Here is a 56,421-nt window from a genome sequence, read left to right as displayed (position 1 = left end):
GTTCAAGCGCTGATTCGCGCTTGAGTCTGCGATGGGTGAGTTTGAGCTGATCCGCAATTTTTTCGCCGCCGCGCCTTGTGCGCAAGGCGGCGAAGGCGTTGCCCTCGGGATTGGCGATGACTGCGCCTTGCTGGCTGTTCCCTCCGGGGAGCAGTTGGCCATTTCCACCGACACGCTGGTTGCCGGTGTGCATTTCGCAGACCCCTGCGACCCGTTTCTGCTCGGTCAGCGCTCGCTGGCTGTGGCGGTCAGCGATCTGGCTGCCATGGGCGCCACCCCCGTTGCCTTTACCCTTGCCCTGACCTTGCCGACGGTAACCGCCGATTGGCTGCAGGCCTATTCCCGTGGTTTGAACCTCATGGCGCAACGCTGCGGCGTGGCGCTGGTGGGCGGCGATACCACCCGTGGGCCGCTGAGCCTGACCATGACCGTGTTCGGTCGAGTACCGACTGGTCAGGCGCTGACCCGCAGCGGCGCGCAGTCCGGTGACTTGCTTTGCGTGGGCGGAGAATTGGGCAATGCGGCAGGGGCTTTGCCGCTGGTATTGGGTCAGCGAACCGCCGACGCGGCCATCGCCGATCCGCTGCTGGCGCATTACTGGTCACCGCAACCGCAATTGGCGTTGGGCCAGGCATTGCGCGGCAAGGCGACCTCGGCGCTGGATATCTCCGACGGCCTGCTCGCCGACTGCGGGCACCTGGCGTTGGCGTCGAAGGTCGGCGTTCAGGTTGAGCGGAGTAAGCTACCCGTGTCGGCGGCGTTAGTGGGCTTGCTCGGTCAAACGGGTGCCGAAACGGCAGCCTTGAGCGGCGGCGATGATTACGTGCTGGCCTTCACCCTACCGTCCGTCGAGTTGTCTTCGTTGCTGGCGGACGGCTGGCCGATCCATGTGGTCGGGCGTGTCGTGACAGGGCAGGGCGTGACGCTGCTGGATGCCGATGGCCAAGACATCACCCCGCAAACCCGGGGCTATCAACATTTTCGGGAGACACCGTGACAGATCATCCCAAACAGGTCCCGGCGGAGTTCGTACCGCCATCGGTCTGGCGCAATCCCTGGCATTTTCTGGCGTTCGGCTTCGGCTCGGGCACCCTGCCAAAAGCACCGGGCACCTGGGGTTCATTAGTTGCGCTACCCTTTATCCCGTTGTGGCAGATGCTGCCCGACTGGGGTTACTGGCTGATGCTCGGCATCACCATGCTGTTCGGCTTCTGGCTGTGCGGCAAAGTGGCCGACGATTTGCGCGTGCACGACCACGAGGGCATCGTCTGGGACGAAATGGTCGGGATGTGGATTACCCTGTGGCTGGTGCCGGAAGGTTGGTACTGGTTGCTGGCGGGTTTTCTGATGTTCCGCTTCTTCGACATTCTCAAGCCCTGGCCGATCCACTGGATCGACCGGCATGTCCATGGCGGCGTCGGGATCATGCTCGACGACGTGTTGGCAGGCGTATTTGCGTGGCTGGCGATGCAAGGGCTGGTATGGATTTTCGCCTGACGGGCGAAGCAGGGGACTAGGATGGCTCGGCGTTGGTTGGCTGTGATGGTTTTCGCCATGTGTGGTTCGTTCGCTCAAGCGGCGGATGTGGTGCCGCCGTCGGTGATCCATCTGGCCAGTGAAGAATGGGGAGACTACACCGCCGCTGACGGGCAGGGTCTGGGCTGGGACGTGTTGCGGGCTATCTTCGAGCCGGCCGGGGTCAAGCTGGACTTGCGCACCGAGCCTTACACCCGCGCCGTGGGCCTGGCCCAGCGTGGTGAAGTGGATGCCTGTGTCGGTTCTTACCGTGACGAGGCCAGCGATGTGCTTTATCCACGCTGGAATTACGATACCGATCACATCTACGCCCTGGGCCTGGCCAGTAATCCGGCGCCGACCCCGGAAACCCTTGGCAACTATCGACTGGCGTGGGTCCGCGGTTATGAGTACCAGAAGTACCTGCCCAATGTGCAGCGCTATAACGAAGTCGTGCGGCGCACCGGCATTTTGTCGATGCTGACCCATAACCGCGCCGACTTTTACATCGACGCGCTGGCCGAGATCGATTTCGTCGTCAAACGTGCCAAGGATCCTTCTCAGTTCCGTCGCACGCACATCGCTGAGTTACCGCTGTACTTGTGCTTCGCCAATACGCCCGATGCCCGGGCGTTGATGGCGTTGTACGACCAACGCTTGGATCTGCTGGTGAAAAGCGGTGCGCTGAAACCGATCTTCGAGCGCTGGAAACAGCCTTACCCGTTCGACGCGAACTGATCACTAACCGTGTAGCAGCTGGCGAAGCCTGCGTTCGGCGGCGAAGCCGTCGTAAATTGAGGCCGCGCGGTGCATCAGACTGACCGAGTGGGCAGGTTTCACGGCGGCTCCGCCGCCGAACGCAGGCTGCGCCAGCTGCTACAGAGCCAGCGCACACCGGGCGTCAGGCGCTTGAGATCTAACTTTTTGATCGTTATGCACCATAATTCAGCCTAAGCGTCCGTAGGAACCTGCTGTTACAATGCCGCGTCTGCGTATCTCCAGCACATATTGATCAGGAGCACACCGGTGCCTGTCGTTTTTGTCGCCGCTTCCAAGCTGCCAACGCCTTTTGCACAATTCACCATGCATGGCTTTCTCGATGAAGCCACCGGCCGCGAGCACGTAGTGCTGAGCCTGGGTGAATTCGCTGACGGTGCCCCGGTACTCGGCCGGTTACACTCCGAATGCCTGACGGGCGATGCCTTGTTCAGCCAGCGCTGTGACTGCGGCTCGCAACTTGAAGCCGCCTTGCAGGCCATCGCCCGTGAAGGCCGTGGCGTGTTGCTGTACCTGCGTCAGGAAGGCCGTGGCATTGGCTTGCTGAACAAGATCCGCGCCTATGAATTGCAGGACGGCGGTGCTGACACCGTTGAGGCCAACGAGCGCCTGGGTTTTGCTGCCGACCAGCGTGATTACGGTATATGCCTGCCGATGCTTGAGCACCTGGGCGTCAAATCCCTGCGTCTGATGACCAATAACCCGCGCAAGGTCAAAGCCTTGACCGACATGGGCATCGTGGTTGCCGAGCGCGTGCCGCTGCACACCGGCCACAACCCGCACAACAAACTTTACCTGGCCACCAAAGCCAGCAAGCTCGACCACATGATGGGCAACGAGCATCAGGGCGAGGTGGATCGAGCGTGACGCGCGGTCAGGTTCGACGGCGTTTGTCGTTCAATTGGTGGCAGTACCTGGCGCTGGCCTTATTGCCTCTGGTGGTGATCAACGGTGTATTTGGCCAGAGCGATGCGATTCTGCCGGTGCTGGCGATGCCGTTTTTCATCGCCGGTGTGGCCTCGATGTTTGTCAGTCTGAAGTTTTTTGGCGGCTACAAACACGCCCTGATCGCAACCCAAAAAGCCCTCGACACGCCTGAGGAACCCGCCGCCTGGATCGCCCTGGCCGCCAAGAGGCGTACCGCGTTCCTGGCGGCTGCATTGCCTGCCTGGATTGGTGCGTTGGCGGTATTCGTTGGCCTCGAAGCGGTGCCGTTGATGCTGCTGGCGCTGTCGACCGCGGTGCTGTTCTACCTCTACCGTATCCCGCGTCAACTCGGCTGATGCTTCGAGCCTGGCTGGCGGTTCTGCTGCTGGCCGTCAGCGGCTCGGCGGTTGCCACCGGGCGGGTCGTCAGCCTGGCGCCGTCCCTCTCTGAAATCGTAGTCGAACTGGGTTCAGCCGACCTTCTGGTGGGTGTGCTGGATGCCGGTGAGCGTCCTGCCGAGCTTGAGCACCTGCCTTCGGTTGGCCGCTACGGTCAGTTAGACATGGAGCGCTTGCTCAGTCTCCAACCCGATTTGCTGCTGCTCTGGCCAGGCAGCGTTGGCCCGGCCCAGCGTGAACAGCTCAAGCGGTTGAACATCCCCACCTACGTCGCCGAACCCCACTCGCTGGACCAACTCGCTGCGCAAATGGAAGCGATCGCTACGCAACTCGGCCGCCCGGAGCGTGGTGTTTCATTGGCGACGGAACTGCGCCAGCGACTGGCTTCGTTGCGTCAGCGTTATCGACGGGATGAGCCGTTGCGGGTGTTTTATCAAGTCTGGGATCGGCCGCTGTACACCGTGGGTGGTGGGCAGATTATCAGCGATGCGCTAGAGGTGTGCGGGGCACGCAACGTGTTTGCCGACCTCACGCTGCCCGCACCGCAGGTCAGTGTCGAGGCGGTGTTACAACGCAATCCCCAGGTGATTCTGGCCAGTGATCAGGCGCAACTCGATGCGTGGAAGGCGTGGCCGCAGGTAGCGGCGGTGGCGCACGGGCAATTGCTGCTGGTGATGGATAAGGGGCTGGAGCGTCCGAGTGGGCAGATGGTCGAGGCGACGGCCAAGTTGTGCCGGGTCATTGCGCCGGACCGGTGAGACCGCGGTGCGGCCATCGCGAGCAGGCTCGCTCCCACATTGGATTTGTGAACGCCACAACACCCCTGTGGGAGCGAGCCTGCTCGCGAAGAGGCCAGCCCAAACAGCACAAATTCAGGGTTAGATCTCCGGCGTCCAGGTCACCCCGAACAACCACGCCCGACCTTCCTCTCGATACCCATACTGACTGGCTTCATGGCTGTACAGCGCCCGGCTATAGCTTTTATCCAGCAGGTTATCGAGCTTCATCTCAAGCTTGATTTCACGGTTGAGCTCCCAGCTGCTGCGTAATCCCAACAAGCCGTAGCCACTCAGTGGCTGTTGATTGTTCAAGTCGTCGTAGCTACTGCTGACCGCTTGCCAAGTGGCGCCGAGGCCCAGGCGATCAAATTGTCGATCCAGGTCCAGGCTCAGGGTTCGCCGTGCACGACGGGCGAGGGTGTGGCCGGTGTCGCGGTCGCGCGGGTCGATGAACGCTATGCCAAGGTTGCTCTGCCAGCCGAACAGTTCCTGTTTCAATGCCGCTTCGAAGCCATTGATCCGCGCCGAGGCCACGTTCTCTGGCTGAGAATTACTGCCGAAAATAATCGCGTCTTCAAGGTCGATGCGATACAGCGAAGTTTCCAGGCGACTGGTTTCTGTTAACTGGCTACGCCATTGCAACTCATAATTTTTCGACGTTTCAGGTTTCAGGTCCGGGTTGCTGAAGTCCGGGTAGTACAAGTCGTTGAACGTCGGTGCGCGAAAGCCTTCGCTGTACGTCAGCAGCACAACGTTGTCCGGGTTCAGCGGCAGGGTGAAGGTGCCGCTCCAGCTGTTCTGTCCGCCAAACTGTTGGTTTTGATCACGGCGCAGGCCCAGCTCGGTGGAGAAACTGTCTGCCTGGTAGTGATGCTGAAAAAAGGCGGCGCGGTTCCAGCGGCTGTCTTCGTCGAAGGGCGTGCTGCTGTTGATCCGGTCTTCGTACCAGTCGCCGCCGAGGATCAGGCTGTTGCGTTCAGTGAGCGTCAGGTCGTTTTGCCAGTTCACCGAGTCCCGGTAAGTGTTGAAAACGCTGCGCTCATCGCTGAGCTTGTCGAGGGTCTTCTCGCGGTTTTCGCTGTGGCCGAATTCGACGCGGGTCTTCCAGGCATTGTTAACGCGTGCGTCGACGTAGCTACTGACGCTGCTCACTTCGAAATCGCTGTAAGGTTGCTGCTGGACTGACTCGAAAGTGTCCGGTTCAAAGCGGCCAAACGGGTTGTCGAACTCGCTTTTGCCTCGGTTATCCAACACATTGGCGCCGATTTCCAGGTCATCGGTGAGCGCGTGGCTCAGGCTGAGACTGATCGATTGATTGCGGTATTCATCGTGATCGCTGTCGCTGGGATACGACTCGTGTGTGCGATTGATCCCGGCGGTTTCATTGAGGCTGGCGCCGAGATTGAAGCGGGTTTTTTCATCACCGCCGGACAGTCCGAGGCTGCGTTCCCAGGTCTGATTGCTGCCAAATCCCACGTGCATCCGCGGTTGCAGGCCTTGTTCGCCGCCGCGTCGGGTGAAGATTTGAATCACCCCGCCGATGGCGTCACTGCCATAAAGCACCGAGCGGGAGCCGCGCAGCACCTCCACGCGCTCGACCTGCTCGATGTTGATGTGTTGCAGGTTGCTGTCGCCCGAAGTCGAGTTGCCGATGCGCTGACCATCCACCAGCACCAGGCTTTGCGCCGACTGGGTGCCGCGAATGTAAACCCCCGGCAGACTGCCGAGCCCGCCGGTTTGCGCCACTTGCACACCCGGTACCCGTTTGAGCAGTTCAGTGATGCTGGACGGTTGCAGGCGGTCGATGTCTTCGCGGGTGAACACTGTATTGGCGGCGCTGCTGTCGTTGCGCGCTTCGACCTGACGGTTGGCGGTGATCAACACATCGGGCAGTTTCAGCGCTTGATCGCGTTCGAAAGTGTCGGCCAGCAGCTGACCGACCGGCAACAGGGTCAGCGTAAGGGCGAGGGGGGAGAGTTTCATCGGACAGTCCGTGGTATTTCGGGGTAAGCACAAATCAAATGTGGGAGCGAGCCTGCTGGCGATGACGGTGTGTCAGTCAAAGAATTGTTGACTGGCAGTCCGCTATCGCGAGCAGGCTCGCTCCCACAGGGGATGCGTTTAGAGGTTCAGCAGTTGCAGGCGCTCGCGGATCGAAGCTTCTATCCCTGCCTCATCCAGCCCGCACTCGGCCAGCATCTGCGCAGGCTTGGCGTGTTCGACGTAGTGATCCGGCAAGCCCAGGTGCAGCACCGACTTGAGGATATTTTCGCGGGCGAGGAATTCGCTCACCGCGCCGCCGGCACCACCCATGATTGCGTTTTCTTCGACGGTCACCAACAGCTCGTGGCTGCCGGCGATTTCGCGAACCAGCGCTTCATCCAGCGGTTTGACGAAACGCATGTCGACCACTGTTGCATCCAGTGTTTCGGCGACTTTCAGTGCTTCAGCCAGTTGCACGCCGAACACCAGCAGGGCGACTTTGCTGCCCTGACGACGAACAATGCCTTTGCCGATTTCGATCGGTTGCAGGTCTTTCTCGATGGTCGCATTCGGACCCGATCCGCGCGGGTAGCGCACTGCCGCCGGGCCGTTGTAGAGGTGGCCGGTGGTGAGCATTTTGCGCAGTTCGTTTTCATCGCTCGGAGTCATCACCAGCATGCCGGGGATGCAGCGCAGGAACGAAAGGTCGAAGCTACCCGCGTGAGTCGGGCCGTCTTCACCCACCAGACCGGCGCGGTCGATGGCGAACAGCACGTCGAGGTTCTGCACCGCGACGTCATGAATCAGTTGATCGTAACCGCGTTGCAGGAACGTCGAATAGATTGCCACCACCGGTTTGGCGCCTTCGCAGGCCATGCCGGCGGCGAGGGTTACGGCGTGTTGCTCGGCAATCGCCACGTCGAAGTAGCGCAGCGGGAAACGCTCGCTGAACGCCACCAGGTCGGAGCCTTCTTTCATCGCCGGCGTGATGCCCACCAAGCGAGGATCAGACGCGGCCATGTCGCACAGCCATTCGCCGAACACACCGGAATACTTCGGTCCGCCAGCCTTTTTCGGGGCTGCGGCCGGTGCGTCCAGCGGTTCGAGCTTGGTGATGGCGTGGTAGCCGATCGGGTCGACTTCCGCCGGGGCGAAGCCTTTGCCTTTCTTGGTGACGACGTGCAGGAACTGCGGGCCTTTGAGATCGCGCATATTGCGCAAGGTCGCGATCAGGGTCGGCAAGTCGTGGCCGTCGATAGGGCCGATGTAGTTCCAGCCCAGCTCTTCGAACAGCGTGCCGGGCACCAGCATGCCTTTTGCGTATTCTTCGGTGCGACGGGCGATTTCCCAGGCGCCGGGCAGGCGCGACAGGACCTTTTTGCTGCCCTCGCGCATGCTTGCGTAAGTGCGGCTGGAAAGGATTTTCGCCAGATAGTTCGACAATCCGCCGACGTTGCGCGAGATCGACATGTCGTTGTCGTTGAGGATCACCAGCATGTTGGCGTTCACTTCCGGCGCGTGGTTCAACGCCTCGAACGCCATGCCGGCGGTCAGCGCTCCATCGCCGATCACGGCAATGGCCTTGCGATCGCTGTTTTGCAGACGGGCGGCAATCGCCATGCCCAGCGCTGCGCTGATCGAGGTGCTGGAGTGGCCGACGCCAAAGGTGTCGTACTCGCTCTCGGAACGACGCGGGAAGGCGGCGACACCGTCCTTCTGGCGCAATGTACCCATGCGCTCGCGACGGCCGGTGAGGATTTTGTGCGGATAAGCCTGATGACCCACGTCCCACACCAGCCGGTCGTCCGGGGTGTCGAAGACGTAATGCAACGCGATGGTCAGTTCGATGACGCCCAGGCCTGCACCGAAATGCCCGCCAGTCTGACCGACCGTGTAGAGCAATTCCAGGCGCAACTCATCGGCCAGGGTTTCCAGCTCGGCTTCGCCTAACCGGCGCAGGCCGTCCGGCGTGTTGGCACGGTCGAGCAGGGGCGTGGTCGGGCGCTTGCGGGGAATCTCATGAAACGTCGTGGGCATCAGAGCGAATCGTTATAGTTTTAAAAGATGCGGCAGTTTACCTGATGCTTCGCCCCCTGCCCACGCGTTGGTCTTAACTTGGCCGATACGCTGTCAGCTACGCCGGTCGACGATGTAGCGGGCCAGATCGCGCAAGGGCTCGGCGGTCGCGTCAAACGGTCGCAGCGCCCGCAGGGCCTGATCGCGCAGTTCCAGGGCGTAAGCCTTGGCCGCGTCGAGGCCGAGCAGCGCCGGGTAGGTGGGTTTGTCGCGCGCGATGTCGGCGCCCTGGCGTTTGCCCAGGGTTTCGGTATCGCTTTCAACGTCGAGAATGTCGTCCTGCACCTGAAACGCCAGGCCGACGGCCTGTGCATAACTCTGCAACGCATTCAGTTCGTCCTTCTCTGCGCGGCCGCTGGCCAGGGCGCCGAGTTTGACGCTGACCTCGATCAGCGCGCCGGTCTTGTGCCGGTGCATGTACTCAAGGGCGGTTTGATCGAGCTTCAGGCCAACCGAGCCGAGGTCGATGGCTTGACCGCCGACCATGCCCGCCGGGCCTGCCGCGACGGCCAGGGCGCTGACCATCTGCAGGCGGATCTCGGCGTCCGCCGGGTTCAGGCGCGGATCGAGCAGGGCGCTGAACGCCAGGCTCTGCAAACCGTCACCGGCAAGGATGGCGCAGGCTTCATCGAATTTTTTGTGAGTCGTTGGCTGGCCGCGACGCAGATCGTCATCGTCCATGGCCGGTAAATCGTCGTGTACCAGGGAATACGCGTGAATCAGCTCCACCGCGCAGGCCGCGCCGTTGGCTTGCTTGGCCTTGCCACCCAACGCTTCGCAGGCCGCATAAGCCAGCAACGGACGTACGCGCTTGCCGCCATTCATCACGCTGTAGCGCATGGCTTCATAGAGACGGGCAAGTTCAGGGCCCGGTGCGTTGAACAGGGTTTCCAGAGCCGCGTTGACGCGGGCCTGGCTGGTCGCCGAATACGCTGCAATCATTCTGGCTGATCCGCGTCGAAGGGTTCCTCGGCCAACTCGCCATCACGCTCGAGCAGCACTTGAACCTTCTGCTCGGCCTGGGCCAGCGCCGCCTGGCAATCGCGAGTCAGCCCGATGCCTTGCTCGAAAGCCGTCAGCGAGTCTTCCAGCGACAGTTCGCCGTTCTCCAGACGCTCTACCAGCGTTTGCAGGTCAGCGAGCGATTGTTCGAAATCCAGTGCAGCTTTTTTGCGGGCGCGGGCCATGGCGGCTATTTCCGGTTGACGTTAAACCGGCGCGACACTAGCAGACATGGGGGTTATGGGCAAATAGGCCGGGCATTTCGACCAGTGCACCGGCTGCAACCGTTTCCGCTGCGCCGCGTCCTTTGTAGCAGCTGGCGAAGCCTGCGTCCGGCTGCGAAGCAGTCGTCAATCCTGCTCGCACGGAATGCCTGATACACCGCGAGTGCTGGTTTTACGACTGCTTCGCAGCCGAACGCAGGCTTCGCCAGCTGCTACAGGTCACCTTATGGCTTAATTATGTTGAGTCATCTGGATAGCGGACTTGATAGCGGGTACTACGCCCACCACCGGGCAGGCGTTTCAGGTAACCCTTATCCAGCAACTCAGCCAAATGACGGGTCGCAGTGGCTTTCGATACTTTCGCCACGGCTTGATACTGAGCCGCGCTGATTCCGTCTTCGAAACTTCGTTCTCCGCCATCCAGCATGCGATTCAGCACCTTGATCTGCTCGGTAGTCAGGCCGGTTTCACGGTGTGTCTGCCAGAAACGAGCTTTGCCCAGTACCGCTTCGATCCGCGTCATGGCTTGCTGCAAGCTGCGCAGTAAGGTTTGCAGAAACCATTCCAGCCACTCGGTAATGTCCGTGGAGCTTTTCTGGCTGGTTTCCAGTACCCGGTAATAGCCGGAGCAATCTTCAAGGATGCTCGCCGACATGGCGTAAAAACGGATCGCTTGCGCTTCACTCTGAGCCAGCGCCAGATCGGTGATGGTTCGCGTGAGGCGACCGTTGCCGTCGTCAAAGGGGTGCAGGGTGACGAACCAGAAGTGCGCGATCCCGGCCCGAAGTAATGGGTCAAGCTCTTTCTGTTGATGGCTGGCTTCAAACCACGCAAGAAAAGTATCGAGCTGCTGTTCAAGGCCAAGGCGGGGTGGTGCCTCGAAGTGGATGGTCGGTTTGTCGAGTCGTCCGGACACCACCTGCATCGGCTGATCGCCGCGTAATTCGCCGACATGAATCGACCGGGCGGCGAAGCTCATATCCTGATCCGGAAACAGCCATTCATGCCATTCCAGTAACCGCTCCAATGTCAGCGGTTGCGCAAAGTGTTGAGTCGCGTCGAGCATTAACTGCGCGAGTCCTTCGCTGCGTTGGCTGACTTTATCGCCATCGACCAATTCCAAACCCAGGCGTCGCGCAAGCGAAGAGCGGACCGAACCAACATTCAGCTGTTCCCCCTCGATAGCTGAAGACGTCACGATGTTCTGCAATAGCGCATCCAGTTCATTCTGCGCGCTGAGTGAGTTACCCACAGAGCTGGCCATGCCCATCAACCGACCTTGCGCCTGCACGCATTCACGCAATAGCAGTGTCAGGCGTTCGGATTGCCAGGTGAAATTCGGCCAGTCAGGCTGTTGCCAAATCCAGTGAGGTGCCATGGCCACGGTAACTCCAGAGAGAATGAGCCGAATAATAGTCTTATTCGGCTCATTTTGTGAGCCGAATAACCTCGCTATTCGGCTCACAGGCTCAGATGTTCTTGACTCGCACGGCATATCAAGTGGGATCCGATTGTTAAAAAACCGCCAAATCGCTACCCTCGCGGCTTCCAGGACCCATCAGTCACCGGGTCTTTCTGACGAAACGCAGTATTTGGATCTGTAACGCGCCGAGGATCGGGCGCAAGGTTTCGTTATGCATGGCAGGAGGCATCACATGCGTTCATTTCTGTTGCTGGCAGTGGGGCTGGTCTGCGCAATCGCGGCCTGGGCCGAACCGACGGCTGACCTGTCGGAACCGGTCGGCGGCTGGCGCTTCAGCGGTCTGCTCGACCGTAGCGAAAACCCGCAAGTTGCCTATCCCACGCCGCCCATAGACCGGGGCGTGCAGCGTAATCGCACGATGATCCAAGGCCAGCTCAAGGCCATCGGCACTCAACGCGGGCCGCACACGCTGGCGGTCAATGGCAATCCACTGAATCTGTACACCGACGACCAGGGGCGTTTCGCCCGGCCGTATGCCTTTGGCGCCGGCTCCAACAGCGTCGAGGTGCGCAGCGCCGAAGGCCGGTCGCTCAAGCGCGTTCAATTCTATGAAGCCAATAACCTGCGCACGCCGGCACGGATTCGCGTGGTGCTGGGTTGGGACGACCCGAAAGCCGAACTCGACCTGCACATCATTACCCCGGACGGCCAGCATGCATTTTGGGCTCACTCGGCGCTGACCAACGGTGGTGGCCTGGACCCGGACGGCGTCGATGGCCCCGGCCCGGAAATGTTCACCATGACCGCGCCGCTGCATGGTACTTACCTGGTTTACGTGAACTATTGGGGCAACTTCGGCAGCGGCGGCTATAACTTCGAGGAGGCCAGCAACCAGAACGAGGTCATCACCTCGCAAATCAATCTGGTACTCAACGAAAACACCGTCGATGAAAAACGCGAGACCTTCGTCGTGCCCCTGCGCGCGATTGGTGACCTGCTGCTGGTCAAGACTTTCAACTATTAAGCATCCCGCACCACGGATGAATTGGGCGTTGTGAACATGAGCGAAAAGACAGTTTTCCCGGCCGCTGACGCACCTGCTGCCAAAGCTCCCCGCAGGTGGCCGGCGCTGCTGGCAGGGCTGTGCCTGGTGGCCGGCGTGGCGGGCGGGTTGGGGTGGTTCATGCACAAGCCCAAGGCGCCACCGGCAGAACTGGCCAGTGACAAACTAGGGATGAGCCGGCCTGACGGTCTGCTTGAAACCCATTCCTTGAGCCTATTGCCCAAGGACTTGCTGGCGGTGCCTTTCCTCAAGGAAACCCTGACCGAAGATTTCGTCTTCTATTACGAAGCGCATGTCGATCGTCTCGGCTTGATCGGCAGTCTGCGGCGCATCATTTACGAGCATGACCTGAAATTGCAGGACAGCCTGATCGAGCAGCTGTTCAATCAACCGGCCGACGTGGCGCTGTGGCGCGGGGCCGATGGCCGGCTCAAGGATTTCCTGCTGGTGATGGATCGCGGTGGCCTGGCCAAGGTGCTGGAGCCGCTGGCGAAAGTGGCGCTGGACGATTCGCAGCTGACCAAACTCAGTGATGTGAAAGTCGGCGCCGACGATGTGGCGCTTTACCAACTGACTTACAACAACAGCAAGGCGCTGGTGTTCGCCTCCCATGGTGACAAGCTGGTGGTGCTGTCCAATCCTGCCAAACTCTACGACCCCGGCAACGGGCCGACCGATGAACAAGGCAGTGTCTCGACCACGGCCATCGCCGCGTTGCTCAATGGCGACAAACTGTTCCCCGAAGCATTCGGCCTGCTACCTCGCGCGCCGGAAGTGAAACAACGCCTGTCGGTCAACTCCAGCGTTTTGGCCATGGGTTACCAGCGCTTCATCCCGAATTTCGCCGGGCTGCGCTTCGACATGGACGACAAGGGCTGGCACAGCTTCCTCGCCATGGACGAACTGGACAACCAACCGGACTTCGATTTCAAACCGATCTGGCAAGCCATGCCGATGGGCGCCAGTGCCTGCGTCGCCTTGCCGCTCGCCGCCGAACAACAGAAACCGCTGCTGGTGAAACTAGGCGCCGAAGAAACCGTGGCCCAAGCCCTGACCGAACACATGGCCGGCGCGGCGGGCCTGTGCTGGTACGCGGATTCGCGCTTGTACACGCCTTTGCTGGTGGCCAGCCTGAACGACGATGACAGCGCCAAGCTCGACGGCGACCTGGGCAGTCTGTTCGGTTCGATGGTCGGTGCCTTTGAGCCCAATGTCGAAGAGCACGCGTTCCCGGTGGTTGAGAAGCAGGAAGGCCCAACCCACCAGTGGCAGCGTCAGGTCAGCTCCCACTTCGGCCCCTACAAAGCCAAGGAAGCTGTAGATCCGGACGCGATTTCCGGCAAGGCCTTCATGAAAGTCAGTCTGGCACGTCACGGCTCGACGCTGTTGTTCTCCCTCGACGACAAACTCATGGACAAGGCTCTCGACACCCTCGACAAACGCTTCCCGCCGATGGCCGACGTGGTGCCCAAAGACCTGCTGATGCCGGTCTATTTCGGCCCGGAGTCCATGGCGCAGCTGATGCAACAGGAAACCCTCGACAGCCTGCCGCAGGACATGGAGCCGGTGTTTTACAACGCCGCGCAAACCTACCTGATCCCGAAACTGCGCAAGCTCGGCGGCTATGGCAAGTACGCCCTGACCTTGCCTGAAGGCAGCGAGCCCGACGGCCACTGGCAATGGCTGCCGCTGGAGTGGAAAGCCCTGTGACCGCACTCATCCGAGGCCTCGGCCTGCTGGCAATGTTGCTGGGCAGTCGCGCATTTGCCACTGAGGCGCTACCCCTCGATGTGCAGCAATCCCAGGTATTCCGCGCCTGGTTCGTGCGCATCGCCCAGGAGCAACTGAGCCAAGGCCCGAGCCCGCGCTGGTATCAGCAGGACTGCGCCGGACTGGTGCGGTTCGCCGCCAACGAAGCGCTGAAAGTCCATGACGATAAATGGCTGCGCAGCAACGGCCTGTCCAATCGCTACCTGCCGCCGGAACTGCGATTGAGCGAGTCGCAACGCGGCCTCGCGCAGCAATGGCAGCAGGGCGGTGGCAAGGTCGGGCCCTACGTCAATGCGATCAAACTGATTCAGTTCAACAGCCATCTGGTGGGCCGTGATGTGGCGCAAGCCCGGCCTGGCGACATGATGTTTTTCGATCAGGGCGATGACCAGCACCTGATGATCTGGATGGGCCGCTACATCGCCTATCACACCGGCACCACTACCCCCATTGACAACGGCATGCGTTCGGCAAGCCTGCAGCAACTCATGACATGGAAGGACACCCGATGGATACCCGACGCAGCCAACCCCAACTTCATCGGCGTCTATCGACTGAACTTTCTCTCCCAATGATCGGTGCCCGCATGTTGCGTTTTCTGCCTCTGTTGTTGGTCTTGGCGCTGCCTGTTTCGGCGGTCAACGCCGAAGACTCCGTCGAGCCGAGCGGCTATACGCCAGTGGCCGGTGAAAGTTTTTTCCTGCTGGCTGACAGCAGTTTCGCCAGCGATGAACAGGCGATGGTGCGCCTTGAAGCGCCGGGCCGTGACTATCGCCGGTTCCGCATGGAGCCTTACGGCGGTGCCGACATTCGCGTGTACCGCATCGACAAGCCCCTGGATTTTCTCAAGCGCCAGAAGAACCTGCACCGCGTGGTCAGTGATGGCCAGTTCAAGGGCGAAGGCCTGTCGAATACCCTCGCGTACCTGTGGGACAACTGGTACCGAAAATCCCGGCGCGTGATGCAGCGGGCGTTTTCCTACGAGTCACGTCAACAGGTTACTGAGGAGGTGCCGGAACTGAAAATGGGCACCGCGATGGCCGCGCCAACCCCTTACGACGCTCAGCCGCAATTCGCATTGATTCCAGGCTTGCCGGTGATCAGTCAATTTCGCTACCCACTGTGGCAGGCCAAGCCGATCCAGCCGCCTGAGGGCGTGAACCTCGCCGGTTCTTCCAGCGAGTTCGTCAGCGTTGCGCCGGGCAATGTGTATATCCCGCTGGGCAATCTGAAACCGGGTCTGTATCTGGTGGAAGCGCTGATCGGCAAGTACCGCGCGACGACCATGGTGTTTGTCTCGAACACCGTGGCCGTGAGCAAGATTGCCGGCGATGAACTGGTGGTCTGGGCAGCGCGCAAACATGAAGGCAGTTCGGTGCCGAAGGTCAATGTGCTGTGGACCGACGGTCTCGGCGTGATGAGCAGCGGCGCCACCGATGTCGATGGTTTGCTGCGCCTGAAACACGTCAGCCCCGAGCGTTCGTTTGTGATTGGCGAGGACGAAGAGGGCGGGGTGTTTGTCTCCGAGAACTTCTACTACGACAGCGAAATCTACGACACCAAACTCTATGCTTTCACCGATCGACCGCTGTACCGGCCCGGGGATTGGGTGTCGCTGAAAATCGTCGGGCGCGAGTTCAAGAATGCCCGGGATTCGGTGGCACCGACTGCGGCCGACGTCAACGTGACTGTGCTCGATGCCACCGGCACGGCGTTGCAATCGCTGGCGCTGAAGCTTGATTCCAAGGCGGGCACTCAGGGCCGTTTCCAGTTGCCGGACAATGCAGTGGCGGGCGGCTATGAATTGCGTTTCAGCTACAAGGATCAGGCCTACAGCAGTGCGTTCCGTGTGGCTGAATACATCAAGCCGCACTTCGAAATTTCGCTGAACCTGGCCAAGCAGGACTACCGCACCGGCGAGCCGGTGAAAGGCAGTCTGGTGTTGCTGTACCCGGACGGCAAACCGGTGGCCAACGCCAAGTTGAGCCTGAGCCTGCGCGCTCAGCAGCTGTCGATGGTCGACAACGAACTGCAATACCTCGGGCAATTCCCGGTGGAGTTGACCAGCACCGAACTGAACACTGACGCCAAGGGCAACGCGACCCTCGACCTGCCGGCCGCCGAGAAACCGAGCCGCTACATGCTCACCGTGTTTGCCAGTGATGGCGCGGCGTATCGGGTCAAGACCACCAAGGAAATCCTCATCGACCGTGGCGCGGCGAGTTTCAGCTTGAGTGCGCCGCAACGCTTCAGTGCGGTAGGCGACAAAGTTGTCTTCAGCTATCAGAACGAAGGGGCCAACGAGCAGAGAAAAACCGTTACGCCGAGCAGTTATAGCTGGGTGCGACTGGAAGATCAGAGCACCGGCGACGGCAAGCTTGTCGCAACGGATAAAGGCTTCACCGTGGCCTTCGAACGTCCGGGCACTTACAACCTGACGTTGAAGGATGAGCATGGGCGCGTGGTTGGGGCGACCGGTCATTCGGTCACTGGCGACGGGGTCAAAGCCGTGCCGGGCACTGTGGAAATCGTCCTCGATAAACCCGAGTACAAGGCCGGTGATGAAGCCTTGGCACTGATCACTTTCCCGGAACCGGTCAGCGATGCGCTGCTGTCGCTGGAGCGCGACAAGGTCGAGGCCACGGCGCTGCTGTCCAAGGGCGCTGACTGGCTGAAGATGGAAAAACTCAGCGACACCCAATACCGCGCACGCATTCCGGTGAAGGACAGTTTCGCGCCGAACCTGACCTTCTCCGTGCTCTACACCAAGGGCGGTCAGTACAGCTTCCAGAACGCCGGCATCAAGGTGAAAGCGCCGCAAATTGACGTGGCCATTGCCACCGATAAAGAGGCGTATCAGCCGGGCGATACCGTGTCGGTCGACCTGACCACACAGTTGGCCGGCAAGCCGATGCCAGCACACCTGACCGTCAGTGTGGTCGACGAAATGGTGTACGCGTTGCAGCCGGAAGTCGCGCCGACCATCGACCAGTTTTTCTACCACCCGCGTCGCAACAACGTGCGTACCAGCGCCAGTTTGTCATTCATCAGCTACGACGTGGCGTTGCCGGGCAGCCCGGGCTCGCCGGGCAAGGCCAACCGCAGCGAGCGCGGCGTGAAAGTGCTGGAGCGGCCGCGTCGTGAAGACGTCGACACCGCCGCATGGCAGCCGGAACTGATCACCGACGCCAATGGCAAAACCCGCTTCACCTTCAAGATGCCGGACTCGCTGACCCGCTGGCGCATCACCGCCCGGGCCATCGCCGATGACGGGCAGGTCGGGCAGAAAAAACAGTTCGTGCGTTCGGAAAAACCGCTGTACCTGAAGTGGAGCGGGCCAACGAAATTCCGCAGTGGCGATAAACCCGCGCTTGGCGTATTTGCTTTCAGTCAGGCTGAACATCCGGTCAAGGCTGAACTGGTGATCCATTATGGTGGCGCCGATCAGCGAGTGCCGGTGCCCCTGAACAACGGCATCAATTACATCGCGCTGCCTGAGTTCTCGTTGACTAGTGGCGAATGGACGGCCGAGCTGGTGCAAGACGGCAAAACCGCTGACGCGCTGGCGGTGCGCCTGACCGCGACCGGAGAAGGTTGGCAGGTCACGCAAAGCCAAAGTCTGGACGTGGTCAGCGGTGATACGCCGCTGAGCTTGCCGGCTGACGCGACGGATATTCGCCTGCGTCTGGATGACAGTCCTCAAGCATTGTTCCGTTCGGCGCTGGATGATCTGCTCAGTTATCCATACGGAGGCGTTGAGCAAACGGCCAGTCGTTTACTGCCGCTGAGCATCGCTTATCCGACCTTGGCCTCGAACCCGCAAATCCGCGATCGCTTGCGCCTGATCATGCAAAACAGCCGCTTGCGACTGGTACAAATGGCCGGGCCGTCCGCGAGTTTCACCTGGTGGGGCATGGACGGCGAGCCGGATGCCTTTCTCACCGCTTACGCCTATTACGCCGATTGGCACGCGAGCAAAGCGCTGGAGCTGAGCCTGCCGCCGGAACATTGGCAGCGAGTGTTGGAGGTGTATTCGAAGCAGGCCAAAAACACCCCGCTGTTGCAGCGCGCGCTGATTCTGTCGTTTGCCAGACAGATGCAATTACCGGTGAACACCTTGCTCAGTGGGTTGATGGACGACCTGGCGAAAGCAGGCGAGGGTAACGCCGCGAACCTGATGGAGGACGGCGAAGACAGCCTCGTCATGAGCGCTCCGGATTCGGCGCTCGGCCTGGCGGCTGCCCGTGTGTTGACCGCTTCATTGGCCAGGCAATCGAAGGTCAAATTACCGGACGCCTTCAATCGTCAACTACCGGACGCGCAACAGCGTCTGGCGGTCAGTTCGCAGCCATTCGCCGAAGCCCTGAACCTGTCGCTGCAAGCCTTCGATCAGGCCCACGCGCAAGCCTTGCTGCAGCGGTTGTTGCCACAGCAATCGACCCTGGAGCGCGCCCTGGCGCTGACCTGGTTGCAACGCAGCATCGAGCAGGCTTCGCCCACCATCGCACTGGCTCCGGGTGAAGGCTGGAAGAAAGAACACGGTGATACCGGTGAGATGTATTGGACGTGGCAGGGGGCTTCGCCAGTGCCGGCGATGTTGTCGGTAACCGGGACGCAGGAACGGCCGTTGCGTGGCGCGTTGAGCTTCCAGACCCGGCAACCACCGGTTGATCCGATGGCCGTGACCATCACCCGTCGCTTGTCGCGATTGGTGCCAGGTGACGAAGCCTTCACCTTCAAGCTCGAAGCGGTCGGCGCCCAGCCGTTGTCCAGCGACAGCCTGTATCTGGATGAAGTGATCATCACCAGCAAAGCCGCGAAACCGCTGCGTTACGGCATGCTCGAAGTACCGTTGCCGCCGGGTGCCGATGTCGAGCGCACGACGTGGGGCATCAAGTTGATGGGCAAGGCCGGCACCGAACCGACCGCGCTGGAGAAGGCGCGTTTCGAACCGGGGCAAATGGCTTACGCGATTCCGGTCGATGCCTTGAGCGGTGAGTTGCGCTTGCGTCATTTGGTGCGCTTCTCGCAGAAGGGCCGGTTCAATCTGCCGCCGGTACGTTTCACTCAGGTTTACGCGCCACAACATCAGGCGCAGGAACAGAAACCGGCCCTCGGCCAGGTCACGGTCAACTGATATGACCCGACCTCTGGTCTGGTTGCTGCTGTGTTTGGTTTCTGCGCTGGCGACAGCGCAGGACGAACCGCTGCGGCTGGGGTTCAAGGGTGAACTACTGTCGTTGAACCGGACTCAGGTGATTTCACGCGAGCCGTTACCTGCTGATTTGCAGGCGCCATTGGGCAGTGTGTGGAAGTTGTTTGTGTACGGTTGGCTGGTGGACACCGGCGCCCGTGAACCTGCGTATGAGTGTCACGGGCAGTCGAAAGAGGAAGTTTATTGCTGTACCGCCGGCGGCAAGATTGAGCGAGGTCAGGCATTGGTCAAATCGTGCGGCTTGTACTTTGAACCGACTCGTTTGGGCATTACCGCCGCCGATTGGCGCACGTATTGGCAAGCTCGACAGGCACCGGAGTGGTTGCTGGATTTATCATCGTTAAAGCCCTCTACGCGGGTTTCCGTCGCTGAACTTCTCACCGTGCTGGCGGTGATGCCGGCGCAGGATCAGGCGCGGCGGGTGTTGCTGGATGTGGTGCTCAATGCCGCTGATGGCAATGTCGTGGGTGAACTCGGTGGCCGGTTGCGGGTAAAAACCTGGAGCTGGCTGGGGTATCAGGACCCGTCATCACGTCAGGGCGGGTTTGCCGGTTGGACGGCGGATGGCTCGCCGATCTGGGCCGGAGGGCGGGGGACCAGTCAAATGGTGCTTCGTCATTATGGTGCAGCGTTGGCTTCAGTGTTGCCGAGTGACTGGCCTGCTGATTCTGGACGTTGTGTCGAAGTCGGTCTGTTTTCTCGCTATCCGATCGAGCGCGTTCTGTCGGGGGATCGTGTTGTTTCTTCCGGGCCATTGCAGGGCGACTATCGCGTCGAATTCACCAACGGCAATCAATTGGATATCCACAGCGACGGCGAACTCTTTTTGCTCAACGACAAGCTCGTCGCCCGCCTGGATCGCGAAGAATACGTCGCCCGCGTCCTGCAGCGCGAAGCCAGACCCGAGCCCGCCGAAGCCGCCAAAGCCCTGGCTATCGCCATCCGCACTTACCTGCTGCAAAACGCCACCCGCAATGGCGACTGCCTGAGCATCGACGACAGCAGCAGCCGCCAACGCGTGGCCCCACGCCCGGCCACCACCGAATCGCGCACTATCGCCGCCTGGACCAGCGACCTCGTGCTGGCCGGCAGCACCGTCACCTATCACTCCGACCAACCCGGCCCGGACAAACTCTCCTGGCAGCAAGCCGTCGAACAAGCCAACGCCGGCCAGCGCTACGACGCCATCCTGCTGCACGCCTACCCACGCGCCAGCCTCAGCCGTTGGGACAACCCCGTCGCCTCCTGCGAAGCGTTACCCTCCGCGCAAGACTGGCTACAAACCCAGCGCCGCGGCTGGCGTGCGCAGTTGGAAAGCGAGGTCGGCTACAACGATGTCAGCACCTTCGCCGTCTGCCGCCTGGCCTTCGGCCGTCCCTACGTCGACCGCGAACGCCAACGCATTTATGTGCGCGGCGTGCTGTCGCTACAAGATCGCCTCGACCTGACCCACGAATACCTGCACCTGGCCTTCGAAGCACACCCCAACGGCCAGGATGAAACCTACATCGAAGGGCTCGCCCGCCACCTCTTGCTGGAATAGGCCATGAAACTCCGTTATCCACAGGTCATCCTGTTCCTTTGTTCTTTTTGCGTATTGCCGACGATTTTTGCGACCGACGCCGCCGTCAAACTCGACACCCCCGTCGGCGGCTGGCGCACCGGCGCGCCTGAAGGCGGAGGTGAAAACTTCCGCCAGACTGTCAACTACCCGGCTTCCTCGGTGAACACCCCGCTGGGCCAGGCCAACACGGCGCGCATCAGCGGCCAGATCAAATCCACGCCCAAATCTGCGGAGCCCGGTCGATTGATCGTCAACGGCGTGAGCATGCCACTGAAAATCGACTCGACGGGTCGCTTTGATCGCCCGTTCTCGTTTCCCAATGGCAGCAACAGCGTTGAGGTGCGCAGCCCTGATGGCCAGCATCGGCATCGCACGCAATTTCTCAATGCCGGTGGTGGTGCCACGCCGGCCAAGTTGCGGGTGTTGTTGTCGTGGGACAGCGACAACACGGACCTGGACTTGCACCTGATTACGCCGGATGGGGCGCACATCTGGTACGGGGATCGTGTTGTGCCTAATGGTGCGGCGCTGGATGTTGACGTGACGACCGGGTATGGCCCCGAGATCTTCGCCATGCCGGCGCCGATCAAGGGGCAGTATCTGGTTTACGTGAACTACTTTGGCGGTGGCTATCGCAGCGATGACGAGGGGCAAGAGGAGGCGGTCCAACCGTTGACAACAGCGCAGGTGACGGTGATTACCGAGGAAGGAACGCCGAGCGAGAAGATGGAGACGTTTCTGGTGCCGATGCGGGCTGTGGGAGAACTGACGCTGGTGAAATCGTTCAGCTATCCATGAGGAAGTGATTGTCCAACGGGCTGCTGGACAATCACCCATTCAACTACAGCGGCATTTCACTCGAATGCAAAAATCGTCTTCCAGTCCTTTTTCATGCTGATCACAGTCCAGCCTTCATTGGTCGCCTGGTTATACAACGACTCGGTAAAGGTGCCCACTTTGGTATCCGGTAATCCTTGTGCCGGGCCATAGGCGTACTCGCGATCGGCGTCGTCATGGAGCACCAACATCGCCAGTCGCGCACCCTTGCCGGCTTTGGTGTACTCCAGCATTTGCTTGTCACCGGTGGAATTGCCGAAGGCTGCTTGAGGCTGACGGCCGACCATCAGGTAAATGTTCTCTGCCTTGCCCGCATCATTGTCGTTGAGCAGAATCTTGGGCAACTTGATCAGCTCGGGTTTGCCGTTTTTGTCGTAGGTGTATTCGGTGGATGCCGCGCTGCCGACGACCTGTTCTGGAGGTACACCATAGGTCTCTTCGGAATAGGCGCGAACGAAGTCCTGTCCGCCGCCGGTGACGATGTAGGTTTTGTAGCCATTGTCACGCAGGTACTGCATCACTTCTTTCATCGGCTTGTAGGTCAACTCGGTGAAAGGGCGCTTCCAGCGAGGGTCGCGGGCTTTGGCCAGAAAGTCATGGACTTGCTGCTTGAATTCATCCGTGGGCATGCCGCTCTGGGTCACCATGGCAATTTTGAGATAATCATCAAGGGTCAGTTTCGCCATGGCGGCACGGTCCCCCGACATCACTGTCTTGAAGGGTTCCAATTTAGCCAGCTCTGGCCTTGCCTCGACGACGGCAGGCACGCGACTCAGGATATAGAACAATTGGCTATAGGCTGGGTGTTCAACCCACAAGGTGCCGTCCTGGTCGAAGGTCGCGATGCGCTCGGCCGGCGCTACGAACTGAGCACCGCCTTCCTGGGTGGTTGCCTTGACGAACTCTACGATGGCTTGCTTGGCCGGCCCTTCATTCCACGAAGGCAACGGGTCGGCAGCAAACACTGCCGTCGAAGCAAGCAAACTCAGCCCAAGTACCGCAAGGGGTGAACCAAAACGTCGCCTGACATGGCCGTTTGGACGGTTCGCAGAGATGACGGAGCTCCAGGTACGCTGCACCAAAATCATGAATTTCATGATGATTACCCATGGTTGGATTGGTAAATCATTGGTGGTTACATGGCTGCTCACTTTGCCAATGACTACAGCAGTCAGTTGGGGATCAAGTGTAGGTGGTTTGGTAATAGTTGCTATTCAAACCGGTTCCGCCCTCCAGTTACCCGTTTTTAAGCTAGTTTTACCGGGTGTCTGGACGCCACGCACCTCAGATATCTCAGTGACGATGGAGTTCAACCCTGCCAGTCCTGGCGGCAGAGCAAGTCCCTGACGAGCTCATCGCTTCCCATCCGCTATGGTGATGTAAAACGGTCTGCAATCGAGGGTGCGCCATGAACTCATATTTCACGTTGTTTATCGGTATGTTCACCACGTTACTGGCCATCATCAATCCCTTGGAGGCGATACCCGTATTCCTTGGTTTGTTGCAAGGCAAGGACAATGCCGAGCTCCGCCGGGTGGCACGTAAAGCTTGCATCTATGCATTACTGCTGATGTTCTTTTTCCTGATTTTCGGCAACCTGCTACTGCGTCTGTTCGAGGTGCCACTGAGTATGATTCGAGTGGTTGGCGGGATAATTCTGATGCGTATCGGTTTTGAACTGTTCGCGCCGTCGCCCAACAGCACCCTGATTCCAACTAACCACGACACTGATCAGGATGTGTCCTTCATCCCCATGGCCATGCCAATCATGTTTGGCCCCGGTGCGATTGCCACCGTGATCGGACTGACCAGCACCATCAAGGAGGCCGATCGGGTCGTGATATCGTTCGCCGTGGTGGCGCTGGCCCTTTGCGCCGTCATGTTCACCACCTATTTGTCACTGGCCTACGCTCAAGTCATCCTCAAGAAAATCGGCCCGCAAGGTATCGATGCCGCCACACGAATAGTCGGGTTCTTCGTCTCTGCCATGGGGGTTGGCTTGATATTCCACGGCACGGTGGAGTTTCTGCAATCGTATGGGGTGCTGCTTCATCGCGTGGCGGGGTAAGTGCAGCACGATGTTAATGAGCTATACCCACATTTCCCCGCGCACTTCTTCCACCGATAGAGGTTGCCAATGAATTACAGCACTCCACTGACAGCACTATTGCTCACCGCAAGTCTCTTTGGCTGCACCAGTTCTTCTGACCATACGATCACCGTTCCTTTGAAAGCCACTCAAAAGAATGCCGGCCAGATCGCCAATGCGACGTTGAACGCAGTGGATGGTGAAACCAATTTCGACTTCTATCTCACCGGCGTTCCAGAGGGCGCCACCCTGCCATTGCGCATCTTCACCTTTGTCATTAAAGGCAGTTGCCAACAGCCTGGGTCGGTGGCCTACGACATGAACGACAGGATTACTACTCAACGCGCTGCTGAATCCGGTTGGACGTTTTACCGAAGTGCGCCAATTCCCCTGCCGGACCTGTTGTCCGGAAAATACTCCATCCTTGTGCGTACGACCCCCGAGGATGGCAGCGTCGATATTTTTTGCGGGGATATTGTGCAAGCGGTTCGGTGAAATGGTGATGGGGGTTGGGTGATGTGTGGGGTCGTGGCAGGGTGCGAGGTAACTGCCATCCCTGCCGCGACCGTTTTTGCAATCGTATAAGGTGCTGCTTCATAGCGTGGCGGGGTAGGATTGCGGCGTGATCGTGAACAGCCGGGAAGGAGGGCTTTGTGACGGCTACAGCAGTTTAGAGAAGGTCCTTGTGCAGACTGTTTCCAGCCTGCACAAAAAGCTGACCTCTCCTAGCAGGTAGACATCTCAGGTTTGAAACTACTGGAAGTCAGGCGTTTGAGTGCAATATCAAGCGCCGAATTGTCAAAGAGCCTGCTTTTGCGAGTGGCAGCGCCGGCTCCACCATCCCATTGCTTCAATGCTTCGCGCACAGCAGGAACAGTTGGTGAAACCCTCTCCTGACTTAGCAGCCAATCGACCGTTGCCAACAATTCCATGCCGAAGGGCGATTCGAAGCCGTCGATCAACTCGGCCGTGCGTTCCAAGGCTTGGGAATACTCCTTGGCCTCTGTTTTTAGATAGGTCTGCAAGAAGGCTTTGCGCTCTTGATCAAACCAGATCACATCAGTGATACCGGCATCACTGATGCGTTTGTCGCAATGCAGATAGCTACCATCAAGATTATTGAGCAGATGCTCCAATCGATTGGCATACGGACCGTATTTATGAGCTACAAACTTAAGATTCAGAGGGTTCTCGGTGTCCGGTAGCTTTTCTATGGCGCGTTCCAGGAACCAGGCCAGCTTTTGAATCTCAAGCAGGCTGCATTCCATACCCAAAACCCAATAGCGTCGAACCAATTCGGCAATGAGCGCGCGAGCAGGGGTGAGCTTTTCCACTCCGCTGCGTTTGGCGACATTCAGATACTGGCTGGAAGGCTCGAATACCAGCACATCGACATCAAGATCACTCAAGACATCAACAATCTGTTCGCGAACTTCTGGCCATTTCAAACCGCCGTTGCCGGCGCCTAGTGGCGGTACGGCGACAGACTTAACGTCATTTTCAATCAGAAAACGTCGTAGATCATGCAAGCCTTCTGTCACCCACGCCATTTGTGACGGAGAGCGCCAGTGACGCTTGGTAGGGAAGTTTACGATCCAGCGAGGCCCTTCAAGTTCGTTAACGGCCGTCACGTGCATTTTGCCTGTTTCCACTACGCCAGCTTTACATGCAGCCGAATACAGACGGTAATTCTCAGCAAAACGCTCTTTGAACATCAACGCGATGCCTTTACCCATCACACCTACGGTATTCACCGTGTTGACGAGGGCTTCGGTTTTGGCCTCCAGAAGGTTGCCTTGGGTAAATCTGATCATTGGAAATACCATCCCGGACGCGCATGAACAGGCAACGTCAGGCCTCTAGCGGCCACTTCCTGCTCTATGCGCTCTTTCATTGCATCGGTGTAGCACATGATGCCAAGGAGTCCTGTAATCGGTAGGTGATGGTGAATCAGCGCTTCTGCCTGATAACGCTCCATCTTTCGAGGGTCATCAGGATCACGTTTGAAATCGCGCTGTTGAAGGATAGACCAATCGATTTCGCCGAGGTTAGCCAGATCGCTGTAGTAGTCTGTCCAATCCGGGTAGGCATGTGCATTTGTGAAGACAAACGGTAAGCCAAGCTGTTCTACGCGGTACAGACTGGAGACCAGAATCACGATCTCGTCATTGCTACGCTGTTGAACGCTCCATCCGGAGTGAATGTTTTTCATCATCACAGAGAAGGGCGTGAAATAGAAGGGTACGTAGTCGGCCAAAGACCCCTCTGGCGGGATGGGCACACGGCGGGATCGGCGCTTGTCGATCAAATCGACGTTGCCGATATTCACGTACTGCGGTGCCAGAACCTTCGAGTTTGCGCAGTGCAGCCCATTGTCCAGAATCCACGGCAGGTTATCGCGATGGACGATACGCCAAATCAGAGCCTTCTCTGGATTCAGACTGGTGTAGTTCATTGATAAAACATTCTCTGATTCACGCCGGTGGTTACATTAACACCGGCCTCGCGCATTTTAGCCACGCAGAGTGCTTCTACCTCCGCATCAGGAGTGAAGACTTTGAAGAAGGCATCCGGTTTAACAACGCCTGGCGCAAGGCATTCCGCCATACAGATACTTTTGCAGTGAGGATCGTGGTACTCGCGGGTACTCATGACTTCCCACTCGATGGCTTCGAAACCCTCGTCATAATCCAATAACTGGATCGAATCACTGGCCAGTGGGTGGCGTGGAACGATTTTCCAGCCGTTTTGTTTTGCAACGGTTCGGTAAACCGAGATCAGAACGAATTTGGAGCCAGGTCTGCTGCGTTGCACGCTTCCATCAAATGGATTTGCAGCAAACCAGTGAAAGGGCACATAGCGTTCAAGCTTGAGGGCTTGTCGCTTTTTCAGGATTTCACCGTCTGCCACGTCTTTGAAGGCAGCGAGATCCGCTCGAGGCTTCAAGCCTTCTTTGAAAATACCACTCAGGTTTTCAACCGAGGTGAGGTGGTACAGAAGCTTTTGATCCTTGATGTTTTTGACGTCCGGCATATTCAGTCTCCTTGACCTCTGCGTTTGTCTGGCTCAGCCCTGAACCCTCTTCGTTCCAACACTGATCACTCTGGCTGAATGATTTCGGTATGCCACTATTTTCCCTTTGCGAGTTGAGCTCAAAGTACAGAAATCAACTCACTCCTCATCAAAATAATCGCGATCCAGCGCGGGCAGCCGCAACAGTCTCGATGTAACGCCCACCTCATGATCCATCATCAGATGCACCAGTCGCGTACCGTCCACCAACACGATGCCTTCCACCGATTTGGCGAAATCGATCGCGTGTGCGGTGAAACCGGAGGTTGTGATGAACACCCCGCGCTTTGCCTTTTGCCCGGCGAGTGCGCCATAGAAAGCCTGAAGTTCCGGGCGACCTACCGTGCTCTGCCAGCGCTTGGCTTGAACGTAAACCTTCTCCAATCCCAGTTTGTCGAGCGAAATGATGCCATCAATGCCGGCATCCCCCGAGCCGCCGACTCGCTGCAGGTCATTGCGACTGGCGCCGTAGCCCAGGCGATGAAGCACATCCAGCACGATCACTTCGAAGCGATTGGGGCTCACCTGCAACAAATTATCCAACAGGTCTGCAGCCGTGGCTTCGCGCAATTCCTGAAGGGCTTGTTCAAGCCGATCATCCGGGCTTGCGGTGGCGGAGGTGACGTCAGGTTCAACGGGTGTTTCCTCATCCAGAGGTGCCGCGTCAGGGGCAATCTTCAGCTTCACATTCATATAGCCAATGGCTAAATGTTCCACTGCGCCGGCCAGCAGGGGGGCTGGATGTTCCTTGGCGTAGGCCACACCTGCGTCAGTCAGTTTCCAATACCCGCGTTTGGCACTGCTGGAAAGGCCGGCACGCTTGAGCCGATCGTGTGCCCAGCCCGCTCTGTTCTTATAGGTTGTCTGCCCACTGGCGATCAGTTCTTCACGCTGCTCTAAAGTCAGTTGCAACATTTTTGCTGCAGCTTCATAGGCATCCCGAGCGGGAGCTCCATCGGGTTTAGTGGCGAGAAACCGCAGGATGGGCTCGATGAACTGATCGTAAGTTGGAACGGGCATGGACGCTTCCCTGTGATGACTGCGGTTTTGTGCTGATCGGTGGGGAGTATAAATTAATGATCAATCCGGAATCGCCTGCGCCAGCTTGCTAGTTAGTCGTTCTAGCTGAAAAAGCGTAAGCGGCGATGTATTGGTTGGGTTGCTCGCTTGAGAGCAATCTAACTCTGTCCAATTTGCCGTTGGCGGATAACTTAAACCAGTGTTGGGGCTTACCTATCGAGCTAGACATTGATTCGCACTTTTTCACAGGCATTAAAAAGCCGGCTTGTGGCCGGCTTTTTTGTGGTCCGAGGTTTTTTGTGGACGTCCTCTAAGCCTAGATTTTACAAGGGTTTAAGCCTACTATCAGTCCAGATATGTCCGACATCGAACGCTGTAAACCGCGATTAAGGTGTGGGTCAAGGTGTGGGTCGGAATGATGGGGGCTTTATGGGCAAGCTGACAATTAGGGCAATCGAATCACTTGTTAAATCTGGAGATGCAGGAAAAACCAACGACGGCGATGGTTTGTATTTCCAGATAAGCAAAGCCGGAGTACCCAGTTGGATTTTCCGTTACAAACTGGCGAGCAAAGGCCGGGAGATGGGCCTAGGCCCTTATCCAACCGTTACCCTTGCGAAGGCTCGCGAACTGGCCGCAGATCAACGAAAAGTTTTGGTTGCTGGAGATGATCCTCTTGCCACCCGTGATGCCGAGCGAGAAGTCAAGCGTGAAGCTGAACGACAGGCACAGGCTCGAGGTGTGACTTTCGAGACGTTGGCGACCGAATACCGGAACGCCCACGGCACTGACTGGTCGGAGAAATGGCGTAAAGGCTGGCTGCGAAAGTTGGAGCTATACGCCTTCCCCGTTATCGGCAAGCTGTCGACCACCGACATTCAAGTCGAGCACGTCTTGAAGGTGTTGCAGCCGATCTGGGCAACCAAGACCCGTACCGCCGATGAAGTGCGCGGTCAGATTGAACAGGTATTGGACGCGGCCAAGGCCCGCCGCCTGCGCGATGGTGACAATCCAGCGCGCTGGCGCGGACACCTGGATAATCTGCTAAGTAAGGCAGAGAAGAAGAAGGCTCGCAAGCGTCAGCACTTTACTGCTATGCACTGGGGCGACGTACCGGGGCTTATGGTCAAGCTGGTACAGAGCGAGACGCGCGCCGGCATGGCAGCTCGCCTGCTTATCCTGACCGGCGCACGTGCGCAGATGGTCCGGCTTGCCACTTGGGCGGAATTTGATTTGCAGGGTGGTGTCTGGTCTCTGCCCGCCGAGCGCATGAAGATGCGTCAAGCCTTCGATATTCCCCTAGCTCCCCAGGTTGTCGAGCTTCTCCAGCTGCTGCAGTCGATGCCATGCATCGCTGAGGACAGTCCATATCTATTCCCTGGCCAAGGAAAAACCGGCGTCATGCACGCTAACGCCATTCGCAACCTGCTACATAGTCTCGACCATGCCGATATTACTCGACATGGCTTCCGGGCGAGCTTTCGCGACTGGGCAAACGAGTGCACCAACTATCCTCGAGAAATCTGCGAGCTGGCTTTGGCTCACGATGAGCGCAATCAGACCGAGGCTGCTTACTCCCGATCCGACTTCATCAAGAAGCGTCGCGCTCTTATGGCCGATTGGGCAAACTACGCGACCAAACAACCAGCACATAACGTCCTCCCGATTCGGAAAATAATCCATGACTAAGCGTACCGAACTCGATTTGAATCAAGTGCAACAAGGACCTAAGTGGGCAGACGCAACACCTGATGACCTTGAAGTGGGGCTCTTGTGCGCGCTGGATGGCGAGACATACGCAGAGCGATGCCTGATCGAGTGCTTCCTCGAACAAATGACCGCTGGTCTGCCATATGACACGAGTGTGTTTACGCGCTATATCACGGAGGTTTTCAAGCAAACCTTGGAGCGAACAGCTGACAAGGAGGATGCAACTTTGCTACTGCGGCGAGGACGTGGACGCCCAGAGGACGCCAGCAAAATTGAGCGGGACTTCGGTCTATCAGCGGCTGCCGTACTTCGCAGACGAGGCGGGCTTGGCTGGGAAGCAGCCTGCAACGATGTGGCTGACCGCTATGGGGTTTCGGAGCGTCAAGTACATCGCGCACTGGTGAAGCATCGAGACGACGCTGAAAAACTTATCGATACCGAGCTTCATGGCCTGCTGGATGGCTTCGAAGTTTAAACCATTAAATGCTCCGATTTAGTGGTTTAGCACCCTCTGTTCCGCTCACATAGTTTAGGCATCGTCCGCCTCACTTCGAGGCGCCCCCAGAGATAACGACGATGACCGTAACAGTGCAATCTCCCCGCTGTATCTGGCGCATGACAACGCTGAAGGCTAAAACCGGCCTGGGTCGCACCACGATTTACGATTTGATGAAGGATGGCCGTTTCCCGAAATCCCGCCGCATCGCTGGCGCTCATGCGGTCGGCTGGGATTCTCTGGAAGTCGAGGCGTGGATTGCCGAGCAATTGGGGGTTCGCCAATAATGAAAAACGACCACTCCCTTTGCCGGCTACTCAGCCGCAGCGCCAAGAAAACCCGGCTTGATGGCACCAGTTGGAACACTCTGCACGCATCTCCGCAGTTCGAGGTTCTGGATGCATCTGCAGCACTGTGGAGCCCGATCGTCATTCACCCCAACGAAAAAGTATCCAAACCGCTGTTTGCAGGTCATTCGATCCTGACTCAGCGCATCTCCCTCGCCCATGAACTTGGTCGTTCCTACCTGGAAAACACTAGCGACTACTTGTCCAGCGTTCACTCGCCCCTAGAGGACTAAGCCATGAATTACTTTCAACGCGGCCATTTGGCCGCGCGGGGTTCGGCTTGCCTGGAGAAAGTCTTTGCCATGCTGGTCATGCTGCCACCCAACGCCGAACTGCTGCTGATGCTGCTGGTTTTGGAGGTGCTGCCGTGGGCGTAACTCCTATCGAAAAACTGCTGTCAACGCTGGATAAAGTGAAGCTGGTGAAGGCCGGACGCTGGGTTGCCTGCTGTCCCGCGCACCACGACCGGACTCCCTCGCTGAGCATCCGCGAAACTCAGAAAGGCATCGTCCTCATCAAGTGCTGGGTGGGTTGCACTTTCGACCAGATCGTAGCCGCTGCCGGCTTGGAGCCGCGCGACCTGTTTCCGGCGCGCATCGGTAAACCCCGCAAGCCTGGCCCAAGTCGCGACGCCATCATCCGCGAGCGCGCCATCGTTGCTACTGGTAATGCTCAGCTCGCCAAAAGAGCGGCTCTGAATTCGTTAGATCAGGCCCGCTTCAACCTGGCCCTCGCCCGCCTCGAACGCTTGCAGGTGAAGCCATGACTGGGAAGGACCCTTTCGCTAAGCAATGGGATGAAATCGACTCGCAGCCGACCTCGTTGAATGACGGCCGCGGCGAAGGTGCGACTGAAAACGAACGGCAGAGCCAGGCGTCGCAGCTGGTCGACTATGTCCAAGCCCGCGTCGAACTGTTCCACGACGAAAACAAGGAGGTGTATGCGCAGGATCGCGGTACTGGGGAAGTGCGTCGGGTAGATGGTCGTCAGTTCCGCGACTGGCTTGTGGCGAGCTTCTACAAGGATACGGGTAAGTCGGCACGCGACCAATCCGTGCGAGAGGCTCTGTCCACCCTTTCCGGCTTGGGTCGCTTCGATGGCCAGTGCCTGCCAGTTCATGTCCGGGTCGCCGGGTCGTCTGGTCAGTACTTCCTCGATCTGGCTATTCCAGGAGACAGCCGGGTCATCTGCATCGAGCCTGGTCGCTGGTCCATCTGCGATTTGCTGGAAGTGAAATTCATTCGCCCCGAGCCGATGCAACCGTTGCCGATGCCGATCAAAGGTGGCTCGATCAACGAGTTGTGGAAGATCGCCAACATTCCCGCAAATCAGCGTTTGCTGGTGCTGGCCTGGTTGGTCGAGTGCTTGCGCCCGGACACTCCGTTCCCGGTGATCGAACTGATGGGTGAGCAGGGCACCGCAAAGAGCACCACGCACAAAGCGTTGCGTCGCCTGATCGACCCCAATGCCTGCGACTTGCGCACTGCGCCGAAGAGTGCCGAGGATGTGTTTGTCGGTGCCGGGGTCTCGTGGATCGTCTGCTACGAAAATGTTAGTCACCTGTCTGCGCAGATTCAGGACGCCCTCTGTACGGTGGCGACCGGCGGCGGTTATGCCAAGCGCAAGCTGTTCACTGACGCAGACGAAAGCATCATCAATGTGAAACGCCCGGTTGGCATCAACGGCATCTCGGCTGCCGTTACCGCACAAGACTTGATTGATCGCACGCTCAGTATCGAGATGCCCATCGTTCGTAAGCGAGTCGAGGTGACCGGTCTGTGGCAGGCGTATGAAGCCGAAGGCGGCCAGCTACTGGGCGCGCTGCTCGACATTGCGGCAAAGGCACTCGCGCTGCTGCCGTCCATGCACTTGCCCGCTGGCGATAAGCCTCGCCTTGTGGAGTTCGCGCGGCTCGGCATGGCCGTTGCCGAAGCAGTCGGCCAATCCGGAGCCGAATTTATGAAACAGTTCACCGCCAGCCGGGAGGAAAGCATCGCCCGCACCATCGATGCCAGTCCGGTTGCTGGCGCTGTGCTGGAGTGGGTCGACCGTCACCGCCATGGCCGCCGCGCCTCGGCAATGGCCCTGATGGGCGTGCTCGAACAGTTCCGTCCGACTTACTGCGATGCGTGGCCGAAGTCGCCAAAGGCGTTTGCCGATGCCCTGCGTCGTGCTGCACCGGCTCTGCGCCAGCTGGGGGTCGAATGCCGGAGCCTCGGAAAGATTGGCGGATCGGTGCAGTGGGAGATTGTTCCGACGGAACAAGGGCCTTTCTCAAGTCCTGCAAGTCCTGATGTCCTGCCAATCGATGATCGCAAGCAGGACATCAGGACGTTCAGGACTTCGGAACAGGCCTTGTTCTGCGCTGAGGCGGAACAAGCAGGTGTTCAGGTCGTCGCTATCAACTATGTGGAGTTCTGATATGGCCGCATTGGACTACCTCAATGGCTGCGGCCTGACTGTCGAAGCTATCAACGGGAAGCTGCGCCTCAGCCCTATCGAACTCGTCACCGACGACGTGCGGCGCTATATGCAGCAGCACCGCACGGACGTGTTGACCGAGATTACATACGCACCACTGGCCTGGCTCCACTTGCTGGTTCTGGAGTCTGGAGCGGTCGTGCAGCATTTCCTCGAGCAGACTACGGCAGAGGTCGAGCAGGATGCTTGGCGTCGCCATGGCGCTCTCCTGCTATCCGTAGTGCCCGTGCCAGGTATCCAGCGAGCGCTGACTGATGAGGAAATCGACAAGGCCCTTGCCGGCACGTTGGCGAAGCAGCCGACGCCCATCATGGATGGTGGGGACTGGTTGCGTCGCGTGGCGGCCCATCTGGACACTTCGCCGGAGTACTTGATGAAGCAAGGTTTTCTCGACTGGCATGACTTGGTGGAACAGCAACACCAATTGCCCAAGACAGTGGCATGTCTGATCCGCAGCAATCCGGCTTGGCGTGCGCCTCCTGTGAATCATTAATCGCCAAAACACTGCTGAACCAACCCCATGAAACCGCGACACTCGTTAGGTCAACAACCATGAGCAAAAACAGGATATTCAAGGAAACCCCCAAGACCCGGCTGATTGTGTCAGTTGAAACTGAAACCGTGGCCGCGATTGATCGGCTGATCCGTTATCCCAGCGCCAACCGTTCAGAGTTCGTGCGTCTGGCTATCGAAGAGAAGCTGGAGCGTGACGTGGTTCTGTTCCAGAACCGTGTTTCATCAGTTCCCTAAGCGTACTGAAACAGGTGGATTTTCGTCGTCCCTAAAGCGAGCGAATTTTGATGATTTTCAGAGCAGTACGCGCACGCGCGCGTGCGCGCGTATATAAAGCAGAAAACTCATAAAATTCGTCGCTTTATGGACGTTGGATGGTGGTTTCTTGTCGATTTCCGCCGATTGAGATAGTCAGCAATCGGCCAAAAGTGGACGCTCGATTTTCAAAAAATGCAATATCAGCGATATGGCGTCGCTAATGGGTTGGGCTCCAGTTGACTGGGGAAAACATCAAATTTGGGTCGATACTTCCTGTTACCTCTCTCCGCTTCTCGCTTGCCGCCGGTCACGTGAGCTCGAATTGGTTGTGTCAGCCTGTCCTTCGACTCGTCATCTGAAAATATCTGTCTCTTGGCTCAGACCTTCCTTAGCTCTGCCGTTAATCCGTTTAGTGGAATTTGTGATGTGGGCCGTCTAGGCTGAATTCAAAGTTTGGCAGGAGCGATAACCATGCCATCAGCGGATGACTCTACCCAGCAAGCGCGCAAAGAAACCCGCCTGTTCTTTTTTCTGATTGTCATTTTTTTTCCATTGCTGTCCGTGGCGATAGTGGGTGGTTACGGCTTCTTTGTCTGGTTTCTGCAAATGCTGCTCGGCCCTCCTGGTCCACCTAATTGATCGTTTTCCATCTTTAGCAAAAGACGGGGAGTACGGGTCATGGAAAAGACGCTGCATATAGCCAGTCTGGTGGTGCTTGCCCACCCTGAATTGTTCGAGGCGGTGAAAGCCAACTTGCGCTTGCTCGAAGGCGTTGAACTGCACCAGGAAAGTCCCGCCGGCAAGCTGGTTGTGGTGCTGGAGATGGAAGACGAAAGTGAAATTTCCCGGCGCATCAGTGAGATCAACGGCTTGCCGGGTGTGCTCAATGCCGCCCTCGTTTATCACGAGATTCTCGATGTTACGGGAGAAAGCACATGCCTATGACTCGACGCGAGTTTGTCAAAGCCCAGGCCGCCGGGATCGCCGCAGCGGCGGCGGGGCTCCCGGTGTTTACCTCTGCCAGCAACCTGATCACTGAAGAAGACCGGGTGGCCCTGGACTGGAATAAAGCGCCTTGCCGCTTTTGCGGTACCGGGTGCAGCGTCATGGTGGCAACCAAGGACAATCGGGTGGTCGCCACTCATGGTGATGTGAAAGCCGAGGTCAATCGCGGGCTGAACTGCGTCAAAGGCTACTTCTTATCGAAGATCATGTACGGCGTTGATCGCCTGACTCAGCCGCTGTTGCGCATGACCAACGGGCAGTACGACAAACAAGGCGAGTTTCAACCGGTGTCCTGGGATCAAGCATTTGATGTGATGGAGTTGAAATTCAAGGAGGCGATAAAAAATAAAGGGTCCGAGTCAATCGCCATGTTCGGATCGGGTCAGTGGACCGTCTGGGAAGGGTACGCGGCCAACAAGTTGATGAAGGCGGGTTTTCGCTCCAACAACATTGACCCCAACGCGCGTCATTGCATGGCCTCGGCGGTCATGGGCTTTATGCGCACGTTCGGTATGGATGAGCCGATGGGGTGTTATGACGATATTGAAGTCACCGATGCGTTCGTGCTGTGGGGCTCAAACATGGCGGAGATGCACCCGATTCTTTGGAGCCGGGTGGCGGATCGCCGATTGAGTCAGCCCAACGTCAAGGTGGCCGTACTGTCGACCTTTGAGCATCGCAGTTTTGAGTTGGCTGACATCCCCATGGTGTTCAAGCCACAGACTGATCTTTTCATCCTCAATTACATTGCCAACCACATCATTGAAAGCGGCTCGGTCAACAAGGATTTTGTCAGCAAACACACCAAATTTGCCAAAGGTACGGATGACATCGGCTACGGCCTGCGTCCCGATAACCCACTGGAGATGAAGGCCCAGAATGCGGCCAAGGCGAACACCTGGAGTGACATCGACTTTGAGCAGTTCGCGGCGTTCGTAAAACCTTACACCCTTGAGCGTACCGCCAAGGAAACCGGCGTGCCGGCCGAGCAACTCAAGGCCCTGGCCGAACTGTATGCGGACCCGAAGCGCAAGGTGGTCTCCTTCTGGACCATGGGCTTTAACCAACACACGCGGGGCGTCTGGGCGAATAACCTGATTTACAACATCCACCTGCTGACCGGAAAAATCAGCGAGCCGGGCAACAGTCCTTTTTCCCTGACGGGGCAGCCTTCGGCTTGTGGCACGGCGCGGGAAGTGGGGACGTTCTCCCATCGCCTGCCCGCTGATCTGGTGGTCACCAATCCAAAGCATCGCGCCACGGCGGAGAAAATCTGGAAACTGCCCCCGGGCACCATCAATGAAAAAGTCGGGTTCCATGCCGTGCAGCAGAGCCGGATGCTCAAGGACGGCGTGCTCAATGTGTATTGGACCATGGCCAGCAACAACATGCAGGCCGGCCCCAACATCATGCAGGAAGTGTTGCCGGGTTGGCGCAATCCCGAGAACTTTGTGATTGTCTCGGATGTGTATCCCACCGTCTCGGCCCAGGCGGCCGATCTGATTCTGCCCACCGCGATGTGGGTCGAAAAAGAGGGCGCTTACGGCAACGCGGAACGACGTACGCAGTTCTGGCATCAATTGGTTTCGGCGCCGGGTGACGCCAAGTCCGACCTCTGGCAACTGGTGGAGTTTTCCAAGCGCTTTAAAACGGACGAAGTCTGGTCCGAGGAAATATTGTCGGCCTCACCGCAGTACAAGGGCAAAACCCTGTACGAGGTGTTGTTCAAGAACGGTCAGGTCGATCAATTCCCGCTTGATCAGATGGCGGCGGGCTATAAAAACGACGAGGCCGGGGATTTTGGTTTTTACCTGCAAAAAGGGCTGTTCGAAGAATATGCCCAATTCGGCCGTGGCCACGGTCATGACCTTGCCCCGTTCGATCTCTATCACACCGAACGTGGGTTGCGATGGCCCGTGGTCGAGGGCAAGGAAACACGCTGGCGTTTCCGGGAAGGCTATGACCCCTACGTGGAGAAGGGCAGCGGTGTGCAGTTCTACGGCTATCCCGACAAGAAGGCGATTATTTTCGCGCTCCCTTACGAGCCCCCTGCGGAATCGCCCGACGCGGAGTTCCCATTCTGGTTGAGCACCGGACGAGTGCTTGAGCACTGGCACACCGGTTCCATGACCCAGCGTGTCGAGGAACTTCATAAGGCAGTCCCTGATGCGTTGGTCTACATGCACCCGACCGATGCCAAAGCCTTGAATGCCCGTCGAGGCAGCGAAGTGAAGCTGATCAGCCGACGCGGTGAGATGCGTGCGCGCATCGAAACCCGAGGTCGTAACAAACCACCGCAAGGCCTGGTGTTCGTACCGTTCTTCGATGCCAACAAGCTGATCAACAAGGTCACGCTCGATGCGACGGACCCCATCTCCAAGCAGACTGATTACAAAAAATGTGCGATCAGGATTGAGTTGATCAAGACGGCATAAGGAGCGCTCAGATGAAGAGTCATTTGCTGTCTTTGCTGGCGGCTCTGTTGCTGTGGATACCGGTGGCATTCGCGGCTCAACCTGGTTACCCGCTGGATGCGCCTGCGCCGGACGGCCGGCGACCCGGAGGGACCTTGACCGAGGATTTGCCGGCACCGCCGCTCGCAGAGGACGAGAACAAGGACCTCAAGCGCGAGCGCAATTATCCCGACCAGCCGCCTACCATCCCGCACAGCATTCGCGGGTATCCGATCGACAAGAACAGCAACAAGTGCCTGTCCTGTCACAGCCGCGCCAATAGCGCACGTACTCAGGCGCCGATGATCAGCATCACCCATTACATGGACCGTGATGGTCAGGCACTGGCCGCAGTGTCGCCACGTCGGTATTTCTGCACTCAGTGTCACGTGCCACAGAAAGACGTTAAGCCACTGGTGGGCAACAGTTTCAAGAATATTGACCAGGTGCTGCAAGACGAAATCAACGGCCAGCAAAAACCTTAAGGAGAGGCCATGAAATCCTTGCGTGCGCTGCTCAAAGACTATTGGGGCATTCTGCGTCGCCCCAGCGTGCATTACAGCCTGGGCTTTCTGACGCTCGGCGGGTTCATCGCCGGGGTGATTTTCTGGGGTGGTTTCAACACTGCGCTGGAAGCAACCAATACCGAGAAGTTCTGCATTTCCTGCCATGAAATGCGCGACAACGTGTTTGTCGAGTTGCAGGACACCATTCACTACACCAATCGTTCTGGCGTACGCGCTACCTGTCCGGACTGTCACGTCCCGCATGAGTGGACGCACAAGATTGCCCGCAAGATGCAGGCGTCCAAAGAGGTGTGGGGCAAGGTGTTCGGAACGATCGATACCCGGGAAAAATTTCTCGGTATGCGGCGTGAACTCGCCGAACACGAGTGGGGACGGCTCAAGGCAAACGACTCTCGCGAGTGCCGCAATTGTCATAACTTTGAATTCATGGACTTTACCCGCCAGGGCAAACGCGCCGCCAATATGCACTCCACATCACTGGCCAGCGGGCAGGCGACCTGTATTGACTGTCATAAGGGCATCGCCCACAAGTTGCCCGACATGAGTGGGGTCAAAGGCTGGTAGTCGAATCGTCCAGGGCTCTCACTTCGTTGCCGCCGAGCAGTATATCCGCGCCGGTTTTTCGACTTTGACACAATTCTCTCTCTCTCTCTGATAACCCCCCAAACCCAATGTTTCAAGGGGGTATAGCCTCTGTGCCCAAGTTGGTCTGCGGATTCCACGCGCACTTTGACGCCCATTCTACAAACACTTGGACAGCGATCTCTCATTGATCCGGCCCACGCTCAGGCAGGCAGCAACGCAGGATTACCCACTACCATCGGCCTCTTTTATCGAAGCGAAGAGGTCGTCGTGGAGCGTTTAGCCTCATGCGACACGTCGAATGTGGTGAATTCTCAAGTGTTTCTAAACGCTTAATTGCATCGCACATGGCCACCCAATGCATTGCCACTCACAAGACATTTGCATTCGCGGTGACCGCCGTTTGCATACGGTTGACCAATGCACACACACAAGAGTCGACAGGCAGAGAGCGGCTGATCTCCGCCCTTCGCGAAGGGCAGCTATGGGTCGTTCACTGCCGGTCATGTTTGCTAAGGGGCGGATCAAATCCGGCGCAGATGGCTGGTTAGGTCGAATGCAAATGGGTGGTCAAGTCAGTGTAATTGCCCAGGCGTCAGCGGTTCTGGAGAAGTGGTTCGAGCCAGCGGCGAGTTCAGCTAGTCTTCCCGCACCAGTTACTCAAGGACGATACCCATGTCAGATAACTCTGAAGCCAACATAGCCACAGCAGACGCACTCACACTGCTCCTGCACAACCAGCACGCCATATGTGCGGCCATTGAGGAGGTGACCAAGTGGCTTTCTGAGAATGGAGTTGGGGACGTTGCCGCCAACGCAATTGCGGCCATGGAAACGCTGGACCGGAATGCTCAAGACATCTCAGACGCCATCATGCGACTACGGCAGTTATAGGTATGCCTGAGCTGATACGCGCAGATTCGCATTTATTTGCGCTTTCCGCTTGATAAGTGACACTCATAGTGCAACAGTATTAGTAGAGCACCCTAACTGATACGGAAGGCACGTCATGTTCATCCGCGCATATCTCCGAGCATCCACCGAAGAACAAGACGCCAGCCGCGCCCAAGCCTCGCTTGACCAGTTCGCCAGCGAACATAACAAGGTCATCGCGAGCGTGTATTTGGAGAATGCCAGCGGCGCCTCCGCAGACCGGCCAGAGTTGCTGCGTTTGCTCAAAGATGCGCGCAAGGGTGACGTGCTGTTGGTGGAGTCGATAGACCGGCTCTCCCGCTTGCCGGTGGAGGACTGGCAGAAGCTCAAGGCCACGATTGATTCCAAGGGCTTGCGCATCGTCGCGCTCGATCTGCCGACCAGTCACCAGGGAATGCAGGACACGAAGGGCGACGAGTTCACCGGGCGGATGCTTAGCGCTATCAATTCGATGCTGGTGGAAATGATGGCCGCCATTGCGCGCAAGGATTACGAGCAACGTCGCGAGCGTCAGGCCCAAGGTATCGAGAAGGCCAAAGCTGCCGGCAAGTATCAGGGCCGGCCGATTGATGAAGATCTACACAAGCGCGTTACGGAACTGCTCGGTGCAGGCCTTGGCATCCGCGCAACAGCCAGGCACGCCAACTGCTCAACCACCACGGTCCTCAGAATCAGGGACTTGGCCAGCGCCTGAAAGCACCAATAAAAAGTCTTTGCGGCCACTTGTCGCGACCTAAAAGCCAGCACTGCGTTGGCAGCTCCGATCTGCGTTGGCGATATGACAACCTGATCATCCACCAAGCCGCCATCAAACAAGGTACATTTACGCCAATCAAGCACGATCAGCCGTGCCGGAATGGAGCGACCATGCCGGCTTGAAAAGGAATTGGGGTTATGGACAAAAAGTCGCTTTCCGAGCGGGACATCTGCAGCAAATACATCGCCCCAGCCATCCAGCAAGCTGGTTGGGATTTGCACAAGCAGGTGCGCGAGGAAGTCAGCTTTACCAAAGGTCGCATAATCGTCCGGGGCAAGCTGCACACCCGAGGAGAGTCCCGCCGAGCTGACTTCATTCTCTATCACCAAGCCAACCTGCCGATCGCTGTTATAGAAGCGAAAGACAACAAGCACTCTATTGGCTCTGGCATGCAGCAAGCCCTCGGCTATGCCGATGCATTGGACGTCCCGTTCGTGTTCTCCAGTAATGGCGATGGCTTTCTATTCCACGACCGCACCGGCACCGGGGAACAGGTCGAAACCGAGCTGAGCCTTGATCAGTTCCCCTCTCCTGACGAGCTGTGGCAGCGCTACTGCCAATCGAAAGGCTTGAGCGTTGACGCCCGCCAGAAAATCGAGTCGCCCTACTATAATGACGGCTCCGGGCGCATGCCGCGTTATTACCAAACCAACGCGATCAACCGTACCGTCGAGGCCGTGGCCAAGGGACAGTCGCGCATCCTGTTGGTCATGGCCACCGGTACCGGCAAAACCTACACCGCCTTCCAGATCATCTGGCGCCTGTGGAAGTCCAAACAGAAGAAACGCATCCTGTTTCTTGCCGACCGCAACATCTTGGTTGACCAGACCAAGAACAATGACTTCAAGCCGTTCGGCCAGGCGATGACCAAAATCAGCAAACGGCAGATCGACAAGTCTTTCGAGATCTATCTGTCGCTGTACCAAGCCGTGACCGGCACTGAGGAAGAGCAGAACGTCTACAAACAGTTCAGCCCGGATTTCTTCGATCTGGTGGTGATTGACGAATGCCACCGTGGCAGCGCCGCCGAAGATTCCGCTTGGCGCGAGATCCTCGAGTACTTCTCCAGCGCCACCCATGTAGGCCTCACCGCCACACCGAAGGAAACTAAAGAGGTTTCCAGCATCACCTACTTCGGCGAGCCGGTTTACAGCTACACCCTCAAACAGGGCATTGAAGACGGCTTTCTCGCCCCTTATAAAGTAGTACGCATCGACTTCGACAAAGACCTCCAGGGTTGGCGGCCGCCCAAGGGCATGCTCGACAAAAATGGCGAGCTGATTGAAGACCGTATCTACAACCTCAAGGACATGGATCGCACCCTAGTCATCGAGGCGCGCACCCAACTAGTGGCGCAGAAGGTCACCGACTTTCTCAAGGCCAGCGACCCATTCCAGAAGACCATCGTTTTCTGTGACGACATCAACCATGCCGAGCGTATGCGCCAGGCCCTGGTTAACCTCAACCCTGAGCGCGTCAAAGAAAACCGTAAATACGTCATGCGCATCACCGGCGATGAGCAAGAGGGCAAGGCCGAGCTGGATAACTTCATCAACCCGGAAGCGCGATATCCGGTCATCGCCACCACAAGCAAGCTGATGACCACTGGCGTCGATGCCCAGACCTGCAAGCTGATCGTACTCGACCAGCACATCAAGTCGATGACCGAGTTCAAGCAGATCATCGGTCGGGGCACCCGCATCAACGAAGACCATGGCAAGTACTGGTTCACCATCATGGACTTCAAAAAGGCCACCGAACTGTTTGCCGACCCCGCCTTCGATGGTGACCCGGTGGTGATCTACGCCCCAGAAGGTGACGACTCACCCGTACCGCCAGACGATATGCTCGAAGGTGACGGCGTCGCCGCCGGCGGTGACGGCGAGGTAGACGACCCTTTTGGCGAGGGCGAGGAGGGCAGTCCAAAACGCATCAAGTATGTCATCGACAGCATCCCGATCTACGTCATCGCCGAGCGTGTGCAGTATTACGGCCCCGACGGCAAGTTGATCACCGAGTCGCTCCATGACTACACTCGCGCCTGCGTGAAGAGACAGTTTGCCTCGCTGGACGACTTCCTGCGCCGCTGGGGTGATGCCGAGCAGAAGAAGGCCATCATCGAGGAAATGGCGACCCAGGGGGTGATGTGGGAAGCCTTGGCCGAAGAGGTGGAAGCCAAGCAAGGCAAGCCCCTCGATCCGTTCGATCTGATCTGCCATGTCGCCTTTGACCAGCCGGCCCTCACGCGCCAGGAGCGCGCCGATCAAGTGAAAAAGCGCAACTACTTCAGCAAGTATTCCGGCGCAGCGCGTCAGGTAATTGAGGCGCTGCTCGATAAGTATGCCGACACCGGCATCGAACATATCGAAGACATCAAAATCCTCCAGCTCGACCCCTTCAGTCAGATCGGTGCGCCCATCGAGTTGGTAAAGGCATTTGGTGGCAAGCCGGGTTACCAGAAAGCTATTCAGGCGCTGGAGCAGGAGTTGTACGCCTAACCTATGAATAAGCTGAATTCAGTTGAAATCGCCGATGAGCTTAAACGCCTTGGTTTTGTTCTCATCGTCAAAAACAAACACGCCAACGGCTACGAACATTCGGACCTGAGTGGTTTGGTATTCGTGAAGATGAGTAAAACGGGTGCTCCTGTCTGTGAGCAGCCATTCCTTATCCATCCTGACCATGTTGCCTCACCTAACTGGGATGCGATCAAAACCCTGTCGCCCACACAACCTAATGTCAGATACAAAAACACCAATATTAGGGGATTCCCCAAGGTGAAGGGTTCAGTTAGCAAACTGGCTGTCGCTTTGGATATCTCTACCCGCGCAGATCTTCCACAGCTGCTAGCGCTGCTTGGGCATCGTTGTTTTAGTGCTACAGCGAAACTACAGGCGGAGATGGTGGAGGCTGAGCAGTTTGACGCAATGCTCAGTAGCAACGACATCACAGACACCGAACGTGAGGCGCTGATCAAGGCGCGTATCGGTCAGGGTGAATATCGCCAGGCGTTGCTTGCCTATTGGGGTGGTTGTGCGATCACCGATTGCACCGTGCCGGCCCTGCTGCGCGCCTCGCATATCAAGCCCTGGCGTGCGGCCAGCGCCAATGAACGTCTCGATCCGTATAATGGCGTGCTGCTCTCCCCCAATCTCGATCTGGCCTTCGATCAGGGCCTTATCACCTTTGACGACCAGGGGCTGATTCGCCTCAGCTCCGAGCTGGACCCCGACAGCGCCACGGCGCTACATCTGCACACCCATTTGCGCTTGCGTCAGATCGAGCCGCGTCACTGCAGCTATCTGGCCTGGCACCGCGAAAATTTGTTTAGGAAGTAAACATGTCCATCAGCAGCACGATCAAATCCATCCAAGACATCATGCGTAAAGACGTTGGCGTCGACGGCGACGCTCAGCGCATCGGCCAGTTAGTCTGGCTGCTGTTCCTAAAGATCTTCGATGACCGTGAACAAGAATGGGAGTTGATGGACGACAACTACCAGTCGCCCATCCCTGAGAGCTGCCGTTGGCGCACTTGGGCTGCGGACCCGGAAGGCATGACCGGTGATGCTCTGAAGGAGTTTATCGATAGCAACCTGTTTCCCCAGTTGCAGAATCTGCACGAATACAGCAGTACGCCCTCGGCCTTCGTAGTGCGCAGCGTGTTTGAAGACGCCTACAACTACATGAAGTCCGGCCAGCTGCTGCGCCAGGTGATCAACAAAATTCAGGAAGGAGTGGACTTCAACAAGGCCCAGGAACGGCACGAGTTCGGCAACCTCTATGAGCAACTGCTGCGTGACCTGCAGAACGCCGGTAACGCCGGGGAGTTCTATACCCCGCGCCCCGTCACCGAATTTATGGTGCGCATGGTCGACCCCAAGCTGGACGAGAAAGTCATGGACCCGGCCTGCGGCACGGGTGGCTTCCTCACCTGCACCATCGAGCACAAGCGCAGCCGCTATGTAAAAACTGCCGAAGATGAACGCACCCTACAAGCTAGCATCTTCGGCGTGGAGAAAAAGCCGCTGCCTCACCTTCTGGCCACCACCAACATGATCCTCCATGGCATCGAGGTGCCCAGCCAGATTCGCCATGACAACACCCTGAGCAAACCGCTGATCAGCTGGGGCCCTAGTGAGCGCGTTCACTGTATCGTCGCCAACCCTCCGTTCGGCGGTATGGAAGAAGACGGCATCGAAACCAACTTTCCCGCCGCCTTCCGCACCCGCGAAACCGCCGACCTGTTTCTGGTGCTGATCATGCAGCTACTCAAAGACGGTGGCCGCGCCGCCGTGGTGCTGCCCGATGGCTTTCTATTTGGCGAAGGCATCAAAAATCGCATCAAGGAAAAGCTGCTCACCGAGTGCAACCTCCACACCATCGTTCGCCTGCCAAACGGCGTGTTCAACCCTTACACCGGCATCAAAACCAACCTGCTGTTCTTCACCAAGGGCACGCCGACCAAGCAGGTTTGGTTCTACGAACACCAGTACCCGGCCGGCGTAAAGAACTACTCCAAAACCCGCCCCATGCGTATCGAAGAGTTCACCGTCGAGGAAGCCTGGTGGGGCAGCGAGGCCGATGGCTTTGCTGCACGGGTGGAGAACGAGTTTGCCTGGAGGGTCAGCGTCGAAGAGCTACAAGCGCGCAACTTGAATCTCGACTGCAAAAACCCACATATCGGCGAGCAGATCAGCCACGACCCGGACGAGCTGCTGCGTGATTACGCCTTGCTGCGAGGCGAGATCAGCGAGCTGCGCGACCAGCTCAAGGTGGTGCTGGCCGAAGCCCTGGAGCGCCAGGTATGACAGCGTTACTGACCGATAATCTGCCGCTGCTGGCCGGTGCGTCCAATGGCATCAAAAAACTGCGTGAGTTGATTCTAGAACTGGCGGTGCGAGGGAAACTGGTGCCGCAGGACCCGAATGACGAGCCGGCAAGTGAGTTGCTTAAGCGCATCGCCGAGGAAAAGGCACGGTTGGTATCTTTGGGGCGGCTCAAGAAGCAGAAATCTTTGCTGGAAATGACCGGCGAAGAACCCTTTCAAGTCCCTTCGGACTGGGAGTGGTGCAAGCTCTCAGAGCTTCTTCCTGATTTTCAAAACGGAGCTTCTAGTCGCGGTGATTCCAGTGGCATCACCGTTACGGTGCTAAGGCTTGCAGACATTAAGTCGGGGGAAATCTCACTCGAAGACACTAGAAGCCTGACCCTAGAAGAAGCGACGATCAGCAAGTACTGCCTGGAGTCTGGCGATATTCTCCTCATACGTGTCAACGGAAGCGCAGATCTCGTAGGCCGCTTCATAGTATGTCGGACTGAGCTTCAAGCCATTCCGTGCGACCACTTTATCCGCATGAGATTTCCTCAAGACATCATTTGCTCGGCGTATCTAAAGATTGTTGGCGATGGCGCGATCATACGAAGCACTATCGCTAGTTTGTTCCTGAGCACAACAGGGCAAAAGACAGTGAACCAAGGGCACGTAGGGTCACTGCCAATTCCTCTGCCACCTCTCGCTCAACAACACCGCATCGTAGCCAAAGTCGATGAACTGATGACCCTGTGCGACCGGTTGGAAGCTCAGCACGCCGACGCCGAAAGCGCCCACGCCCAACTGGTGCAAGCGCTGCTCGACAGCCTGACCCAAGCCAGCGACGCCACCGACTTCGCCGCCAGCTGGGAGCGCCTGGCCGAACACTTCCACACCCTATTCACCACCGAACCCAGCATCGACGCCCTCAAAAAAAGCCTACTGCAACTGGCCGTAATGGGCAAACTAGTCCCCCAAGACCCCACCGACGAACCCGCCAGCGAACTGCTCAAGCGAATTTCAGTGGAAAAGACGCGATTGGTGGCGGAAGGGAGGATCAAAAAGCCAAAGCCGATGACAGAAATTACTGAAGAGGAAAAGCCGTTTGAGCTACCGGCAGGATGGGAGTGGTCCCAGCTTGGGCAGGTTTCTAGCGATGTTCAATATGGATTCACTGCATCCGCCAATCACCAAAAAGGGGAGCCCTTATTCCTCAGGATCACTGACATCCAAAATGATGGAGTCAACTGGGATAGCGTTCCTGGATGTGACATTTCCCCAGCCGAAATTGCCGGTTATGAGCTGAAAGATGGCGATATCGTTATCGCTCGAACAGGCGGGACTATTGGCAAGTCGTATCTTGTTTCAGGGCTTACCCATTCAGCCGTGTTTGCCTCATACCTGATCCGAATTGGCTGCCTTGACTCGATCTACCCTGACTTCACCAAAGTTTTTTTGAGTTCTCAGTTTTATTGGGACCAGCTTTACGCCAACTCAATGGGGACAGGGCAGCCAAATGTGAACGGAACTGCGCTAAAAGGGCTGCTATTCCCGCTCGCACCAATGGCAGAACAACACCGCATAGTCGCCAAAGTCGATCAACTTATGGCCCTCTGCGACCAACTAAAACTCCGCCTAACCCAGGCCCGCCAGCTCAACGAACAGCTGGCTAGCACATTGGTCGAGCAGGCGGTGGCGTGATGAACGAAACCTTCAATATCTACTGCGACGAGTCTTGCCACCTGGAGAACGACGGCCAGAAGGCCATGGTATTGGGCGCGGTCTGGTGCCCTGAAGGCAAGCGCCTGGAGATCGCCAAGCGCCTGCGTGAAATCAAGACCAAGCACAAACTGCCACCGGATTTCGAGATCAAGTGGACCAAGGTGGGTTCGACCAAGCTGCAGTTGTACTTGGACTGCATCGACTATTTCTTCGATGACGATGATCTGCATTTCCGCGCCCTAATCGTGGCCGACAAGGCGCGCCTCAATCATCAGCAGTACAGGCAGAGCCATGATGACTGGTACTACAAGATGTACTTCTCGATGCTCAAAACCATCTTTGAGCCAGATGCCGGTTATCACGTATACATCGACATCAAGGACACCCTTGGGCATGAGAAGGTCGCCAAGCTCCATGAAGTGCTGGCCAACAACGCCTATGACTTCTCGCGCAGGGTGATTCGCCGGGTACAACGCATCCACTCGCATGAAGCTGAGCAGCTTCAACTGGCGGATCTGCTAATCGGCGCGCTGTCCTACATGCATCGCGGACTAGACGGCAGCGAAGCCAAGCAGAGGCTGATCGAGCGTATCCGCGAGCGCAGCCGCTATAGCCTGAAGCAGAACACGCTGCTACGTGAGTTCAAGTTCAACCTGTTCTTCTGGAATGGGAGCAACGGAGAATGAGTCTGCCGGGATGGCTACCGCCACTGGAGGAACTGAAGGCTTACGGCGGCGATTTTTCTTGTTATCTGGAGGCTATCTACCAGGTTTTTTGTGCTGACTTCGTTGTGTCAAAACCCGTGTTCGCTGGTAAGCGTTTGGGCTTGAAGCGCCACCCGGTTATTCAGGACAAGGAGGCAACCTTCTGGCACATGATTTCCGAAGGCAACGACGAAGCTGAGCGACTGCCCGACTTGCGGCGTTGCGAGCGTATTCGCTGGCCCAAGCCGATTATCGAAAATGCTACTAACGCTGGACTCAAGGTCTGGCGTGAGCGGAAAGGGTCTGGCCATCGCGTGATGATATGGTTTGCCGAAGCCGAATACCTAGTGGTATTGGACGAGCGCAAGGACTACATCCTGCCGTGGACGGCCTACCCGGTTGAACGAGAGCATCAGAAGAGAAAACTGGAAGGACGCTGGGAGCGATATAGCGAGGAAAATTAAGAATTAGGCTGGCCACGCCCTCCGCAGGAGGACGGGGCCGGTACTCCTTCTACGCTGACACCCGAAGGCTGGTAGATGAGCTGGTGCGAACAGTAGGCGCTGCGGAGCACAATTTCAAGTTAAGTAACGATATTTTAGACGATTGCCGCCTAAGTATTGCCTTCTTCTAGTGCTAAAGCGGATGTCCTAGGGGCCGTTGCCGTTTTGCGCAGTTCGTTCATATGCGCTAGAGCATAGGGCGACACAGATCGTCGTTTGACAGGAGCCCAGTTTCTAGAGCAGAGGCTAACCCAGTGTTTTGGTGTGGGTCAAAGTGTGGGTCAAAGATGGAGTTTTGTATTAAGCCCTTATTCTGCTTGGTTTTCAGGCATTAAAAAGCCGGCTTGTGGCCGGCTTCTCGGGGACTGGCTTGGATCATTTTTGGTAAACCGCGCCAGCCTTCAAAACGTACACCCGGATCTTGCGTCCGGCTGTGGGACTCGGCGAGAAAATCATCTGCCTTGTCGGTGCGATCTGAGCCGCAGGGCGGGTCGATGCGCAAATGTGGGGCGCAGCATACTGATTTTTTGGAGAAATTCCCAGCGTGGTGTGTGGCTAAAGCGATTGCCCCAGCCGCTACAGGGCTGTGCGTTTACAAAAACGGCACCGCCGGCCGACGCTTGTTAAGCGTCGACCACCAGAACACCCACCCCAACACCCTGATGTTCTGCTTCTCAATCTGCTCGGCACTGAAGATCTCATCCGGGTGCTCGGTTTTGTTATAGCTGCGCAATCGCAGCGCATTGCCGGGCATTCGGTGCAGGTATTTGATTCGGAGCATCCCGTCATGATCGATGGCGTAAATCTCCCCATCAATCACCTTGGTAAGCCCTCGGTCGATGGCCAGTGTGGAGCCATCTTCAATCCTCGCGCCCATGCCGTTCCCGAGCATGTGAACGCAGAACACATCCGCATGATTGATTTCCAGGGAGTCGAGGTGGCTTTTGGGCAGGCGGATGAATTGGCCGTTGTCTTCCACGATGTGGGTTTTAGGGGACCCCGGGGCGACGGGCATTTCTTTGTAGAGGGGCAGTTCGACATCCATCGGCTCGATGACCGTGTAGATGCCACGAATGGCCTGGGCGTCGAAGGTGTGGCCCGACTCGTCGAGCAGGTGCAGGTGTTTGGCGTCTTCCGGACCTTCGCCTGTTTTGAGCCAATGGCTGTTTACCGAGAGTAATCTGGCCACCTCTTCCATGCGGTAGGCGGGCACACCGCGGGTGTACCAGTTGTGGATGTTTTGTGCTTCCGTGTCGAAAAAAGCGGCAAATCCTGTCGTTGTGATGTTCGCTTTTTCGAGGAGTGCTTTGAACCGTGGGCCGCTAGTGTTCTTTTTCATAAACACGAGTCTACGGGCGCAGGGCGGGGCTTTGAATAAACGAACCGTTCAAATTTCGAGGGAAATTTACGACCGGATGTAAGACGTATTTGGAACAAATTAAACAGAAAAAAACCGCAGCGACCTAAAGATAAACACGTTGTTTAAATCACTTTATCAGCGCCCACAAAAAACCCCGGATCAACCGGGGTTTTTTCAAGGCGTCATTGGCGCGAGGCCACTGGCGTCTTAGCCTTTATAGGCTGCAACCGACTTGGTGATCGCTTCGCGGGCGGCATCTGCGCCGGCCCAGCCTTCGATCTTCACCCATTTGCCTTTTTCGAGATCTTTGTAGTTCGCGAAGAAGTGCTCGATCTGCTGGATCAGCAGCGGTGGCAGGTCGGTGTATTCCTTCACGTCGACGTACAGCTGGGACAACTTGTCGTGTGGAACAGCGATGACTTTTGCATCGCCGCCGCCGTCGTCGGTCATGTTCAGGATGCCGACCGGACGTGCACGGATGACCGAGCCTGGAGCCACCGGGTAAGGGGTTACTACCAGCACGTCGAGGGGATCACCGTCGTCAGCCAGGGTGTTCGGGATGTAACCGTAGTTGGCCGGGTAGAACATCGGGGTGGCCATGAAACGGTCAACGAACAGGCAATCGCTGTCTTTGTCGATTTCGTATTTGATCGGCGCGTGGTTGGCCGGAATCTCGATCGCGACGTAGATGTCGTTCGGCAGGTCTTTGCCAGCCGGAATCTTGCTGTAGCTCATTGGGCGGTGCCCCCGTTAGTTGACCAAAGTTACTTGGCCGGATTGACCAAAAAGTGGCGGCGATTATAGGCATATTCCGCCGTGGATGCTACGTACCAAGGGTCGTACAGACTTTAGTCGCGTGCCTGATAGACCGGGTCTTCGGCCAGAAGTTGCCGTAACCGCCTGAGTGGATCCTGTCGGTAGAAAAGCTTGAGCTGCTCATAGACCCGTGGGTAAGCCTCGAACAGCAAATCCGGGGCGCTGAAGAAGTATTCGCTGGTGACGGCGAAAAACTCGGCGGGGTTTTCCGCGGCGTAGGGGTCGATGGCGGTTTCGGTTTCCGGGTTGCGTTCCAGTTGCCGGTCAAGGTCGTCGTAGGCCTCTTGCATCACTTTGGCCCACTCGCTGACCCGCATATCGGGGTGCAGCGGCGGCAGGCCATTGGCGACGCCGTTGAGCATGTCGAGTTTGTGGGCGAGTTCGTGGATGACCAGGTTGTAGCCTTCCCAGCCACCACTGGCCATCACGCCCGGCCAGGCGAGGATGATCGGGCCTTGCTGCCACGCCTCGCCGCTGTGTTCGCCGTCCCACTCATGTTCGACACCGCTGGCGTCGCGATGGCGCTGGGGGCTGAGGAAGTCGTCGGGATAGAGGATGATTTCGTGGAAACCCTGATACCAGTTCAAGTCGCCCAGCTTCAGCAGCGGCAATTGCGCCTGTGCTGCCAGCAGCAAGCGCTGCTCCTGGTGCAGTTCGACGCCGGGCAGGGCGGTCAGGTGTTTGTCTTCGAGGAACAGCACACAGGCTTCGCGCAGCCACTGGTTTTCAGCGGTGCTGATGCCATCGAGAAAGCTCAGGTGATGGCGCACCCGTTGCCACATGTCGTCGGCAATCGGGTGTCTGGCCAGGATGCGCTGGCGGCGCCAGGCGCTAAGCGACCACATCGCAGATCAGCGCGATTGGGCTTTGGACGCGGCGTTGCCGAGGCGGCTGCGGACCATGCCAATGATCATCGGAACCAGCGATAGCAGGATGATACCCACCACCAGCAACGAGAGGTTTTGCTTGATGAACGGTACGTTGCCGAAGAAGAAACCTAACGTCACCAGTCCACCGACCCAAAGGATCGTGCCAATCACGCTGAAGAAAAAGAAACGTGGGTAAGGCATATTGCCGACGCCGGCGACGAACGGCGCAAAGGTGCGGATGATCGGCAGGAAGCGCGCCAGCGTTACGGTTTTACCACCATGCTTGTCGTAGAAATCGTGGGTTTGTTGCAGGTAGTCGCGGCGGAAGATCTTCGAGTCCGGGTTACTGAAGAGTTTTTCGCCTGCCGTTCGACCAATCAAGTAGTTGGTGCTGTCGCCGAGAATCGCCGCGAGCATCAACAGGCCGCCCAGCAATACCGGGTCCATGCCACCACCGGCCGCAACGGCACCGGCGATGAACAGCAGGGAGTCGCCTGGCAGGAACGGCATCACCACCAGGCCGGTTTCACAAAAAATCACCAGAAACAGAATGGCGTAGATCCAGGTCCCGTAGTTGGTCACCAGCATGTCGAGGTAAACGTCGAGATGCAGAATAATGTCGATCGGGTTGAAATCCATAGGGGCACCTGTGGTGACGGCCTGACTCTGCAGGCCTGTGCGGATGACTTCGCGTAAGACTACAGATCGAGGTAGTTTTTCTTACAAGTCGGAATGCTCGGGATTATACGGGCTGACGTGTGAAAAGAGCGTTCAGTTTGTAGTGGGGAATGTTGCGCTAGACCGATGGTTGATGCGTTGCTTTTGTAGGCGTTAGCCTGCTGGCGATGGCCTCACCTCGGTGAATCAGTCAAACCGAGGTGTATCTATCGCGAGCAGGCTCGCTCCCACAGAGGGCCAGTGAGCGTCAAAGACTGTCGCTGATCGGCAGCACGTAGTTCTTGAACTCGGTGTCTTCCTTGAACCCGATGGATTCGTAGGTTTTGCGCGCAACTTCGTTGCCGCTGCTGGTGGAAACGCGCATGCGCACGGCATTGGTTTCCTTGGCCATTTTTTTCGCTGTACGGATCAGATTGTCGGCCACCAATTGGCGGCGGGCGTCTTCGGCGACATAAATGTCGTTGAGGATCCATACGCGTTTAAGCGAAAGCGAGGAAAAGCTCGGGTACAACTGGCAGAAGCCCATCAGTTTATTGTTGTCATCGTCGGACAGCGCCAGATAAATCACCGATTCCTTGCGACGCAGGCGTTTTTCAAGAAACGCACGCGACGAGTCCGGGTACGGCAGCGATCCATAAAACTCACGATACTTCACGAACAATGGCGTCAGAAGGTCCAGGTGTTCGAGGGTCGCTTGAATAATCCGCATGGTAGGTCTCGTCTTCAAGTGGCTGTCTTACTGCATTGACGGCGATGGGAAACCCGTGGCGGCCGTTCGTCGATCCTGCCTTAAACAGGCGCAGAAACGCAATGCAGAAACGGTTCAGGCATCTGTCTGACCCAACAGGAAGTTGCGTTTCATGTCCGCTCCTGCGTCTGAATCCAGTGTCTGAAGCTGCGCTTCGTCCTTGAGATTGACCCCTGACAACTGTCTGCGACAGGCCTCGCGCATTAAATAAAGCAAACGGTGTGCCGCCATGCCATAACTCAGGCCTTCGAGCCGCACATTGGAGATGCAATTGCGATAAGCGTCCGTCAGGCCGATCTTTGGATTGTAAGTGAAATATAAACCTAGACTGTCCGGTGAGCTGAGGCCTGGGCGCTCACCAATCAGGATCACCGTCATTTTCGCCGCCAATCGTTCACCGATCTCATCGGCCACCGCAACGCGGCCCTGCTCGACCAGCATCACCGGCGACACGGACCAGCCTTCGGCCAGCACCTGTTCTTCCAGGCGTGCGAGAAACGGCAGGGTATGGCGATGAACGGCCAGCGCTGACAGCCCGTCGGCCACCACGATGACCAGATCGACGCCGCCGGGATTGGCCGAGGCATAGGTGCGCAGCGTCTGCGCCGACTCATCGCTCAACTTTCGCCCCAAATCAGGGCGCTGCAAGTAGCTGTTTCGGTCCGTCGCGGCGCTGTGCAGCAAAACACTCTTGCGCCCGATCTCCGCCAGCTGCGAACCAAGCCCTGCCGAGTCGAACGGTAGATGCACCGCGTCCCGCGCCTGAGCATGGGCATACTGGAAATCCAGTTGGGCGCTGGTCGGCATGCTGGTGCCAGTGCGCCCCAAGGCAATTCGCGCCGGGGTCAGGCGCCGCAACTCCAGCAACGGGTTTTGTGGATCAACGGGTGGTTTATCCATGAAAGCACTCATCCCAATTGCGCCATCGCCTGGCGGAAGGCCGGGGGCAGGCTGTCGCCGAAGTGAATTTTGCCGTCTGCCTGGGTGAAAATACCCATTTTTGTCAGCCACTGTTCGAATTCCGGCGCGGGTTTCAGGCCCAGCGTCTGGCGGGCATAGAGGGCATCGTGGAACGAGGTGGTCTGGTAGTTGAGCATGATGTCGTCGGAACCGGGGATACCCATGATGAAGTTGATCCCGGCCACGCCCAGCAGGGTCAGCAGGGTGTCCATGTCGTCCTGGTCGGCTTCGGCGTGATTGGTGTAACAGATGTCGCAGCCCATCGGCACGCCCAGCAACTTGCCGCAGAAGTGGTCTTCGAGACCGGCGCGAATGATCTGTTTACCGTTGTAGAGGTATTCCGGGCCAATGAAACCGACAACCGTGTTGACCAGGAACGGTTTGAAATGACGCGCCACGGCGTAGGCGCGGGTTTCACAGGTCTGTTGATCGATACCGTGGTGGGCGTTGGCGGACAACGCGCTGCCCTGACCGGTTTCGAAGTACATCAGGTTCTGGCCCAGCGTGCCGCGATTGAGGCTCAAACCGGCGTCGTAACCTTCCTTCAAGACATTCAGGTTGATGCCGAAACTGGCGTTCGCTGCTTCGGTGCCGGCGATTGACTGGAACACCAGATCCAGCGGAACCCCGCGATTGATCGCCTCGATCGACGTGGTGACGTGAGTCAGCACGCAGGCTTGAGTCGGGATTTCGTAGCGCTGGATGATTGCATCGAGCATTTCCAGCATGGCGCAGATCGAGGCGATGCTATCCGTGGCCGGGTTGATGCCTATCATTGCGTCGCCGTTTCCGTACAGCAGGCCGTCGAGAATGCTCGCCGCAATGCCCGCGGGCTCGTCGGTGGGATGATTGGGTTGCAGGCGGGTGGATAGTCGGCCACGCAATCCCATGGTGCCGCGAAACTTCGTGACCACACGGATTTTCTGCGCCACCAGCACAAGATCCTGGACGCGCATGATCTTCGACACGGCGGCCACCATTTCCGGCGTCAGGCCGGGGGCGAGCGTGCGCAGAGTCTGTTCATCGGCGGCATCGCTGAGCAGCCAGTCACGAAAACCGCCGACAGTGAGATGGCTGACCACGGCGAAGGCGTGTATGTCGTGAGTGTCGATGATCAGTCGGGTGACTTCATCGGCCTCATAGGGAATCAGTACTTCCTGCAGGAAGTGAGTCAGCGGGATGTCCGCCAGAGCCATCTGCGCGGCCACGCGCTCGCCATCGTTGAGCGCAGCGACGCCTGCCAGAAAATCACCGGAGCGCGCCGGACTGGCCTTGGCCATGACGTCCTTGAGGCTCTCGAAGCGATAGGTCTGAGCGCCGACGGAGTGGGCGAATGCGGCCATGGGGCGATTCCTCCTGATTTGTACAATTCTCAATAACACTGGCTCCCATAGGGGAACTGCGTGCACTTCTATATGGCAGGCGCCGGGCAGCAAGCCCGGCGCCAGTGCAACTCAGATACCTTCGAGCATCGCGTCGGACGGCGCATCGGCGCGTTGTTTGGCGGTCAACTGGAAGTACAGGTAACCGGCCGCCATGATGCCGAGGAACACGCACCCGATCAGCGGATTGAACCAGGCCATCGCCACCAGACACACCACCGCCAGAAACAGCGCAATGCCCGGGACAATCGGATAGCCCGGTGCGCGGAAGGTGCGTTCCAGGTTCGGTTCGGTTTTACGCAACTTGAACAGGCTCAGCATACTGATGATGTACATCACGATGGCACCGAATACCGACATGGTGATCATCGCCGCCGTCAGCGTCATGCCTTGCAGGTTGACCAGGCCATCGCTGTAGATCGCCGCGATGCCAATCACACCACCGGCCAGAATGGCGCGGTGCGGGGTCTGGAAGCGCGAAAGTTTGGCCAGGCCGCTCGGCAGGTAACCGGCTCGCGCCAAGGCGAAGAACTGTCGCGAGTAGCCGAGGATGATCCCGTGAAAACTCGCCACCAGGCCGAACAGACCGATCCACACCAGCATGTGCATCCAGGTCGAATCGTTGCCGACCACGGCTTTCATCGCCTGGGGCAGCGGGTCGTTGATGTTCGACAGTTGGCGCCAGTCGCCGACGCCGCCAGCCATCACCATCACGCCAATGGCCAGGAAAACCAAGGTCAGAATGCCGCTGACGTAAGCCTTGGGAATCGTGCGTTTCGGGTCCTTGGCTTCTTCAGCGGCCATTGCCGCTCCCTCAATCGCGAGGAAAAACCAGATCGCGAAGGGAATGGCCGCAAAGATGCCGGGGATGGAGGCGATAGTGAACTCGTTGGAACCCGACCAGCCATTGAGTACGAAGTTACTGAAGCTGAAGCCTGGCGCGACGACACCCATGAACACCAGCAGCTCGGCGACCGCCAGCACGGTGACCACCAGTTCGAAGGTGGCGGCGATGCTGACGCCGAGAATATTGAGGGTCATGAACACGAAATACGCGCCAACGGCGGCGATTTTGGGGTCAAGTTCCGGGTATTGCACGTTGAGGTAAGCGCCAATCGCCATCGCAATGGCCGGTGGCGCAAAGACGAATTCAATCAGGGTGGCAATACCGGCAATCAATCCGCCTTTCTCACCAAACGCCCGCCGGCTGTAGGCAAACGGCCCTCCCGCGTGGGGAATCGCGGTTGTCAGTTCGGTGAAGCTGAAGATGAAGCAGGTGTACATCGTCGCCACCCTCAGGGCTGTGACGAGAAAACCCAGGGTGCCGGCAGTGCCCCAGCCGTAACTCCAGCCGAAGTATTCACCGGAAATCACCAGGCCGACGGCAATGCCCCATAGGTGCAGGGTGCCGAGTGTGGGTTTGAGCTGTGTAGATGAAGTCATAAGTCCTCGCTGTCTTTTTATTGTTTGATCTTTTGGACTTGCGGTACGACGTTTTAGTTGAAAAGCGGGCACGCAAAGCCCGTGCCAGAGCGGCCAGGGCAGTTGTGCGGTGTCATTAAGGACGCCATCGCGAGCAGGCTCGCTCCCACATTGGTTATGTGAACACTGGATAACCACTGTGGGAGCGAGCCTGCTCGCGATAGCTATAAAAAGGGCGATGCAGGATTTCTGTATCGCCCCCGGCTTTTTAGAAGAAGCCCAGCGGATTGATGTCGTAGCTCACCAGCAGGTTTTTGGTCTGCTGATAGTGGTCGAGCATCATTTTGTGGGTTTCACGGCCGACGCCGGACTTTTTGTAGCCACCGAACGCGGCGTGCGCCGGGTACAGGTGGTAGCAGTTGGTCCACACACGGCCGGCCTTGATGGCGCGGCCCATGCGATAGGCGCGGTTGATGTCGCGGGTCCAGAGGCCGGCACCCAGGCCGAACTCGGTGTCGTTGGCGATGGCCAGGGCTTCGGCTTCGTCCTTGAACGTGGTGATGCTCACCACCGGGCCAAAGATTTCTTCCTGGAACACGCGCATTTTGTTGGTGCCCTTGAGCAGGGTCGGCTGGATGTAATACCCGGT

The 56,421-nt window shown here is 57.9% G+C and carries 56 protein-coding genes (1 of these 56 only partly in view); 37 read left to right on the top strand and 19 right to left on the bottom strand.

The window, feature by feature from the left end; genetic code table 11:
- The 7 genes from nusB to J2Y56_RS21690 all read left to right on the top strand — a co-directional run.
- Nucleotides 1-13: the final stretch of a transcription antitermination factor NusB gene (gene nusB / locus J2Y56_RS21720; protein WP_007944234.1), read on the top strand. The gene continues 488 nt to the left of window position 1, outside the view; 13 of the gene's 501 nt are visible here — the last part of the coding sequence; its start codon lies beyond the left edge, outside the window; it ends in the stop codon at nt 11-13.
- Nucleotides 14-31: 18 nt separating this feature from the next.
- Nucleotides 32-997: a thiamine-phosphate kinase gene (thiL, locus tag J2Y56_RS21715; protein ID WP_310352634.1), complete on the top strand. Its 966-nt coding sequence runs from the start codon at nt 32-34 to the stop codon at nt 995-997.
- On the top strand, nt 994-1,497 hold the full coding sequence (locus J2Y56_RS21710; protein WP_150782649.1) for a phosphatidylglycerophosphatase A: 504 nt from the start codon (nt 994-996) through the stop codon (nt 1,495-1,497). The genes thiL and J2Y56_RS21710 overlap by 4 nt, the downstream gene beginning before the upstream one ends.
- A gap of 21 nt (nt 1,498-1,518) precedes the next feature.
- Entirely contained in the window at nt 1,519-2,253 is a 735-nt protein-coding gene (locus J2Y56_RS21705; protein ID WP_007943992.1) for an ABC transporter substrate-binding protein, read from the top strand.
- A 288-nt stretch (nt 2,254-2,541) separates the two neighbouring features.
- Nucleotides 2,542-3,159 (top strand): GTP cyclohydrolase II, encoded by a 618-nt coding sequence (gene ribA / locus J2Y56_RS21700; protein WP_007943990.1) that lies wholly within the window; start codon nt 2,542-2,544, stop codon nt 3,157-3,159.
- Nucleotides 3,156-3,575, top strand: coding sequence for a hypothetical protein (locus J2Y56_RS21695; protein ID WP_007943989.1), 420 nt, complete (start codon nt 3,156-3,158; stop codon nt 3,573-3,575). Before ribA ends, J2Y56_RS21695 begins: the two co-directional genes overlap by 4 nt.
- Nucleotides 3,575-4,375: a cobalamin-binding protein gene (locus J2Y56_RS21690; RefSeq protein ID WP_007943988.1), complete on the top strand. Its 801-nt coding sequence runs from the start codon at nt 3,575-3,577 to the stop codon at nt 4,373-4,375. The genes J2Y56_RS21695 and J2Y56_RS21690 overlap by 1 nt, the downstream gene beginning before the upstream one ends.
- Before the next feature lie 120 nt (nt 4,376-4,495).
- Here J2Y56_RS21690 and J2Y56_RS21685 read toward each other — a convergent pair whose 3' ends face one another.
- The 5 genes from J2Y56_RS21685 to J2Y56_RS21665 all read right to left on the bottom strand — a co-directional run bounded on the left by J2Y56_RS21685 (nt 4,496) and on the right by J2Y56_RS21665 (nt 11,059).
- Nucleotides 4,496-6,379 carry a TonB-dependent receptor domain-containing protein gene (locus J2Y56_RS21685; RefSeq protein ID WP_007946842.1) on the bottom strand — a complete coding sequence of 628 codons (1,884 nt, stop codon included), beginning with the start codon at nt 6,377-6,379 and terminating at the stop codon, nt 4,496-4,498.
- Nucleotides 6,380-6,517: 138 nt separating this feature from the next.
- Nucleotides 6,518-8,416, bottom strand: a complete 1,899-nt coding sequence (gene dxs, locus J2Y56_RS21680; protein WP_007946843.1) for a 1-deoxy-D-xylulose-5-phosphate synthase — start codon at nt 8,414-8,416, stop codon at nt 6,518-6,520.
- 93 nt (nt 8,417-8,509) lie between these two features.
- Nucleotides 8,510-9,397, bottom strand: a complete 888-nt coding sequence (locus J2Y56_RS21675) for a farnesyl diphosphate synthase (RefSeq protein WP_310352627.1) — start codon at nt 9,395-9,397, stop codon at nt 8,510-8,512.
- The gene (locus J2Y56_RS21670) at nt 9,394-9,642 is read right to left on the bottom strand and encodes an exodeoxyribonuclease VII small subunit (protein ID WP_310352624.1); all 249 of its coding nucleotides are present in this window, start codon (nt 9,640-9,642) and stop codon (nt 9,394-9,396) included. Before J2Y56_RS21670 ends, J2Y56_RS21675 begins: the two co-directional genes overlap by 4 nt.
- Nucleotides 9,643-9,916: 274 nt before the next feature.
- The gene (locus J2Y56_RS21665; protein WP_310352622.1) at nt 9,917-11,059 is read right to left on the bottom strand and encodes a Fic family protein; all 1,143 of its coding nucleotides are present in this window, start codon (nt 11,057-11,059) and stop codon (nt 9,917-9,919) included.
- Nucleotides 11,060-11,336: 277 nt separating this feature from the next.
- On the opposite strand from J2Y56_RS21665, the gene J2Y56_RS21660 reads away from it, so the two are divergent.
- Genes J2Y56_RS21660 through J2Y56_RS21635 form a run of 6 tightly spaced genes read left to right on the top strand, consistent with a single transcriptional unit; the run spans nt 11,337 to nt 21,514 of the window.
- Nucleotides 11,337-12,128: a YfaP family protein gene (locus tag J2Y56_RS21660; RefSeq protein ID WP_007946846.1), complete on the top strand. Its 792-nt coding sequence runs from the start codon at nt 11,337-11,339 to the stop codon at nt 12,126-12,128.
- A 36-nt stretch (nt 12,129-12,164) separates the two neighbouring features.
- The gene (locus J2Y56_RS21655) at nt 12,165-13,877 is read left to right on the top strand and encodes a DUF2138 domain-containing protein (protein WP_310352620.1); all 1,713 of its coding nucleotides are present in this window, start codon (nt 12,165-12,167) and stop codon (nt 13,875-13,877) included.
- A complete protein-coding gene (locus J2Y56_RS21650) occupies nt 13,847-14,512 on the top strand; it encodes a DUF1175 domain-containing protein (protein WP_405046878.1) in 666 nt (221 codons plus the stop codon). Before J2Y56_RS21655 ends, J2Y56_RS21650 begins: the two co-directional genes overlap by 31 nt.
- Nucleotides 14,509-19,074: an alpha-2-macroglobulin gene (locus J2Y56_RS21645; protein WP_310352684.1), complete on the top strand. Its 4,566-nt coding sequence runs from the start codon at nt 14,509-14,511 to the stop codon at nt 19,072-19,074. The genes J2Y56_RS21650 and J2Y56_RS21645 overlap by 4 nt, the downstream gene beginning before the upstream one ends.
- A 1-nt stretch (nt 19,075) precedes the next feature.
- Entirely contained in the window at nt 19,076-20,695 is a 1,620-nt protein-coding gene (locus J2Y56_RS21640) for a DUF2300 domain-containing protein (RefSeq protein WP_310352617.1), read from the top strand.
- Between the two features lie 3 nt (nt 20,696-20,698).
- On the top strand, nt 20,699-21,514 hold the full coding sequence (locus tag J2Y56_RS21635) for a DUF2135 domain-containing protein (protein WP_310338939.1): 816 nt from the start codon (nt 20,699-20,701) through the stop codon (nt 21,512-21,514).
- 56 nt (nt 21,515-21,570) lie between these two features.
- On the opposite strand, the gene J2Y56_RS21630 is transcribed toward J2Y56_RS21635, so the two are convergent.
- Nucleotides 21,571-22,650, bottom strand: coding sequence for an HAD family phosphatase (locus J2Y56_RS21630; protein ID WP_007946854.1), 1,080 nt, complete (start codon nt 22,648-22,650; stop codon nt 21,571-21,573).
- Between the two features lie 311 nt (nt 22,651-22,961).
- Between J2Y56_RS21630 and J2Y56_RS21625 the strand changes: the two genes are divergently transcribed.
- Together J2Y56_RS21625 and J2Y56_RS21620 are read left to right on the top strand one after the other, a co-directional pair.
- Nucleotides 22,962-23,621, top strand: coding sequence for a MarC family protein (locus tag J2Y56_RS21625; RefSeq protein WP_007946855.1), 660 nt, complete (start codon nt 22,962-22,964; stop codon nt 23,619-23,621).
- Nucleotides 23,622-23,690: 69 nt separating this feature from the next.
- Nucleotides 23,691-24,137 carry a hypothetical protein gene (locus J2Y56_RS21620; protein WP_310352612.1) on the top strand — a complete coding sequence of 149 codons (447 nt, stop codon included), beginning with the start codon at nt 23,691-23,693 and terminating at the stop codon, nt 24,135-24,137.
- Between the two features lie 230 nt (nt 24,138-24,367).
- Here the strand turns inward: J2Y56_RS21620 and J2Y56_RS21615 are convergent, their stop codons facing one another.
- From J2Y56_RS21615 to J2Y56_RS21600, 4 genes are all read right to left on the bottom strand, one after another.
- Nucleotides 24,368-25,456 (bottom strand): macro domain-containing protein, encoded by a 1,089-nt coding sequence (locus J2Y56_RS21615; RefSeq protein WP_310352610.1) that lies wholly within the window; start codon nt 25,454-25,456, stop codon nt 24,368-24,370.
- Nucleotides 25,453-26,097 (bottom strand): DUF4433 domain-containing protein, encoded by a 645-nt coding sequence (locus J2Y56_RS21610; RefSeq protein WP_310352609.1) that lies wholly within the window; start codon nt 26,095-26,097, stop codon nt 25,453-25,455. Before J2Y56_RS21610 ends, J2Y56_RS21615 begins: the two co-directional genes overlap by 4 nt.
- Nucleotides 26,094-26,675 carry a DarT ssDNA thymidine ADP-ribosyltransferase family protein gene (locus tag J2Y56_RS21605; RefSeq protein WP_310352608.1) on the bottom strand — a complete coding sequence of 194 codons (582 nt, stop codon included), beginning with the start codon at nt 26,673-26,675 and terminating at the stop codon, nt 26,094-26,096. Before J2Y56_RS21605 ends, J2Y56_RS21610 begins: the two co-directional genes overlap by 4 nt.
- Nucleotides 26,676-26,813: 138 nt before the next feature.
- Entirely contained in the window at nt 26,814-27,734 is a 921-nt protein-coding gene (locus J2Y56_RS21600; protein ID WP_310352605.1) for a restriction endonuclease, read from the bottom strand.
- A gap of 429 nt (nt 27,735-28,163) precedes the next feature.
- On the opposite strand from J2Y56_RS21600, the gene J2Y56_RS21595 reads away from it, so the two are divergent.
- From J2Y56_RS21595 to J2Y56_RS21490, 22 genes are all read left to right on the top strand, one after another.
- A complete protein-coding gene (locus J2Y56_RS21595) occupies nt 28,164-29,423 on the top strand; it encodes a phage integrase central domain-containing protein (protein WP_310352604.1) in 1,260 nt (419 codons plus the stop codon).
- Nucleotides 29,416-29,919 carry a hypothetical protein gene (locus J2Y56_RS21590; RefSeq protein ID WP_310352603.1) on the top strand — a complete coding sequence of 168 codons (504 nt, stop codon included), beginning with the start codon at nt 29,416-29,418 and terminating at the stop codon, nt 29,917-29,919. Before J2Y56_RS21595 ends, J2Y56_RS21590 begins: the two co-directional genes overlap by 8 nt.
- A 140-nt stretch (nt 29,920-30,059) precedes the next feature.
- Nucleotides 30,060-30,227, top strand: coding sequence for an AlpA family transcriptional regulator (locus J2Y56_RS21585; RefSeq protein ID WP_253277083.1), 168 nt, complete (start codon nt 30,060-30,062; stop codon nt 30,225-30,227).
- Complete coding sequence (locus tag J2Y56_RS21580; RefSeq protein ID WP_310352597.1) at nt 30,227-30,520, top strand: hypothetical protein; 294 nt, start codon at nt 30,227-30,229, stop codon at nt 30,518-30,520. Before J2Y56_RS21585 ends, J2Y56_RS21580 begins: the two co-directional genes overlap by 1 nt.
- Before the next feature lie 3 nt (nt 30,521-30,523).
- Entirely contained in the window at nt 30,524-30,664 is a 141-nt protein-coding gene (locus tag J2Y56_RS21575) for a hypothetical protein (RefSeq protein WP_310352595.1), read from the top strand.
- Nucleotides 30,655-31,053 (top strand): CHC2 zinc finger domain-containing protein, encoded by a 399-nt coding sequence (locus J2Y56_RS21570; protein WP_310352594.1) that lies wholly within the window; start codon nt 30,655-30,657, stop codon nt 31,051-31,053. Before J2Y56_RS21575 ends, J2Y56_RS21570 begins: the two co-directional genes overlap by 10 nt.
- On the top strand, nt 31,050-32,708 hold the full coding sequence (locus J2Y56_RS21565; RefSeq protein ID WP_310352592.1) for a hypothetical protein: 1,659 nt from the start codon (nt 31,050-31,052) through the stop codon (nt 32,706-32,708). Before J2Y56_RS21570 ends, J2Y56_RS21565 begins: the two co-directional genes overlap by 4 nt.
- A gap of 1 nt (nt 32,709) precedes the next feature.
- Nucleotides 32,710-33,261, top strand: a complete 552-nt coding sequence (locus tag J2Y56_RS21560) for a hypothetical protein (RefSeq protein WP_310352587.1) — start codon at nt 32,710-32,712, stop codon at nt 33,259-33,261.
- Nucleotides 33,210-33,518 carry a ribbon-helix-helix domain-containing protein gene (locus J2Y56_RS21555; RefSeq protein ID WP_310352585.1) on the top strand — a complete coding sequence of 103 codons (309 nt, stop codon included), beginning with the start codon at nt 33,210-33,212 and terminating at the stop codon, nt 33,516-33,518. Before J2Y56_RS21560 ends, J2Y56_RS21555 begins: the two co-directional genes overlap by 52 nt.
- Nucleotides 33,519-34,010: 492 nt before the next feature.
- A complete protein-coding gene (locus J2Y56_RS21550) occupies nt 34,011-34,178 on the top strand; it encodes a periplasmic nitrate reductase, NapE protein (RefSeq protein WP_103404532.1) in 168 nt (55 codons plus the stop codon).
- A gap of 39 nt (nt 34,179-34,217) precedes the next feature.
- The gene (locus J2Y56_RS21545; RefSeq protein WP_007947575.1) at nt 34,218-34,484 is read left to right on the top strand and encodes a chaperone NapD; all 267 of its coding nucleotides are present in this window, start codon (nt 34,218-34,220) and stop codon (nt 34,482-34,484) included.
- Nucleotides 34,475-36,979, top strand: coding sequence for a nitrate reductase catalytic subunit NapA (napA, locus tag J2Y56_RS21540; protein WP_103404533.1), 2,505 nt, complete (start codon nt 34,475-34,477; stop codon nt 36,977-36,979). The genes J2Y56_RS21545 and napA overlap by 10 nt, the downstream gene beginning before the upstream one ends.
- 11 nt (nt 36,980-36,990) lie before the next feature.
- A complete protein-coding gene (locus tag J2Y56_RS21535) occupies nt 36,991-37,482 on the top strand; it encodes a nitrate reductase cytochrome c-type subunit (protein WP_103404534.1) in 492 nt (163 codons plus the stop codon).
- A 9-nt stretch (nt 37,483-37,491) separates the two neighbouring features.
- Complete coding sequence (locus J2Y56_RS21530) at nt 37,492-38,088, top strand: cytochrome c3 family protein (RefSeq protein WP_103404535.1); 597 nt, start codon at nt 37,492-37,494, stop codon at nt 38,086-38,088.
- A gap of 693 nt (nt 38,089-38,781) precedes the next feature.
- A complete protein-coding gene (locus J2Y56_RS21525) occupies nt 38,782-39,000 on the top strand; it encodes a hypothetical protein (protein ID WP_310352580.1) in 219 nt (72 codons plus the stop codon).
- Between the two features lie 115 nt (nt 39,001-39,115).
- Complete coding sequence (locus J2Y56_RS21520) at nt 39,116-39,733, top strand: recombinase family protein (RefSeq protein WP_310352578.1); 618 nt, start codon at nt 39,116-39,118, stop codon at nt 39,731-39,733.
- Nucleotides 39,734-39,933: 200 nt separating this feature from the next.
- A complete protein-coding gene (gene hsdR, locus J2Y56_RS21515; RefSeq protein WP_310352573.1) occupies nt 39,934-42,294 on the top strand; it encodes an EcoAI/FtnUII family type I restriction enzme subunit R in 2,361 nt (786 codons plus the stop codon).
- A 3-nt stretch (nt 42,295-42,297) separates the two neighbouring features.
- Nucleotides 42,298-43,134: an HNH endonuclease gene (locus J2Y56_RS21510; protein WP_310352570.1), complete on the top strand. Its 837-nt coding sequence runs from the start codon at nt 42,298-42,300 to the stop codon at nt 43,132-43,134.
- Nucleotides 43,135-43,136: 2 nt separating this feature from the next.
- On the top strand, nt 43,137-44,606 hold the full coding sequence (locus J2Y56_RS21505) for a class I SAM-dependent DNA methyltransferase (RefSeq protein ID WP_310352569.1): 1,470 nt from the start codon (nt 43,137-43,139) through the stop codon (nt 44,604-44,606).
- Nucleotides 44,603-46,309 (top strand): restriction endonuclease subunit S, encoded by a 1,707-nt coding sequence (locus J2Y56_RS21500; protein WP_310352567.1) that lies wholly within the window; start codon nt 44,603-44,605, stop codon nt 46,307-46,309. The genes J2Y56_RS21505 and J2Y56_RS21500 overlap by 4 nt, the downstream gene beginning before the upstream one ends.
- Nucleotides 46,309-47,016 carry a DUF3800 domain-containing protein gene (locus tag J2Y56_RS21495; protein WP_310352564.1) on the top strand — a complete coding sequence of 236 codons (708 nt, stop codon included), beginning with the start codon at nt 46,309-46,311 and terminating at the stop codon, nt 47,014-47,016. Before J2Y56_RS21500 ends, J2Y56_RS21495 begins: the two co-directional genes overlap by 1 nt.
- Complete coding sequence (locus tag J2Y56_RS21490) at nt 47,013-47,498, top strand: hypothetical protein (RefSeq protein WP_310352562.1); 486 nt, start codon at nt 47,013-47,015, stop codon at nt 47,496-47,498. Before J2Y56_RS21495 ends, J2Y56_RS21490 begins: the two co-directional genes overlap by 4 nt.
- 631 nt (nt 47,499-48,129) lie before the next feature.
- Here J2Y56_RS21490 and J2Y56_RS21485 read toward each other — a convergent pair.
- The 9 genes from J2Y56_RS21485 to J2Y56_RS21445 form a co-directional block, all read right to left on the bottom strand.
- A complete protein-coding gene (locus J2Y56_RS21485; RefSeq protein ID WP_007946695.1) occupies nt 48,130-48,876 on the bottom strand; it encodes a helix-turn-helix transcriptional regulator in 747 nt (248 codons plus the stop codon).
- A gap of 228 nt (nt 48,877-49,104) precedes the next feature.
- Nucleotides 49,105-49,632, bottom strand: coding sequence for an inorganic diphosphatase (ppa, locus tag J2Y56_RS21480; RefSeq protein WP_003205933.1), 528 nt, complete (start codon nt 49,630-49,632; stop codon nt 49,105-49,107).
- Nucleotides 49,633-49,745: 113 nt separating this feature from the next.
- The gene (locus tag J2Y56_RS21475) at nt 49,746-50,558 is read right to left on the bottom strand and encodes a zinc-dependent peptidase (RefSeq protein WP_310352559.1); all 813 of its coding nucleotides are present in this window, start codon (nt 50,556-50,558) and stop codon (nt 49,746-49,748) included.
- 6 nt (nt 50,559-50,564) lie between these two features.
- Nucleotides 50,565-51,221, bottom strand: coding sequence for a DedA family protein (locus J2Y56_RS21470; protein ID WP_007946693.1), 657 nt, complete (start codon nt 51,219-51,221; stop codon nt 50,565-50,567).
- Between the two features lie 286 nt (nt 51,222-51,507).
- On the bottom strand, nt 51,508-51,969 hold the full coding sequence (locus J2Y56_RS21465) for an N-acetyltransferase (RefSeq protein WP_007946692.1): 462 nt from the start codon (nt 51,967-51,969) through the stop codon (nt 51,508-51,510).
- A 114-nt stretch (nt 51,970-52,083) separates the two neighbouring features.
- Complete coding sequence (gene eutC, locus J2Y56_RS21460; protein WP_310352557.1) at nt 52,084-52,908, bottom strand: ethanolamine ammonia-lyase subunit EutC; 825 nt, start codon at nt 52,906-52,908, stop codon at nt 52,084-52,086.
- 8 nt (nt 52,909-52,916) lie between these two features.
- Nucleotides 52,917-54,311, bottom strand: a complete 1,395-nt coding sequence (locus J2Y56_RS21455) for an ethanolamine ammonia-lyase subunit EutB (RefSeq protein WP_310352554.1) — start codon at nt 54,309-54,311, stop codon at nt 52,917-52,919.
- Between the two features lie 111 nt (nt 54,312-54,422).
- Nucleotides 54,423-55,793: an ethanolamine permease gene (gene eat / locus J2Y56_RS21450; protein WP_310352551.1), complete on the bottom strand. Its 1,371-nt coding sequence runs from the start codon at nt 55,791-55,793 to the stop codon at nt 54,423-54,425.
- A gap of 247 nt (nt 55,794-56,040) precedes the next feature.
- Nucleotides 56,041-56,421, bottom strand: a 381-nt coding sequence (locus J2Y56_RS21445; protein WP_310352549.1) for an aldehyde dehydrogenase family protein, incomplete at its 5' end; no start/stop codon positions are given.

The organism is Pseudomonas sp. BE134 (assembly GCF_031456105.1).
Lineage (GTDB): Bacteria > Pseudomonadota > Gammaproteobacteria > Pseudomonadales > Pseudomonadaceae > Aquipseudomonas.
This window is presented reverse-complemented; position numbering and strand designations above follow the sequence as displayed.

Bases quoted from the DNA above. Each gene is read 5' to 3' on its own strand.
- thiL (WP_310352634.1), top strand. From the start codon at position 32: ATGGGTGAGTTTGAGCTGATCCGCAATTTTTTCGCCGCCGCGCCTTGT.
- J2Y56_RS21705 (WP_007943992.1), top strand. From the start codon at position 1,519: ATGGCTCGGCGTTGGTTGGCTGTGATGGTTTTCGCCATGTGTGGTTCG.
- J2Y56_RS21690 (WP_007943988.1), top strand. From the start codon at position 3,575: ATGCTTCGAGCCTGGCTGGCGGTTCTGCTGCTGGCCGTCAGCGGCTCG.
- J2Y56_RS21685 (WP_007946842.1), bottom strand. From the start codon at position 6,379: ATGAAACTCTCCCCCCTCGCCCTTACGCTGACCCTGTTGCCGGTCGGT.
- dxs (WP_007946843.1), bottom strand. From the start codon at position 8,416: ATGCCCACGACGTTTCATGAGATTCCCCGCAAGCGCCCGACCACGCCC.
- J2Y56_RS21675 (WP_310352627.1), bottom strand. From the start codon at position 9,397: ATGATTGCAGCGTATTCGGCGACCAGCCAGGCCCGCGTCAACGCGGCT.
- J2Y56_RS21670 (WP_310352624.1), bottom strand. From the start codon at position 9,642: ATGGCCCGCGCCCGCAAAAAAGCTGCACTGGATTTCGAACAATCGCTC.
- J2Y56_RS21665 (WP_310352622.1), bottom strand. From the start codon at position 11,059: ATGGCACCTCACTGGATTTGGCAACAGCCTGACTGGCCGAATTTCACC.
- J2Y56_RS21660 (WP_007946846.1), top strand. From the start codon at position 11,337: ATGCGTTCATTTCTGTTGCTGGCAGTGGGGCTGGTCTGCGCAATCGCG.
- J2Y56_RS21655 (WP_310352620.1), top strand. From the start codon at position 12,165: ATGAGCGAAAAGACAGTTTTCCCGGCCGCTGACGCACCTGCTGCCAAA.
- J2Y56_RS21650 (WP_405046878.1), top strand. From the start codon at position 13,847: ATGGCTGCCGCTGGAGTGGAAAGCCCTGTGACCGCACTCATCCGAGGC.
- J2Y56_RS21645 (WP_310352684.1), top strand. From the start codon at position 14,509: ATGATCGGTGCCCGCATGTTGCGTTTTCTGCCTCTGTTGTTGGTCTTG.
- J2Y56_RS21640 (WP_310352617.1), top strand. From the start codon at position 19,076: ATGACCCGACCTCTGGTCTGGTTGCTGCTGTGTTTGGTTTCTGCGCTG.
- J2Y56_RS21635 (WP_310338939.1), top strand. From the start codon at position 20,699: ATGAAACTCCGTTATCCACAGGTCATCCTGTTCCTTTGTTCTTTTTGC.
- J2Y56_RS21630 (WP_007946854.1), bottom strand. From the start codon at position 22,650: ATGAAATTCATGATTTTGGTGCAGCGTACCTGGAGCTCCGTCATCTCT.
- J2Y56_RS21625 (WP_007946855.1), top strand. From the start codon at position 22,962: ATGAACTCATATTTCACGTTGTTTATCGGTATGTTCACCACGTTACTG.
- J2Y56_RS21620 (WP_310352612.1), top strand. From the start codon at position 23,691: ATGAATTACAGCACTCCACTGACAGCACTATTGCTCACCGCAAGTCTC.
- J2Y56_RS21615 (WP_310352610.1), bottom strand. From the start codon at position 25,456: ATGATCAGATTTACCCAAGGCAACCTTCTGGAGGCCAAAACCGAAGCC.
- J2Y56_RS21610 (WP_310352609.1), bottom strand. From the start codon at position 26,097: ATGAACTACACCAGTCTGAATCCAGAGAAGGCTCTGATTTGGCGTATC.
- J2Y56_RS21605 (WP_310352608.1), bottom strand. From the start codon at position 26,675: ATGCCGGACGTCAAAAACATCAAGGATCAAAAGCTTCTGTACCACCTC.
- J2Y56_RS21600 (WP_310352605.1), bottom strand. From the start codon at position 27,734: ATGCCCGTTCCAACTTACGATCAGTTCATCGAGCCCATCCTGCGGTTT.
- J2Y56_RS21595 (WP_310352604.1), top strand. From the start codon at position 28,164: ATGGGCAAGCTGACAATTAGGGCAATCGAATCACTTGTTAAATCTGGA.
- J2Y56_RS21590 (WP_310352603.1), top strand. From the start codon at position 29,416: ATGACTAAGCGTACCGAACTCGATTTGAATCAAGTGCAACAAGGACCT.
- J2Y56_RS21585 (WP_253277083.1), top strand. From the start codon at position 30,060: ATGACAACGCTGAAGGCTAAAACCGGCCTGGGTCGCACCACGATTTAC.
- J2Y56_RS21580 (WP_310352597.1), top strand. From the start codon at position 30,227: ATGAAAAACGACCACTCCCTTTGCCGGCTACTCAGCCGCAGCGCCAAG.
- J2Y56_RS21575 (WP_310352595.1), top strand. From the start codon at position 30,524: ATGAATTACTTTCAACGCGGCCATTTGGCCGCGCGGGGTTCGGCTTGC.
- J2Y56_RS21565 (WP_310352592.1), top strand. From the start codon at position 31,050: ATGACTGGGAAGGACCCTTTCGCTAAGCAATGGGATGAAATCGACTCG.
- J2Y56_RS21560 (WP_310352587.1), top strand. From the start codon at position 32,710: ATGGCCGCATTGGACTACCTCAATGGCTGCGGCCTGACTGTCGAAGCT.
- J2Y56_RS21555 (WP_310352585.1), top strand. From the start codon at position 33,210: ATGTCTGATCCGCAGCAATCCGGCTTGGCGTGCGCCTCCTGTGAATCA.
- J2Y56_RS21550 (WP_103404532.1), top strand. From the start codon at position 34,011: ATGCCATCAGCGGATGACTCTACCCAGCAAGCGCGCAAAGAAACCCGC.
- J2Y56_RS21545 (WP_007947575.1), top strand. From the start codon at position 34,218: ATGGAAAAGACGCTGCATATAGCCAGTCTGGTGGTGCTTGCCCACCCT.
- napA (WP_103404533.1), top strand. From the start codon at position 34,475: ATGCCTATGACTCGACGCGAGTTTGTCAAAGCCCAGGCCGCCGGGATC.
- J2Y56_RS21535 (WP_103404534.1), top strand. From the start codon at position 36,991: ATGAAGAGTCATTTGCTGTCTTTGCTGGCGGCTCTGTTGCTGTGGATA.
- J2Y56_RS21530 (WP_103404535.1), top strand. From the start codon at position 37,492: ATGAAATCCTTGCGTGCGCTGCTCAAAGACTATTGGGGCATTCTGCGT.
- J2Y56_RS21525 (WP_310352580.1), top strand. From the start codon at position 38,782: ATGTCAGATAACTCTGAAGCCAACATAGCCACAGCAGACGCACTCACA.
- J2Y56_RS21520 (WP_310352578.1), top strand. From the start codon at position 39,116: ATGTTCATCCGCGCATATCTCCGAGCATCCACCGAAGAACAAGACGCC.
- hsdR (WP_310352573.1), top strand. From the start codon at position 39,934: ATGGACAAAAAGTCGCTTTCCGAGCGGGACATCTGCAGCAAATACATC.
- J2Y56_RS21510 (WP_310352570.1), top strand. From the start codon at position 42,298: ATGAATAAGCTGAATTCAGTTGAAATCGCCGATGAGCTTAAACGCCTT.
- J2Y56_RS21505 (WP_310352569.1), top strand. From the start codon at position 43,137: ATGTCCATCAGCAGCACGATCAAATCCATCCAAGACATCATGCGTAAA.
- J2Y56_RS21500 (WP_310352567.1), top strand. From the start codon at position 44,603: ATGACAGCGTTACTGACCGATAATCTGCCGCTGCTGGCCGGTGCGTCC.
- J2Y56_RS21495 (WP_310352564.1), top strand. From the start codon at position 46,309: ATGAACGAAACCTTCAATATCTACTGCGACGAGTCTTGCCACCTGGAG.
- J2Y56_RS21490 (WP_310352562.1), top strand. From the start codon at position 47,013: ATGAGTCTGCCGGGATGGCTACCGCCACTGGAGGAACTGAAGGCTTAC.
- J2Y56_RS21485 (WP_007946695.1), bottom strand. From the start codon at position 48,876: ATGAAAAAGAACACTAGCGGCCCACGGTTCAAAGCACTCCTCGAAAAA.
- ppa (WP_003205933.1), bottom strand. From the start codon at position 49,632: ATGAGCTACAGCAAGATTCCGGCTGGCAAAGACCTGCCGAACGACATC.
- J2Y56_RS21475 (WP_310352559.1), bottom strand. From the start codon at position 50,558: ATGTGGTCGCTTAGCGCCTGGCGCCGCCAGCGCATCCTGGCCAGACAC.
- J2Y56_RS21470 (WP_007946693.1), bottom strand. From the start codon at position 51,221: ATGGATTTCAACCCGATCGACATTATTCTGCATCTCGACGTTTACCTC.
- J2Y56_RS21465 (WP_007946692.1), bottom strand. From the start codon at position 51,969: ATGCGGATTATTCAAGCGACCCTCGAACACCTGGACCTTCTGACGCCA.
- eutC (WP_310352557.1), bottom strand. From the start codon at position 52,908: ATGGATAAACCACCCGTTGATCCACAAAACCCGTTGCTGGAGTTGCGG.
- J2Y56_RS21455 (WP_310352554.1), bottom strand. From the start codon at position 54,311: ATGGCCGCATTCGCCCACTCCGTCGGCGCTCAGACCTATCGCTTCGAG.
- eat (WP_310352551.1), bottom strand. From the start codon at position 55,793: ATGACTTCATCTACACAGCTCAAACCCACACTCGGCACCCTGCACCTA.